This is a genomic window from Nocardia sp. NPDC004123 (assembly GCF_053603795.1).
In genome coordinates this window covers 1-57091 of record NZ_JBSGGG010000010.1, presented here as the reverse complement: position 1 = coordinate 57091, position 57091 = coordinate 1, and the positions used below count along the sequence as shown (strand labels likewise).

Sequence of the window (57091 nt, the reverse complement as noted above, 5' to 3'; positions counted from 1 at the left end):
GGCCCGCTGGTGGAGAGCGCCGCCGCGATTCCCGCACTGCTGCAGGCGCTTCCGGACTCGGCGCTCGCCGCCGAGCGGCTGCCCGAGCTGGCCGAGGGCGCGAAGCTGGGCACCCTCGCGGTGACCGCCACGGCCGGCGCGAATGCGGGCCGGGCCGAGGGCGCGGCCACCGCGCTGGATGCCGACATCGCCGACCTGGTGCTGATCGCGGAGGGCGACCGCATCGCGCTGGCCACCGCCGGTGCGCTGGTGACGTCGGTGGACGCCGCCCGCCGCCTGTTCACGGTGACCGCCGGCGAGACCCTGGCCGAGGGCGAAGGCGTCGGTGCCGCCATCGATCTCGCCTTCGACACCGCCGCCCTGGCCGCGGCCGCGCAGCTGCTCGGCGCGGGCCGGGCGCTGCTGGACACCAGCGTCGAGTACGTCAAACAGCGGCAGCAGTTCGGCACCCCGATCGGGCGCTACCAGGCCATCAAGCACCACGTGGCCAATGCCCACATCGGGCTGGACATGGCGCAGCCGCTGCTCTACCGGGCGGCCCTGACCCTGGAGTCCGGCGCGGACGCGCAGACCCGCGGCCGCGACATCTCCGCGGCCAAGCTGGCCTGCGGCGAGGCCGCCTACCAGGCCGCCCGCATCGCACTGCAGGTGCACGGCGCCATCGGCTACACCGCCGAATGCGATCTGTCGCTGTGGCTGACCAAGGTCACCGCGCTGCGCTCGGCCTGGGGCACCCCGGCCGAACACCGCGCCCGGATCGCCGCCGCTCTCCGCGCCGGAAACGTCGCATGAGCACCCCGGCGGCCGGGGCGCCGAGCACGCCCGGCCGCCGGGCGACACACTCGAATCACTTCTACGACATGGGAGCGAAGGCATGAGCCTCACCGCCGAACAGCAGGAACTCGCGACCACCGTGCGCGCGGTGCTGGCCAAGCACGGGGACAGCGCGGCCATGCGGCGCGGGCTGGAGAGCGAGCGCGGCTACGACGAGCAGCTGTGGAAGCTGTTGTGCGAGCAGGTCGGTGTCGCCGCGCTGGCGATTCCGGAGGAGTTCGGCGGCGTCGGGGTCGGTCTGGTCGAGTCCCTGCTGGTGGTCGAGGAGCTCGGGCGCACGCTGTCCGCGCCGCCCATGCTCGGCTCGGCCGTGCTGGGTGTGCAGGCGCTGCTGCTGGCCGGGAACGCCGAGGCCAATGAGCGGCTGCTGCCGGAGGTCGCCGAGGGTGTCCGCACGCTGGCGCTGTGCTGGGCCGGGCCGCGCGGCTGGGACTCGTTCGGGGTCACCGCCGAGGGCGAAAAGCTCTCGGGCTCGGCGCATTACGTGCTGGACGGCGTGCACGCCGACACCCTGCTGGTACTGACCGCCGCGGGCCTGTTCGAGGTGGACGGCACGGCCGCGGGCGTCACCCGCACCGCGGTCGTCACCCAGGATCCGACCCGCAAGCTGGCGCGCATCGACTTCGACTCGGTCGCGGCCCGTCCGCTGGGCGCGCCGAATGTCGCCCGTCTGCGTGAAATCGCCTGGGCGGCAGTGGTTGCCGAGCAGCTCGGCGCGGCCGAGCAGTGCCTCGACATGACCGTCGAGTACTCCAAGTCCCGTGTGCAGTTCGGTCGCCCGATCGGCAGCTTCCAGGCGCTCAAGCACCGCATGGCCGACATGTACGTGCTGGTCGAGTCGACCCGCTCCATCGCGTACCTGGCCATCGCGGGCCTGGCCGAGGGCGCGGTCGAGGCGGTCGACGTCCAGTCCGCCCGCCTGCATGCCATCGACACCTTCAACTCGGTGGTGTCCGAGACCGTCCAGATGCACGGCGGCATCGCCATCACCTGGGAGCACGACGCGCACCTGTTCTTCAAGCGCGCCCACGCCGACGCCCAGCTCTTCGGCACTCCCGCCCGACCGCTCGCCCGTCCGGCCTAGCGGCGAATCCTTTCCGGAAACGGCCCGTGCGCAGTTCGCTGCGCACGGGCCGTTTGCGTTGTGCGGTATCTCACGCGACAAAATATCGTTAGCCTATGTAACTACATAGTTAGCTTATGCAACAATCAACGGGTGCAGCTGAGACAGGCAACCGAGCTCACCCCGGAGGACACCGGGCAGCGGCTGGTCGACATCGTCGTCGCCACCTCACGGCTCAACCGCCTGGCCGGAGTACTCGGCGGCATCGATCTTCCACACGCCGTCATGCGGGCCCTCGGGACCCTCGACGAGTACGGCCCCCTGCGGATCAGCGAGTTCGCTCGCGTCGACCGATGCTCGCAACCGGCAGCAACGGCGCTGATCGGACGGCTGACCGACGCCGGTCTCGCCACGCGGACCAAGGATCCCGACGACTCCAGAGCCGTGGTCGTCGAACTCACGCCCGCGGGACGAGACCGGCTGGCCGCCACCCGGAACCACCTCGGAAACGCACTCGCCGCGCGCCTTCCCGACCTCGATCCGGCCCTGCTCACCCGCCTGAGCCGGGACCTGAACGACCTCGCCGAGGCCTTCAAGGCCGCCGGAGCCTGAATCCAGCCCCTCGCAACTCGACCGAAAGCAGCTGCGACTCACCATCATTCGTAGATGAGGACTCTCCCGTGACCACCAGCCCGAGCACCCGGCCCGCCTTCCCCGCGGCTGTCGGCCCCGACAACGCCACCCTGTCGAAAACCAGCGCCGCCACCTCGAAACCCAAGCAGCCCAAATCGGTGTGGGCCGTCGCCTTCGCCTCGGTCATCGCCTTCATGGGCATCGGGCTGGTGGATCCGATCCTGAAACCGATCGGCGAGCAGCTGCACGCCTCACCGTCCCAGGTGACACTGCTGTTCACCAGCTACATGCTGGTCACGGGCGTGGCCATGCTCATCACCGGTGTCATCTCCAGCCGCTTCGGGGCCAAGCGGACCCTGCTGGCCGGCCTGGCCGTCATCGTCGTGTTCGCCGCTCTCGCAGGCAGTTCCAGCACGGTCGGGCAGATCGTGGGCTTCCGCGCCGGCTGGGGTCTGGGCAATGCACTGTTCATCGCCACTGCGCTGGCCACCATCGTGGGCGCGGCCACCGGCGGCGTCGCCCGCGCCATCATCCTCTACGAGGCGGCGCTGGGCATCGGCATCGCGTCGGGTCCGCTGGTGGGCGGGTTCCTCGGCCACTTCACCTGGCGCGCACCGTTCTTCGGCGTCTCGGTCCTGATGGGGGTCGCGTTCATCGCCCTGGTGGTGCTGCTGCCGGAGTCGCCGAAGCCCGCGAAGCCGACCTCGATCGTCGCGCCGTTCAAGGCCCTCACCTACCCGGGCCTGCTGCTGGTGAGCGTGACCGCGCTGCTCTACAACTACGGATTCTTCACCCTGCTCGCGTACACCCCGTTCCCGCTGAACATGGGCACCTATTCGATCGGATTCATCTTCTTCGGCTGGGGTCTGCTGCTCGCCCTGTCCTCGGTGGTCTTCGCCCCGAAACTGCAGCGCGCCTTCGGAACCGTGCCCATGATGGCGCTCGCGCTCGCCCTGTTCGCCGCGGATCTCGCGGTCATGGCCGTGTTCACCGACCACAAGCCGGTCCTCATCGTCGGCACCGTCCTGGCGGGCCTGTTCCTCGGCGCCAACAACACCCTGATCACCGAGGCCGTCATGGAGGCCGCCCCCGTCGAACGCTCCACCGCCTCGGCCGCCTACAGCTTCGTCCGCTTCGCCGGCGGTGCCGCCGCGCCCTACCTGGCAGGCAAACTCGGCGAACACCAGGCGTCCCTCCCCTTCTGGGTCGGCGCCGCCTGCACCGCCGCCGCGGTCGCCGTCCTGTGCTCCGGCCGAAAGCTCCTGTCCCACATGGACGATCACGCCCCCGCCGCGCACACCCCGGCGGAGGCCCAGGCCATCACCTTCGGCGAAGACTGATCCGTCCATGCCGCGGACCGCATCCCAAGGGGTGCGGTCCGTTCACATATCCGCACGTCGCCACCCCTGGCGATTACTTTCGACTGTCCGGGTCGTCTGAATATCGACATCGCTACGTCCCGGGGAGCTGCCATGCCGTCGACCGTGTCCGGTGATCTCGATCGCGAGGAATTCCTCCGCGCCGCCGAGTCGTATCGCGGCGAGCTGATCGCGCACTGCTATCGGATGGTCGGCTCGGTGCACGAGGCCGAGGACCTGGTACAGGAAACATATCTGCGAGCCTGGCGGGGTTGGGAGGCGTTCGAGGGGCGGGCGTCGACGCGGAACTGGCTGTATCGGATCGCCACCAACCTGTGCCTGACCGCGGTCACGAACAAGCAGCGCCGGGTACTGCCATCCGGATTGGGGCCCGCCGCGGCGGGATCCGGGGCCAAACTGGAACAGCTGTGGCTGGAACCGTTCCCCGAGCGCTGGCCGGATACGGACCCGGCCGAGATCGTCGCCGGTCGGTCGAGTCTGCGGCTGGCGCTCGTGGCAAGCCTGCAGCATCTGCCGCCACGGCAGCGGGCCGTGTTCATCCTGCGGGAGGTGCTGGCCTACCCGGCCGCGGAGGTCGCCGACCTGCTCGGCATGAGTCTCGCGGCGACCAAGAGCGCACTACAGCGGGCCCGCGCCAAACTCGACGAGGTATCCCCGCGAGCGGACGCAGTGATCGAACCGGATTCCCCGCACGCGCGGGCCCTGCTGGAGCGCTATATCACCGCGTTCGAGAACGCGGACGTGGCCGGGCTCACCGAGCTGCTGCGCGACGACGCCATTCTCGAATCCACCGCTACGGGCCGCTGGCTGGCGGGCAGGACACACTGCATCGAGCGGCTGCTGATCTGGGCGCGATCCGGGGAGTACCGGCTGTATCCGGTGATCGCGAACGGGCAGCCCGCCATGGTCGCCTACCGGGGCGAGCACGCGGACCCGGCGCTCACCGCATTCGGCGTGGTGGTGCTGGCCGTCGACGACCGGCACGTCACCCACGTGACCGCCTTCATCGACCCGGGCATAGTGCGCCACTTCGGGTTTCCCGAGGTCGACCCGGGGCACTGAGGGCGGCGATTCCTTTCGCGGGCCGACGTGGTCTCTATCCCGACCACCGCACGAAAGGAATCCTCGTCATGAAACTCAGCCTGTATCTACCGACCGGCACCACCCAGGAATTCGCCGGTTACAGCGACCCGACCGCCGCCTTCGAAGCCATGCGTGAACTCGCGGTCGCCGCCGACGACTGCGGGTTCCACACCCTGTGGGCCCCGGACCACTTCATACCCTTCGGACCACCCGGGGCCTATGTCTTCGAGGTCTGGACGACACTGTCCGCGCTGGCCCGTGAGACCCGGACCATCCGGCTCGGGCAAATGGTGACCGGCAACGGCTACCGCAATCCGGCGCTGCTCGCGAAAATGGCCTCGACCCTGGACGTCATCTCCGGCGGCCGCTCCACCTTCGGCATCGGCGCGGGCTGGTACGAGCAGGAGTATCAGGCCTTCGGCTACGACTACCCGGCCGCGCCCGAACGATTGCGGCGGTTGGAGGAGGCGCTGCGGATCATCGCCTCGATGTGGACCGAACCCTCCACCACCTTCGACGGCGACTATTACCGCGCCGACGGTGTCGTGAATCAGCCTGCGGGAGTACAACATCCGCACATTCCGCTGATGGTCGCGGGCGGCGGTGAGAAGGTGACCCTGCGGCTGGTCGCCCGTTATGCCGACCTGTGCAACGTACAGGAGCCGCCGGATGTGGTGGCCCGCAAATTCGAGATCCTGGCCCGGCACTGCGCCGATGTCGGACGCGAATTCTCTTCCATCACAAAGACTTCGACGTCCTACTGCATCATCGCCGACACCGACGAGCAGGCGCGAGCGGCCGTGCCGCCGTGGGCGCCGCTGGTGTTTCCCGGCAACCTCGCCGACTACGGCCTGATCGGCACCCTCGACACCATCGCCGAACGGCTCACCGCCTACGAGAAGGCCGGAGTGGACGAACTCGTCGTCGGCTTCGGCAATGCCCTCGACCCGAACACCCTGCGCACCTTCGCATCCGCGTTCATACAGAAGTGAGGTAGACCCATGTTCCTGCTCACCGGAGTCACCGGCGCGGCCGGTTCCATCGTCCTGCGCGAGTTCGTGAAACAGCAGGTCCCGGTTCGCGTGCTGGTGCGCGACCCCGCCAAGGCCGTGCGGCTCGCCGCGGCGGAACCGACCATAGAGGTCGTGGTCGGCGACATGCTGCACGCCGATACGCTCGAACCCGCCATGGAGGGCGTCGACCGGGCGCTGATGATCTCCTCCCCGCGCGACCGCATGCTGGAAACCCAGTGCCGATTCATCGACGCCGCCAAACAATTCGGGGTGCGGCACATCGTGAAATTCGGCGGCAAGGAATCCGGAACCACCTTCGATCTCACGGCTTTTCGCGGCACCCGCTGGCATTTGGAGATCGAGGCCTATCTGGAGGCTTCCGGCCTCGCATGGACGCATTTGCGTCCCAGCCAGTTCATGCAGATGTACCTGCCGAACGCGCTGACCGGAGTCGACAGCGCCCGCCGCGCGCTGGTCATGCCGATCGGCGCGAGCAGACTGGCCCCGGTCGACATCCAGGACATCGCCGAAGTCTGCGTCGCCATGATGCGGGCCCAGGGCATCGAAGGCCAGGCGTTCGACATGACCGGCCCGGAGGCCCTCACCTCCACCGAGATCGTCGAACAGCTTTCCGCCGCAACGGGAACCACGTTCACCTACGAGCTCGTGACCCGCCGGCGCAAACGCGAGCTGCACGCCGAGCAGGGCCTACCCGGCCCGGTCATCGACCTGCTCGACGAGCTCTACGCCGGCCGCGCCGGATCCCCCGAAGCCCACATCGACGTGTCCACCCACGAACGCTTCGGCGTCACCCCAACCACCTTCGCCGAATTCGCCCGCCGCAACGCCCCGGCATTCACCGCCTGACCTCGGGCCAACCCGATGCGGGCCGTGCCATTCCGGTTCGGTCCGCGTTGGGTTCGACCCCGTACGATCCCGCTCATGAACCAGCCGATGCCGCCGCAACAGCCATACCAGCAGCAGTACCCGCAGCAAGGCCAACAGCCGTATCCCCCGCAGGGCCAGGCCCCCTACCCGCAGCAGGGCCAGCCGCAGCCGCAGCAGCAGCCTGGCCCGCAGTTCCCGATCCTGGTCTCCACCATGAACGATGTCCCGGGCCAGGAAATCGTCAAGGTGATCGGCGAGGTCGCAGGCCTGACCGTCCGCAGCCGCGGCCTGGGCGCCAACTTCGCAGCCGGCTTCCGCGCCCTCGGCGGCGGCGAAATCCACGAATACACCCAGCTGCTCTATCAGTCCCGCCATGAGGCGATCATGCGCATGTGCCAACACGCTATCGCCTTCGGCGCCAACGCGGTGATCGCAATGCGGTTCGACTGCAATGAGATTGCCAATACCATGAGCGAAGTTGCGGCCTACGGCACTGCGGTCGTCATCAAGCCCAACCAATAGCCATGGCGTGCCGGCAGTTCACTCAGCCAACCGAGCTGCGCAGCGCCCGCCTTCAGCTTGCGGACCTGGATGTACTGCACATCACCAACCCTCGCTGCCACCAGAGCAGCATCGCCGCCACGGCATCGATCTTCCGTTGATTCGCCGCGGTCGGAAGGTGATACGCAGGCATCATGCTGTCGAAGACAGGTTGCTTGATCGAATGTCAGTTCGAAATCTATTGACATCTGTCGGGAATCGCCCGATTCGTTGCGAATTTCGGTGCGTCGCAACCTGTTTGCGTCAGTGGTGGAGGACCTCTACGTCGCGGACCGGCTGCTTGCGGCCGAATTTGGCGCGCAGGGGGTAGATCGCCATGACTGCCAGGAGGCTGATGGTGGAGGCGATGAGCTGGTTGCGCTGGTCGGGGTTGCGAGCCATGGCTACGAAGACGGCGAAGAGGGCGATGACGACGGCCCAGCTGATGTAGGGATAGCCCCACATGCGGTAGGTGAGGGCGGAGGGGTCCTCGCGGCGGAGGCGGGCGCGAAGTCGCAACTGGGAGAACATGATCGCCACGTAGACGAAGGCCAGGACGACACCGATGGAGTTCACCAGGAAGGTGAAGACCTGGTCGGGTGAGACGTAGGAGGCGATGACCGCACCCCAGGCGGCGACGGTGCCGAGCAGGACGGCCCGGGCGGGGACGCCGCGCTTGTTCAGCTTCACCAGGGCGGCGGGGGCGTCGCCGTCGCGGGTGAGGACGTAGAGCATGCGGGAGGAGACGTAGATGGCCGAGTTCAGCACCGACAGCACCGCGGTCAGGATGACGACCTGCATGATGGTGCCGGCGGCCGGAATCCCGATGTGCTCGAGCGCGCTCACGAACGGGCTCGTCAGCACCTTGGCGTCGTTCCACGGCAGGATGGTCACCACCAGGAAGATCGAGGCCACGTAGAACAGGCCGACCCGCCACAGCACATTGTTGGTGGCGCGGGCCACCGCCGGGCCCGGCTCCTTGGATTCCGCGGCCGCCACCGTCACGATCTCGGTGCCGCCGAACGCGAACATCACCACCACGATGGCGGAGAAGACGCCGCCGATCCCGTTGGGCGCGAAGCCGCCGTGCCGGGTCAGGTTGCCGAAGCCCGCGTCCGAGCCCGGCCACAGCCCGAACACCCAGGCCAGTCCGATGGCCAGGAAGGCCACGATCGCCACCACCTTGATGGAGGCGAACCAGAACTCGAACTCGCCGAACGACTTCACCGACACCAGGTTGACCACGGTCATGACGATCAGCAGTCCAGCGGACAGGACCCACTGGTCGAGGTCGATCCAGTTGCCGAGAATGGCCGCGCCGGCCACCGCCTCGGCCCCGACCAGGATCACGTAGAGGTACCAGTACAGCCAGCCGACGGTGAATCCGGCGAACGGTCCCATCGCCATCCGCGCGTACTCGCCCATGGACCCGGCGACCGGGCGGGCCACCACCATTTCGCCGAGCGCCCGCAGGACGCACAGCACGACGAGTCCGGCGCCCGCGTAGGACAGGATGGCGGCGGGCCCGGCGGTCTGGATGACCGAGCCGCTGCCCACGAACAGGCCCGCGCCGATCGCGCCGCCGATGGCGATCATCGTCATGTGCCGGCGCCGGAGTCCGGTACGCAGTCCCTGCTGCTCGCCGCCCGGTTCCGTCAGCTGGGTACTGCCGGGCTCCGGCTTCCCGGCACTACCGGTTTCCGGCTCGGGGGGACTGCCGGGCTCCAGCTTCTGGACACTGCCGGTTTCCGACATCTGACCGCCACCTTCTTGTGTTGCTCGAGTGTTGCCCGAACACCATATCGACCCTGGTCAGGCAGGAAAAATCGCCGGTCGGGCCACGGTTTCCCGGGCTGCCGCCGGTACGCGAATCCTGCTCCCCGACAGCGGTTTACCCACGGGCGTACCGTCAGGAGGTATGACCGAGACACAGCGTGGCCGGGTACGCGTCGAACCGAGCGCCAAGCGGGTACGCGCCTACCTGGGCGGTCACCTGGCCGCCGATACCGTCAATCCGACGCTGGTATGGGAAGGACCCCACTACCCCACCTACTATCTGCCGGCCGCCGACCTGCGGGTGAAGCTGGAGCCCAACGGCAAGACCCGCCACTCCCCCAGCCGCGGGGACGGCACCGAATTCGATGTGGTCGCCGACGGCGTCACCGCGGCGGGCGCGGCCGTCCGGCACCTGGACTCCCCGATTCCGGAACTGCGCGACCTGGTGAAACTGGACTTCCAGGCCATGGACGAGTGGTTCGAGGAGGACGAGCCCATCTACGTCCACCCCCGCGACCCGTACACCCGGGTGGACATCCTCGCCAGCTCCCGCCACATCCGGGTCGAACTGGACGGCGAGACGCTGGCCGATTCGCACTCCCCGCGCATCCTGTTCGAGACCGGGCTGCCCGCCCGCTACTACCTGCCGCTCACCGATATCCGCATGGACCTGCTGCGGCCGTCGGCGACCAGGACGTCGTGCCCGTACAAGGGCCACGCCGAGTACTGGAACATCCAGCTGGGCGAGACCAGCCACCCGGACCTGGTGTGGATCTACCGCACCCCGCTGCCGGAGAGCCAGAAGATCGCCGGGCTGGCCTCGTTCTACAACGAGAAGGTCGACATCTGGGTGGACGGCGAGATGATGCCGCGCCCCAAGACGCCGTTCAGCTGAAACCCTCAGTCCCCCAGGATCTCCGACACCAGCCGGGGCAGCGCCGCCCCGATCGGGTCGCGCACGATCTCGGCGGCGTAGTCGTCGTAGGGGGTCGGCTCGTCGTTCACGATGACCAGGTCGGCCCCCGCGTCCACGGCCACCGCGCACATGGACGCGGCGGGCTCGACCTGGAGTGAACTGCCCACGGCCAGAAAGATTTCGGCGTTCTCGGCGATCTGCACCGCCGCGCGAATGGCGGCGGTGTCGAGCTGCTGGCCGAACATGACGGTGGCCGCCTTCAGGATGCCGCCGCAGTCCGGGCACGCTGGATCCGGCTCGCCCGCGGCCACCCGTTCCAGGGTGGCGGCCATGGAATCGGTGAAATCGCAGTCGATGCAGACGACTTCGAACATATTGCCGTGGATCTCCACCACGCTGTCCGACCCGGCCCGCTGGTGCAGCCGGTCGATGTTCTGGGTGATGATGCCGACCTCCCGCCCCGAGGCAGCCAGCCGCACCAGGGCCCGATGTGCCGCATTGGGTGTCGCCCGCCAGGCCGGATTGTCCCGCCGCGCCAGCCACGCCCGGGTGCGCAGCTCCGGATCCGCCACATAGTTCTGATACGTCGACAGCAGCTCCGCGATCGGATCCTCGGTCCAAACCCCGCGCGGCCCACGGAAATCCGGTATTCCGGAGTCGGTCGAAATCCCCGCGCCGGTCAAGACGCCGATCGGTCCCCTGCGTGCACGCCAGTCCGTCACACTGCTCAGCCTATGCCGACCCCACCCAGCCCGCCGCCTGTCCGCCGGCTGCCGCGCGACGAGCCGGGTCCGCGTTCAGACCGCCAGAACGGCATGTTCATCGTCGATGCGGCGGTACTGGCCGGGGGCCGAGCCGTACTGGCGTTTGAAGGCCTTGGCGAAGGCGAATTCGCTCTGGTAGCCGACCTTCCTCGCCACGCCGGCCAGCGGGGTGTCGGTCTCGCGCAGCAGCCGCGCGGCGGTGAGCATGCGCCAGCGGGTCAGATAGGACAGCGGCGGCTCGCCGACCGTGGCCAGGAAGCGGCGAGCGAGGGTGGCGCGACTGACCCCGGCGACGGCGCTCAGCTCCGGGACCGTCCAACTCCGTTCCGGCGCAGCGTGAATCGCGCGCAGCGCATCGGATACGGCCGGGTCGCCGAAGGCGCCGGCCCAGCCGGTCGGCGCTGTGGACTGTTCGTCGAACCAGGCGCGCAGCATGAACAGCAACAGGGTGTCGAGCAACGCGGGGATGGCGGCGTCGGTGCCGGGTCGCGGTTCGGCGATCTCGGCGGCGAGCAGATCGACGGCGGACCGCAGGGCCGGGTGGCGGCCGGGGCGGGCCGGAAGGTGGATGAATTCCGGCAGGTCGTCGAGCAGCGGGTGGCTGCGGTGCCGCCCGAGCTCGTACGCACCGCACACCAGCGCCGTCCGCGCGCCCGGACCCGCGATCTCGCGCGGCTCGCCCGGCGCGGCGACCTCGGTGATCGGCGTCCCCAGCGCGTCGGCCAGATCATGGTGCTCGCCGCGCGGCATGAACAGCACATCGCCGGCTCCCAGCGCGACCGGCTCCCGGCCGGGCGGCAGCACCCAGCACGAACCCTGAAGCACCACATGGAATCCCGCGCCGGGCACCGTCGGATAGCGACGGCCCCACGGCGCGTGCCGGATGAAGAGTCCCGAGGCCGGGTTGCCGGTCCGGATGGCGGCGACGGTCTCGCTGAGGATGTCCACCTCGACACCATACTGCTCACGTGGTGAGCGTTTCGAGCATTGGACTGAGTAATTCAGCCATTCATATGCTCACCGCACGCGAATAGCTTCATTCACATGACGACACACGAAACCTCGCAGACCCCCACCATCGCCGTGTACGGCGCGAATGGCCACACAGGCGGCTACATCCTGTCCGAGCTGGATCGCCGCGGCCTGGCCCCGATCCTGGTGGGCCGCAATGCGGATCGGCTGCGCGCCGCTGCCGACGCGGCCGGGCTGCCGCAGGCCGAGATCCGGATCGCGGCGGTGGACGATCACGCCGCCCTGGTCGCGGCGTTCACCGGTGCGGATGTGGTGATCAGCAGCCTGCCCGCCTACGTGGACCTCGGCGAGCCCATCCTGGCCGCCGCCGTCGACGCGGGCACGCACTATGTCGACATCTCGGGCGAGCAGCTGTTTCTCCGCCGGGTCCTCGACGAGTACGGCCCGCGCGCCGAGCGTGCCGGGGTGACGGTCCTCTCCTCGGTGACCGACAGCAATCTCCCCGCCGATCTGCTCGCGGAGCTGCTCGCCGCGCGTGTCGCCGGACCGGTCGGATTCGTGATCAGCCACCACAGCCGCAGCGGCGGGGACGGCTCCCGCGGCAGCGCGAAAACCCTACTGGCCGGCCTGGATTGGTTCCGCGCGGGCGGCTGGCACTATGCCGACGGCGAGTTCCGCACCGGCCCGGCGGATCCGGCGCCCATGCTGTACCCCGGCGACACCGAGCCGACCGCGGTGGCCAAGTTCGCCTTCCCCGCGGTGCTCACCATCCCGCGTCACACCGATGCCGCGTCGGTCACCGGCGCCGTCGACAGCGTGTTCCGGGCCAACATCACCGGCCTGACCGCCGAGCTGGTGGCCGGTCTGCCGGAAAAGCCCAGTGCCGCTTCGGATCTGCGCTACGACATGATCGTGGACGCCACCGCCGCGGACGGCCGGGCGTGGCGCGGCGTGGTCAGCGGGGTCGATTCCTACCGGGATTCGGGTCTGATGGCGGTCGAAGCGGCCGTGCGGCTCGCCGGCGGCGCCGTGCAGCCGGGTGTGCTCACGCCCTCGGAGGCCTTCGACGCCGCGGACTTCCTGGATTCGCTCGCGCCCCGCGGCATCACCTGGACGATCACCGGGGCATGAGACGGCCGTCGATGACGCCCGGCCGAACGCGCTCGCAGTACCGGGAATTCGGTCGAGCCCCGCAATACAGTGGGGACCATGAGCGACGACCGTCCGAAGCTGGCCGCTGAACTGGATATGGTGCCGCATCCCGAGGGCGGCTGGTATCGGGAAACCTGGCGCAGCGGAGTGGAATTCGAGCCGGCAGGCTACCCGGGTCCGCGCGCGACCGGCACGGCCATCTATTTCCTGCTGCTGCCCGGTGAGAAGTCCGCGCCGCACACGGTGACGTCGGACGAGATCTGGTGCTGGCATCGGGGTGGTCCGCTGCTGCTGAACATCGGGGGTGAGGAGATCGTCCTCGGACCCGATGTCGAGCAGGGGCAACGCCCCCAGGCGGTGGTTCCCGGCGGAATCAGCCAGGCCGCCCGTCCGGCAGGTGACGACTACGTGCTGGTGAGTTGTGTCGTCTCCCCCGGATTCGATTTCGCCGACTTCCGGCTCGACTGAGCCGCGAACCCACTCTTCGGTTCTCGTGCCCGCCGCGCGGTGCGCGGCGGGCACGAAGCAAGGAAATCGGTGGTCCGACGACTCAGTCGTCGATCCCGAGCAGACCCTCCGCGACCGCGTGATCGATGGTCTTCTCCAGGTTCGGGCAGGAGTCCGGTTTACCGGTGGTCGGCCCGGACTCGGCCAGCTTGCGGAAGACCGGGCAGTGTGCGGCCGGATCGACCGTCCACTGCACCGTCTTCTGATTGTGGCTGTGCTTGCGCACGAGCACCTCGGTGCCGCAGGTCTGACACGCGATCGGTGTCAGCCCCGACTCCATGTAGTGCTCTTTGTCGAGGACCGTCTGGGCGCGCACCTGTGCTCGCTGTTCCGGCCGGTCCGCGAAATCGGGTGCCTTCGCCCAGCTGGTCATCAGACGTTCGCCTCCTGCGCGGCGGCCTCGTCGGCCTCTCGCTTCTTCCGCAGGTTCTCCTCGACCTCGAGACCCCAGGCCTCGTTGGCCTTGGAGGTGTCGATCTCGAATTCGAAGCGCTGCACCGACTTCGGGTCGATGTCGGCGACATCGACGTAGAACTGGTCGTACCAGCGGCGCAGCTGGTAGACCGGCCCGTCCTCCTCGGTCAGCAGCGGGTTGTCGATCTTGGACTTGTGCTTCCAGATCTCGACGTCCTGCAGGAAGCCCTCGCTGACGCCCTCGGTCATCTTGGCCGCGAACATCTGCGCCTGCTCCTCGGGCAGCCCCTTCGGCTTCTCCAGCGAGACGCCCCACTGCAGCATGAAGGAGTTCTGTGTGACCGGGTAGTGGCAGTTGATGAGGACCGTCTTGACCTCGAAGCCGCTGTAGATATTGAGCAGCGGGTTGATCATGTACGACGGCCCGAAGTACGACGCCTCGGACTTGAGTAGCACGTCGATGCCGGCCTTGGCCGCGTTGCCGATGTCCGGCCGGGCCTTGGTCTCCAGGTACTGGGTGGCGACGTGACCCTCGAGCACGTTCTTGAAGAACGTGGGGAAGGCGTAGTGGATATAGAAGAAGTGCGCCATATCCACGATGTTGTCGATGATCTCGCGGCAGTTGGAGCCCTCGATCAGCAGCGAGTGCCAGGTCCAGTCGGTCCAGCCCTCGTCGAGTGTCTCCGACGCGCTGCCGTCGGCATTGGTGTAGGGACCCTCGATGTACGGGATGGTCACCTCGTCCGGCGGCGGGTTGCCCTCGTGGTCGTGCCAGACGAACAGCTGGCCGTTGCGCTCGAGCGTGATCCACGCGCGGGTGCGGGCCAGCGGGGGCACGCGCCGCGCGTAGGGGATGCCGGTGCACTTGCCGTCGCCGCCCCAGCGCCAGTCGTGGAACGGGCACGCGATGGAGTCGCCCTTGACCTCACCCATGGAGAGGTCGCCGCCCAGGTGACGACAGTAGGAGTCCAGTACCTTCAGTTCGTTCTGGCTGTTCATGAAAACGACCAGCTTGGTACCGAATACGTTGACCGCATGCGGCTTGCCGTCACGGAAGTCCTTGGCAAGGCCGAGGCAGTGCCAACCCCGGGCGTAGCGGGTGGGCATCGAGCCCACGTCGATCTCGCGGACCTTCCCGCGGGGCCCTTGGGCGCTTGTCGCCATCGTTGATCCTCCTATGGATGTACTAGAACACGTTACAAAATCGGCTGGCGGTTGGCCAGCGATAGGTCCCACTACCTGGATAGGGGCACTCTGAGCTGCGCTTGTACTGCGTTCTCGACAGGAATAGGAACGTGTTCTACTCTCAGGGGCAAACGAAGACCGCTTCCCGTAACACCAGGCAGGAGCAACTGGCGAGATGACGCAAGAAGTAGTTGAGCGGGTCGAGGCGCTGCTGCCGACCCTGCGTGAGCGCGCCCAGGAGACCGAGGATCTGCGCCGCCTTCCCGACCAGACCGTCAAGGATCTGCAGGCGACCGGCTTCTTCAAGCTCGTGCAGCCCAAGCAGTGGGGCGGCTACGCCTGCGACCCGGTGATCTTCTACGACACCGTCCGCAAGATCGCCAGCGCGTGCGGCTCCACCGGCTGGTGCGCCGGCATCCTCGGCATCCACAACTGGCACCTGGCGCTGTTCGACCAGCGCGCGCAGGAAGAGGTGTGGGGCAACGACACCGAGGTCCGGATCTCCTCCTCCTACGCCCCGATGGGCGCGGGCGTGGTGACCGAGGACGGCGAGGGCTACATCGTCAACGGTTCGTGGGCCTGGTCCTCCGGCTCCGACCACGCCGACTGGGTGTTCGTCGGCGGACCGGTCATCAAGAACGGCAAGCCGGTCGACTTCGGCTCGTTCCTGATCCCGCGGAGCGAGTACAAGATCAACGACGTGTGGCACGTGGTCGGCCTGCGCGGCACCGGTTCCAACACCGTCGTGGTCGAGAACGTGTACGTACCCCGGCACCGCTTCCTCAGCATGCGAACCATGGGCGAACTGAAATCGCCTGGCCTGGAGCAGAATACCGACCCGCTGTACAAGATGCCGTGGGGCAGCATCCACCCGGCGACCATCACCGCGCCGATCATCGGCATGGGCTACGGCGCCTACGAGGCCCACGTGGAGCACCAGGGCAAGCGCGTCCGGGCCGCCTTCGCGGGCGAGAACACCAAGGACGACCCGTTCGCAAAGGTCCGGATCGCCGAGGCCGCCAGTGACATCGACGCCGCCTGGCGTCAACTGTCGGGCAATATCGCCGACGAGTACGCGTGCATCGTGGCGGGCAAGGACGTTCCGTTCGAGATGCGCGCCGCCGCCCGCCGTGACCAGGTGCGTGCCACCGGCCGCGTGATCGCCTCCGTCGACCGCCTGTTCGAGGCCGCCGGCGCCACCGCGCTCGTGGAAGGCACTCCGCTGCAGCGCTTCTGGCGCGACGCCCACGCCGGCCGCGTGCACGCCTCGCAGGACCCGGAGCGCGCCTACGTCATGTACGGCACCCACGCCTTCGGTCTCCCGGTCACCGACGGAATGGTGTAATCCCCATGACCGCAGTGGGAGAAATCACCTACGAGTCCACCTCGCGCTTCGCGCAGGTGCGGCCGGACCTGAAGCTGCACTACCACGAGGCCGGGGTCGGCAACGGCCCCACCATCGTGCTGCTGCACGGCGGCGGTCCGGGCGCGTCCTCGTGGTCCAACTTCGCCAAGAACATTCCGGTGCTGGCCGAGGACTTTCACGTCCTCGCGGTCGACCAGCCGGGCTTCGGACGATCCGACAAGCCGACCGAGCACCCGCAGTACTTCGTGCACTCGGCCTCGGCGCTGAAGGACCTGCTCGACACCCTCGGCATCACCGAACGCGTACACCTGCTGGGCAATTCGCTCGGCGGCGGCGCGGCCACCCGCTTCGCGCTGGACTACCCGGACCGCGCCGGCAAGCTGGTGCTGATGGGCCCGGGCGGCCTGTCCACCAACCTGTTCGCGCCGGACCCCACCGAGGGCGTGAAGCTGCTGTCCAAGTTCAACTTCGAACCCACGAAGGAGAACCTGGAGGCGTTCCTGCGGATCATGGTCTTCGACCAGAAGCTGATCACGCCGGAACTCGTCGAGGAGCGCTTCGTTTCGGCCTCGCAGCCGGAGTCGCTGGCCGCCACCCGCGCCATGGGCAAGTCCTTCGCCGGACCCGATTTCGCCAAGGGCATGATCTGGCGCGACGCGTTCAAGCTGCGGCAGCCGGTGCTCATGATCTGGGGCCGCGAGGATCGGGTCAACCCGATCGACGGCGCCCTGGTCGCCTTGAAGATGGTGCCGCGCGTGCAGTTGCATGTCTTCGGCGGTTGTGGACACTGGGCACAGCTGGAGAAGTTCGACGAATTCAACCGCCTGGCAACCGACTTCCTGCTCGGCGTCAAGGAGAAGTGAGCATGAGTATCAAGGCGCTCGGCTACATGCGCATCGAGGCCACCGATATGGCGGCCTGGCGCGAGTACGGCCTCAAGGTGCTCGGCATGATGGAAGGCGACGGGCTCAACCCCGACGCGCTCTACCTGCGCATGGACGATTTCGCCGCCCGGCTGGTGATCGTCCCCGGTGAGCAGGACCGGCTGCTGGTCTCGGGCTGGGAGGTCACCGACGCCCGCGGGCTGCAGCAGCTGCGCGAGACCCTGTCCAAGGCCGGGGTCGCCTTCACCGAGGGCACCAAGGAGGAGCTCGGCGAGCGCCGGGTCGAGGGCATGATCCGGTTCCAGGACCCGGCCGGCAACACCCTCGAGGCGTTCTACGGCGCGCAGTACCTGGGCCGCCGCTTCGTGAGCCCCTACGGCCACAAGTTCGTCACCGCCGAGCAGGGCCTGGGCCACGTGGTCCTCACCTGCACGGACGACGCTGCGGCGCAGGCGTTCTACCAGGACGTGCTGGGCTTCCGGCTGCGCGACTCCATGCGGCTGCCTCCGCAGCTGGTGGGCCGTCCCGCCGACGGCGACCCGGCCTGGCTGCGCTTCTACGGCTGCAACCCGCGCCACCACGCGCTGGCGTTCCTGCCGCTGCCGAACCCGACGGGCATCGTGCACCTCATGGTCGAGGTGGAGAACTCCGACGACGTCGGCCTCTGCCTGGACCGCGCCAACCGCAAGAAGGTGAAGATGTCGGCCACCCTCGGGCGGCACATCAACGACAAGATGCTCTCGTTCTACATGAAGACGCCGGGCGGGTTCGACATCGAATTCGGCTGTGAGGGACTGGAAGTCGACGACCACTCGTGGATCGCGCGGGAATCCACCGCGGTCAGCCTGTGGGGCCACGACTTCAGCGTCGGATTCAAGTAGCGAGACGAACAGGGGCGGCCAATGACCACCGACGCGAATCCCGTCATCGACGGGCGTCAGTTCCGGAACGTGCTGGGGCAGTTCTGTACCGGCATCACCGTCATCACCACCTTCGACGGCGTCGACGGCGCGCGGGCCCCGATCGGCTTCGCGTGCCAGTCGTTCGCCGCCCTGTCCCTCGATCCGCCGCTGGTGCTCTTCTGCCCCACCAAGGAGTCCCGCTCCTGGGCGGCGATCGAACGCAACGGCAGCTTCGCCGTGAACATGCTCGCCGAGGAGCAACAGCCGGTGTGCGCCCGCTTCGGCTCCCGCGAACCCGACAAGTTCGCCGGAATCGACTGGCACACCTCGGAACTGGACCTCCCGGTGCTGGACGGCGCGTTGGCCACGATCCAGTGCACTGTGGACAACGTGCTCGACGGCGGCGATCACTACATCGTGATCGGCCGGGTCCAGGCCCTGTCGGAGTCCACCGACTCCGGCAGGCCGCTGCTCTTCTACCGGGGCCAGTACACGGCCATCGAACCGGAGAAGACGACGCCCGCGCCCTGGCGCGCGGACCTCGAACACTTCCTCACGACCACCACCTTGGACACCTGGTTGTGAGTCGGGTTCCTCCAGAACCCTGGCGATAGAAAAGTGCCCCTGTGGAATTCATCCACAGGGGCACTTTGCATCTGTGAGTGTTGTGGATGGATCAGGCAGCGGCGCGGGCCTGCCGCCGGTATTGGCCGGGGGCCAGGCCATATTCACGCTTGAACGCCTTCCCGAACGCGAACTCCGAGCTGTATCCCGCGCGGGCCGCGACCTTTTCGATGGCCAGCTCGTCCTCGCGCAGCAGGCGGGCCGCCGTGGTGAGCCGCCAGCGGGTCAGGTACGCCAGCGGCGGTTCGCCGACCATGGCATTGAACTTGCGGGCGAACGCGGCGCGGGACAGGCCCGCGTGGTCGGCGAGGGACTGCACCGTCCAGGGCGCGGCCGGATCGCCGTGCATGGCTTCGAGCGCCGGGGCGACGGCCGGATCACGCAGCGCCGCAGCCCATCCCACCGCCTCGGATCGCGGCTGCTCCTCGATCCAGGCGCGCAGGATGTACAGCAGCAGCGAGTCGATCAGCGCCGGCACGATGCCGTGCGATCCGATGCGCGGATTGTCGAGCTCCGCGCCGAGCAGCTGGATCGCGGCATTCAACTCCGGGTGCCGGCCGTGGCGGGCGGGCAGATGGATCACCTCCGGGAGCTGCCGCAGCAACGGATGCGGCCGCTGCCCGTCGAGGTGATAGTTGCCGCAGAGCAGGCTGGTGGCCGGGCCGTCCCCGCCGATCTGCAATGCGCCCACGGGCGGACGCTGGGTGTACTGCTCTGGCCGGGGAACCTCCGGAGGGGTGTCCGGGTGGTCGGCGAGAATATGCCCCGCCCCGTCCCGGACGAAGACCACATCACCGGGCCCGAGCGCGATCGGCCGGGCACTGCTGTCCGAGGGATAGAACCAGCAGGTCCCGTGCAGCACCACATGGAATCCCGCACCCGCCGTCGGCGGCAGCTGCAGCGCCCACGGCACCCGCCCATCCGTCCGCACCGAGTTCGGCGCACCGGTCCGCATCGAAGCCAGGGCCTCACTCAGCACATCCACGACCGGTCTCCTTCACCTCGAACCCGTGCCCTGCAACCCGGATCCCGCCCCGATTATTCGCCCCACCCCTCACTCGACGGTCAGCACCACTTTGCCGACCGTCTGGCCCGACGCGACGATCTCGTGCGCCTTCCCCGCCTCGTCCAGCGGCAGCGTCTCGGCGATGGTCGGCCGCAGCTTCCCCGCGTCGACCAGCTCCGCGATCTGCTCCAGCGCCCAGTAATCGGGTTCCACCGAAACACCCGCGAACCGGCGCCCGGCTTCCTTCACAGCCCGCTCCAGCTCCGGATTCACATGCTCGAGAATCGTCACCAGCACCCCACCCGGTTTCAACACCTGAAGCGACCGCGCCCCATCGGCGACAGAGTCGAAGACAATATCGACATCCTTCATGACCGCGGTGAAATCGGTTGTCCGGTAATCGATCACCTCATCGGCCCCGAGGCTCTTCACATAGTCGTGCTTCCCGGCGCTGGCCAGCGCGATCACATACGCACCCCGCGCCTTCGCAATCTGCACCGCCAGATGCCCGACCCCACCGGCCGCCCGGTGAATCAGCACCCGATCCCCCTCCTCGACACCTGCCTTGTCCACCAGCCCCTGCCACGCGGTCAGCGCCGCCAGCGGCAGCGCCGCAGCCTCAACATGACTCAGCGACTTCGGCTTCCGAGCCACCTGCCGCGAGGGCGTAGCCACATACTCCGCGTAACCCGTTGCGGCCCTGGGGAAGAACGGCATCCCATAAACCTCTTCCCCGATCTCATACCGCGCCCCCGGCCCAGCCGCCTCCACCACCCCGGAAATATCCCACCCAACCCCGAACGGCGGCTCCCCCAACAACGGGAACGCCCCCGACCGCACCGCCACATCAACAGGATTGACCGCACTGGCCTTCACCCGAACCAGCACCTCCCCCGACAGCAGCTCCGGCTTCTCGACCTCCACAACCTCCAGCACCTCAGGCCCACCAAAGCTCTTCTGGATCACCGCACGCATCGCCTTCATCTCCCTGAAGCTGTCCCTCGGCCCACCTTTCGAACCGAACAACGGCAACATTAGGCAGGGGATTGGAGACTATGAATGCCCTGAAGTCTCTTGTTTTTATCCCTACATCTCAATATGGAGACTTGACCGATAGGCCACGCCTCATCGACGGTAGTTCCGCTCGTCTTCCACCAGGTTGATCAGCCATCGGTGCCACCCGGACGTTCGACATCGACGGCGTCGGTTGTGTCGAACGGCCCGAGTAGGCGGCGTGTCAGTTCAGGGTCGGAGTACACCTCGGCAGTCGACTGCCATTCGCGAAGTGCACGCGAAAAGGGAAGCTCAGGCGGGCACTGGCCATCCCCGCCAGACGGATCGACGCCGTCATTGAACGACACTGGGCCGCAACCGGAGTCGGTTGCGGCCCAGTGAATGGGTGGGGTCAGGCGTTGGCGGCCGACTTTTCCTTTTCGCGCTGGAGTTCCAGGGCGATGTCGATGAGCTGGTCTTCCTGGCCGCCGACGAGCTTGCGCCGGCCGGCGCGGACGAGCATTTCGGCGGCGGAGACGCCGTAGCGTTCGGCCTGGCGCTCGGCGTGGCGCAGGAACGACGAGTAGACGCCCGCGTAGCCCATCATGAGTGCCTGGCGGTCGAGGAGGCATTCGCTCGGCATGGCCGGGCGGACGACATCTTCCGCGGCATCGGTGACGGCGAAGAAGTCGACGCCGGTCTTGATGCCGAGCTTGTCGCAGACGCCGATGAAGGCCTCGACGGGGAGGTTGCCCGCGCCCGCGCCGAAACGGCGTGCGCTGCCGTCGATCTGGGTGGCGCCGGCGCGCACGGCGTAGACCGAGTTGGCGACGGCCAGGCCCAGGTTCTCGTGGCCGTGGAAGCCGACCTGCGCGTCATTGCCGAGCTCGGCGACCAGGGCGGAGACGCGGTCGGTGACCTGCTCCAGCACCAGCGCACCGGCGGAGTCGACGACGTACACGCACTGGCAGCCCGCGTCGGCCATGATGCGGGCCTGCTTGGCGAGGTTCTCCGGGGTGGTGGAGTGCGCCATCATCAGGAAGCCGACGGTCTCGAGGCCGAGGTCGCGGGCCATGTTGAAGTGCTGGATCGAGACGTCGGCCTCGGTGCAGTGGGTGGCGATGCGGCAGATGCTCGCGCCATTGTCCTGCGAGATCTTGATGTCTTCCTTGACGCCGACGCCCGGCAGCATGAGGAAGGCGATCTTGGCCTGCTTGGCGGTCTCCGCCGCAGCCTTGATCAGTTCCTGCTCAGGGGTTTTCGAGAAACCGTAGTTGAACGAGGAACCGCCGAGGCCGTCACCGTGGGTGACCTCGAGGACCGGCACGCCGGCGGCGTCGAGCGCACCGACGATGTCCCGCACTTCCTGCACGGTGAACTGGTGCCGCTTGTGGTGCGAGCCGTCACGCAGGCTGGTGTCGGTGACCCGGATGTCCAGATCCGCCGAGAACGGCTTCGCCACCGCGAGCGGTGAATTGGATTCAGCGTTCGAATTGCTCACTGTCGGAACTCCTTACACCCGAGCCGAGATGATCTGGTCGGCCAGCACGTTGCCCACCTGGGTGGCGGCGGCCGTCATGATGTCGAGGTTGCCCGAGTACGGCGGCAGGAAGTCGCCCGCGCCCTCGACCTCGACGAAGATCGAAACCTTCGCCATGCCACCGGAAACCAGCGACGGCTCGTCGAACTGCGGCTCGTTGAGCAGCCGGTAGCCGGGCACGTACTCCTGGATGGACTTCTCCATCCGGTGCACCGACTCGGTGATGGCGTCGCGGTCGGCGTCCTCGGGGATGGCGCAGAAGATGGTGTCGCGCATGATCATCGGCGGCTCGGCCGGGTTCAGGATGATGATCGCCTTGCCGCGCTTCGCCCCGCCGATGGTCTCGACACCGGCGGAGGTGGTCTTGGTGAACTCGTCGATGTTCGCGCGAGTGCCGGGACCGGCGGACACGGAGGACACCGACGCCACGATCTCGGCGTACTCGACGGGGACGACGCGGGACACCGCGTGCACCATCGGAATCGTCGCCTGCCCACCGCAGGTGATCATGTTGACGTTCATCTCGTCGCGCAGCGAGTCGAGGTTGACAGGCGGAATCACGGCCGGACCGACAGCGGCGGGGGTGAGGTCGATGGCGCGGATGCCGGCCTCGGCGTACTTCGGCGCGTAGGCCCGGTGCACGTACGCGGAGGTGGCCTCGAACAGCAGGTCCGGCTTCTCCGGCAGCGCCAGCAGCCAGTCCGCGCCCTCGGCGGAGGTCTCCAGGCCCAGGCCCCGGGCGCGCTTGAGGCCCTCGGACTCCGGGTCGATGCCGATCATCCAGCGCGGCTCGATCTTCTCCGAACGCAACAGCTTGTACAGCAGATCGGTGCTGATATTGCCGGACCCGACGATCGCGGCGGTGACTTTGCTTGCAGTCACGGCTTTCTCCTACTCGGTGAGGTCAGTGTCTGTGCGACGCGGCCTGATCGGCTCAGGTCTACGCGAAACCCAGATGGACGGAACCGAGTCCGGCGAACTCGGCGATGAACTCGTCGCCCGGGCGGGCGTCGATGGCGCGGGTGCAGGAGCCGGGCAGCACGATGTCGCCGGCCTTGAGGCGCACCCCGAAGGAGGCGACCTTGCGCGCCAGCCACGCCACCGCGATGGTCGGGTCGCCCAGCACGGCGTCCGAGCGGCCCTCGGCGATGACCTCGCCATTGCGGGTCAGCACGGCGTCGATGTTCTTGATATCCAGCTGGTCCGGCGAGACCCGCTGCTTGCCCAGCACGTATCCGGCGGAGGACGCATTGTCGGCGATGGTGTCGCAGAGCGCGATCTTCCAGTCCTTGATGCGGGTGTCGATCAGCTCGATGGAGGGCGCGTAGGCGACGGTGGCCTTGCGCACGTCCTCCTCGGTGCAGTCCTCGCCGGGCAGGTCGGCGCCCAGGATGAAGCCGACCTCGACCTCGACGCGGGGGTACAGGTACTTGGAGGTGTCGACCGGAACGTCTTCGAAGACTTCCATCTCCGCGAGCAGGTGCCCGTAGTCGGGTTCGTCCACGCCCATCATCTGCTGCATGGCCTTGGAGGACAGGCCCACCTTGTGGCCCACGACCTTGGCGCCGCCGTCGAAGCGCTGCCGCATATTGATGAGCTGGATCTCGTAGGCATCGACCACGTCGATCTCGGGATGCCGCACGGCCAGCGGATCGATCGGAACCCGGGTCCGCTCGGCCGCCGCCAGCTCATCGGCCAGTTCCTTACGTAGCGCGTCGGTCAGCACGCTGTGTTCCTTCCATCGGGGGTACCGGCCGGTGGCCATCCAGTAACGAGACTAGAAACTGAAACGAGTTTTTGTGAATAACGTCGCTTCAGCAGTCCCATCTGCCAGACCAACATAGACCAAACCAGGATCGATTCTATAACGTGTTCTACATGACTGATCGGGATTACGACGTGGTGGTGGTCGGCAGCGGTGCCGCCGGTATGTCCGCCGCCCTCACCGCTGCGCACCACGGTCTGCGCACGGTGCTCATCGAAAAGGCCGCTCATTACGGCGGTTCTACCGCGCGATCGGGCGGTGGCGTCTGGATTCCCGGAAACAAGGTGCTGAAGGCCGCGGGCCGTGGGAACGACCTCGACGAGGCGCGCACCTACCTGTACAGCATCATCGGCGACGTGGTGCCCAAGGAGAAGATCGACACCTACATCGATCGCGGCGCCGAAGCCTTCGACTACGTGCTCGACCACTCCGCCCTGAAGATGACCTGGGTGCCCGGCTACTCCGACTACTACCCGGAGGCACCGGGCGGCAAGGCGGACGGCCGCAGCTGCGAGCCCAAACCGTTCAACCTCAAAGTCCTGGGCGAGGAGCGCTTCAAGCTGGAGCCGGCCTACAGCAAGGCGCCGCTGAACGTCGTCGTCATGCAGGCGGACTACAAGAAGCTCAACCTGATTCGCCGCCACCCGGTCGGCATCGCGCGCGTGCTGCGCGTCGGCACCCGCTGGGCGTGGGGCAAGGTCACCGGCAAGGCGCTGGTCGGCATGGGCCAGGCCATCATCGCCGGCCTGCGCAAGGGCCTGCTGGACGCGAATGTGCCGGTGCTGCTGAACACCCCGCTCACCGGACTGGTCATCGACAACGGCGTGGTCACCGGCGTCGACGCCGAGGAGAACGGGCAGGCCGTCCGGTTCAACGCCAAGTACGGCGTCATCCTGGCCAGCGGCGGTTTCGAGCACAACGCCGACATGCGGCACAAGTACCAGCGCGAACCCATCACCACCGAGTGGACCACGGGCGCGGCCGCCAATACCGGCGACGGCATCCGGGCGGGCATCGCGGCGGGCGCGGACATCGACTTCATGGACGACGCCTGGTGGGGTCCGACCACCTTCCGCGGTGAAGGAAAGCCCTGGTTCTGCCTCGCGGAGCGAAATCTGCCCGGCAGCATCATGATCAATACGCAAGGTCAGCGATTCGGTAATGAGTCAGCTCCTTACGTCGAGGCTGTGCACACCATGTACGGCGGCGAATATGGGCAGGGTGAGGGTCCGGGCGAGAACGTGCCGTGCTGGCTGGTGTTCGATCAGCGCTACCGGTCCCGGTACATCTTCGCCGGATTGCAGCCTGGCCAGCGGATTCCGTCCCGGTGGATGGAAAACGACCTGATCGTCGTCGCGCCCACGGTGGCCGAGCTGGCCGAGAAGATCGGCGTCCCCGCCGACGAGCTGGCCGCCACCATCGAGCGCTTCAACGGCTTCGCCGCGACCGGAAAGGACCTCGACTACAACCGCGGCGACAGCGCCTACGACCGGTACTACGGCGACCAGACCATCAAGCCGAACCCGTGCCTGAACAAGCTCGAGGTCGGCCCGTTCTACGCGGTGAAGATGGTCCCCGGCGACCTCGGCACCAAGGGCGGCTTGGTCACCGACAACGATGCCCGCGTGCTGCGCGAGGACGGGACCGTCATCGAGGGCCTGTACGCCGCCGGCAACACCTCGTCCCCGGTCATGGGCCACACCTACGCCGGTCCCGGCGCGACCATCGGCCCCGCCATCACCTTCGGCTACCTGGCCGCCCTCGATATCGCCGCCAAGGCGAAGAACGGCGCGCCGGTGGCCGAGACGGTGTCGTCCCAAGAAGCGTCCTGAACCGTCCCAACCCGGTTCAGGATCGGGTTGGGCGCGAGTCGGGTCACGTCGAGTCCGCGCCCAACCCACCCCGCATGCCCCGCCGTACCGCTCTATCCCGGCGGGGCGCGGACAACTGAACAGCCCGCGCCCGCCGCCGCGAACGCTCTTTCCCGCGGCGGGCCGGGAACCAGACTTTCGAGCGCGACCCGGTCAGCGGGGCGGCGGCTTGCGGGGAGGCGAGCCGCGCCGGACCATCGGACGCGAGTGACGAGGAGAACCTTTCATGCCCATCGATTTGAGTGTCGCGCTCGGCGCGCAGATTCCCGCGCGCGAATTCAGCTGGTCCGCCAGTGATGTGCAGACCTACAACCTGGCGCTCGGCGCGGGCAACCGCTGGACCGACGCCGCCGAGCTGCGCTACGTCGACGATCGCGAGCCGCAGGTGCTGCCGTCCTTCGCGACCGTCGCGCCGTCCTTCCACGAGACCGAGCCGCCGAAGGTGAAGTTCGACGGCATCGACATCGATCTGGCGAAGGTCGTGCACGGCAGCCAGGAGATCATCGCGCACCGCCCGATCCCGGCCTCCGGCAAGGGCAGCATCTCCGGCCGCATCAGCGAGATCTGGGACAAGGGCTCCAATGCCGTCATCTGGCGTGAGGACACCGCCGTCGGCTCCGACGGCGAACCCCTCTGGACGTCGCGCTCCTCCATCTTCGCCAAGGGCGAGGGCGGCTTCGGCGGCGACCGCGGCCCCAGCGCGAAGACCGAACTTCCGGACCGGGCACCGGATTTCGAGGTGCTGACCCCCACTCTGCCGCAGCAGGCGCTGCTCTACCGCATGTGCGGCGACCGCAACCCGCTGCACTCGGACCCCGAATTCGCCCGCAACGCCGGCTTCCCCAACCCGATCCTGCACGGCCTGTGCACCTACGGCCTGGTCCTGAAGACCGCGACCGACACCGTCCTGGCCTCGGATGTGTCCCGCGTCAAGGGTTTCCGCGCCCGCTTCGCCGGCGTCATGTACCCCGGTGAGACCCTGCGCTCCCGAATCTGGCAGCAGGACGGGGAACTCGTCATCGCGGTCACCGTCGTCGAGCGCGACGACGCCCCCGTCCTCGCGGACGTGGTCCTCACCCACTCGTAACCCGAACAGAGCTTCGAGACCAGGGAGCTCTCACTGCGGGAAATCGGACAGATTTCCGCGGTGGGAGCTCCCTGATCTTGTTGGGCAGCCAGTGCGGAGACCGAGACCCGGTGGGTGACATGACAATCCGGCCATACGCCGCATATCGGATATCGAGATGGCTGCAAATCTTCAGCGCGACACCGGGATCGGCGACGGCGGAGTTGCTCAAAGCGGCCGAAATTCGATTGAACCTGACCCAAGACGCGCTGGAGGCGTAACGTCTTCAGGCATACGGTGAATATCTAGCTAACCAACTGAATATCTAGCTGACTACTACCGAAAGACATGGAGAAGGTGAACAAATGGCCGCCTGGCAAGTGTTCACGGCCACTCTCGCAACGCTCGTGATCATGGCTGTCACCATCATGAGCCTGCACCACCCCCATCACGATCCGGACCGACTCTCCGTAGAACGCATCCGCGATCGAATCAACAAGGAACGCAGCGTATTAGCGCTGGCAACTCCCGACACCTCCGCCTGGTCGCACCTCGCTCCGGATCACCCGCTGGGCGTCCAGGAAGCCCATCGCACCATGCAGCAGCACCGCCGCTGCCCGGTTGCGGAGTGCGCGCGCAAGGCCGCGGCATTCCGGGCGCTCATCGACGCCGGCCGCATCAAGCCGACCCGTATGCCCCCCGCCCTCCAGTAGTCGCCGCGGCGGCCGCCCCGCTCAGAGTCCGGACAAGTATCCGGGCGGGACGGCGGCCACCAGCCAGACCCCATTGGTGCTGACCCGGAATTCGTGCCCGTCGCGGTGCATCGCACCGGCAGCCACGGTCAGTACCACGGGTCTGCCACGTCGTGCCCCGACCTTGACGGCGGTCTCGGTATCCGCCGACAGGTGAACGTCGTGGCGGCGCATGGGCTTCAACCCCTCGGCGCGAATTCCGGGCAGGGCCGCGGCAACGGTGCCGTGGTAGAGAACCGCGGGCGGTACGGTCGCCCGATACTCCAGGTCAACGTCGACACTGTGCCCCTGACTCGCGCGGATCCGGGTCCCCGTCGCATCGAATTCGAAGCGGCGCTTGTTGTTCCGCGCCACCACCTCGTCCAGTTCGGGACGCGAGAGCGCCCGCCCGTGCCGGCCCAGCGCCGCCAGCAGCGTGGCGACGTCCACCCACCCGGCCGGGTCCAGCTCGATGCCGATGGCCTCGGGGGCGTGCCGTAGGTGCCTCGACAACCGTTTCGAGGTCTTGATCATCTGTTGTTCGTTCATGGCGCGAGTGAACCAGTCCCACAGCCGGATTCGAAGCGATTTCCGGCTCAGCCGCCGGGCGTGTTCTCGGCTCGGCCGACGGTCCGGTCGTCCGTCAGTCCGCGAACCAGCAAGGCGTACAACGCGATCACGGTGAACGGCGCCAGGATCGGCACCCAGGTGAGTCCGGTGGGCAGCACGGTCGCGGCCCCCGCAGCGACCGTGAACACCAGTGCGCCCGCCACCGACGGAACCGTCGTCGGCACCACGCCCACCGGAGCCGACACGGTCGCCGTGTTCAGCAGGTAGGTGGTCGCGACCAGCCCGATGCCGCCCGCCACCAGCGCCCCGGTCCCGACCCAGGCCAGCGCGACCATGGCCGCGAGCACGGCCAGCACCGCGCACAGCCGCCAGCGCCAGCCGGCCACCGCCAGGATGATCACCGGTATCGCGGCCCACGGCAGCACGATGGCCACCGCGCCCGCCAGCAGCAGCCCGGACAGCACGGCGAGGAACTTGGTCATCGGCGAACCCTCACGGTGCGGCGGTGTTCGGGCAGCAGGCGCATGACCTGATCGAGGCGGGTGTCCTCGGGCCAGGGCACGATGTCGACGCCGACGGTACCCATATCGCGGTACATGGAGGTGCGTTCCAGCTGCCACATGCGCGCGAGGGTGGAGTCCAGGCCGTCGCCGAACGGCGTTCCGCGCAGCACGTCGACCACCACCACGACATGGCCGCGCTTGCGCAGATCGATGAGGGCCAGGGCGAATTGGGTGTCGAGCAGCGTGGAGAAGGCGACGATGACCGCCCCGATGGGCACCGCGGCGTGCGGCGCCAGCGTGCCCTCGGTGAGGATGTGCTCGTCGCCGACATCCAGCACGGCGTCCACGATGCGATAGAACTGGCGGCGGCCGATATCCGGTCGCAGCCAGCGCGGGGTGCGGCCCAGGCACACGACCGCCGTACGGTCGCCCGCCTGCAGCGCGGACTGGGCCACCTGGGCGGCGCCGCGCACCGACAGCTCCAGTGAGTCCGACGCGGGCCCGGGCGCCTGCATCGACGTGTCCACCAGCACAACCACATCCGCGGCCCGGTTGGTGAAGCGCTCGGTCACGAACAGCTGCCCGCGCCGCGCACTCACCGGCCAGTTCACGGTGCGCAGCTGATCCCCCGGCGTGTACGCGCGGATATCCGCGTACTCCACGCCCGGCCCGGCCCGCCGGGTGAGATGGGTGCCCATCCGTTCGGGAAGTTCGGTGCGCGGCAGGCGCATCCGCTGCGGATCGGTGATCGGATAGACGTACACCTCGCCCGCACGCAAGCGCACCGAGGCCACCGCCAGCCCGGCCGGGCTCAGCGCGGTCACCCGCATCGGCACCGGATATCGGCCCCAGCGCGGGGCCGACAGCGCCAGCCGCAGCCCGGCGGGCGCGGCGCCGGAGTCCACCGTCTCCTCGACGTGGATCTCCATGCTCTGCAAGGGTTCCGGATGCAGCCGCAGCAGCGCGTGCCCGCGTTCCACGAACGCCGCGGCGGTCAGCACCACCTCTTCGGTCTCGAAGCAGCGCAGCACCCCCGCCCCGTCCACCTGGATGCGGGTGCGGGATTGCTGCAGCGGCGCGGTGGCCAGCACCCCGAGCATGGGCGCGGCGAACACCACCAGCTGCCACTTGCCCAGTACCAGCGCCAGCACCAGGGCGGGCACGGACACCGCGGCGAGCATGAACACCAACGGTGCGGGCCGCCAGCGCAATTCGGCCTCGACCGCCGTACTCGTGTCGCGATGCTTCATACGCGCCTCAGGCCTGGGTGGCGCGTGGGACCGGCAGCCGGCGCAGCAGTTCGGAGATCACGTCCTCGCCGCGGATGCGGCGGACCCACATCTCGGGGCGCAGCGTGATGCGATGGGCCATGGCCGGCACGGCGAGCGCCTTCACGTCCTCGGGGACCACGTAGTCGCGGCCGTGCAGCAGGGCCCGGGCGCGGGCCATCTGCACCAGGTCGAGTTCGGCGCGGGGGCTCGCGCCGACCTCCACCTGCGGATGCCCGCGGGTGGCCGAGGCGAGGGAGACGACGTAGCCCACCACATCCGGGTGCACCGTCACGAATTCCACCGACTGCCGCATCTCCAGCAGGCCGTCGGCATCCACCACCTGCCCGATCTGGGCGGGTTGCGAGCCGCGTTCCAGACGGCGGCGGATCATGTTCATCTCGTCGGTCTCCGACAGGTAGCCCAGCCGCAGCTGCATGGCGAAGCGGTCGAGCTGGGCCTCGGGCAGCGGGTAGGTGCCCTCGTACTCGATCGGGTTGTCGGTGGCGAAGACGACGAAAGGCTGTGGCAGCGGGAAGGTTTCGCCGTCGATGGAGACCTGACCCTCGGCCATGGCCTCCAGCAGGGCGGCCTGGGTCTTGGGCGGGGTGCGGTTGACCTCGTCGGCCAGCAGCATATTGGTGAAGACCGGGCCGCGCCGGAAACTGAAACGGCCCGAATGCATGTCGTAGATCGTCGACCCGATGAGGTCGGCGGGCAGCAGATCCGGGGTGAACTGCACGCGGGTGAAGTTCAGCCCGAGCGCGGTCGCGAAGGAGCGCGCGATGAGGGTCTTACCCAGTCCGGGCAGGTCCTCGATCAGGATGTGGCCCCCGGACAGCACCGCGACCATGATCAGCTGCAGTTCGTCCCGTTTGCCGACCACGACCCGGGATACTTCACGCAGCACCGCGTCGGTGCGCTTGATGGTCACGTCCATCGGTGATGTCATCGCATGTCTCGCATCTCATCTCACATGTTCTGCAGTCGGCGCAGGATTTCGTCCAGGGCCTCCCGGCCGGGAGCCTGATTGACCTGATCGCGCAGTGCCGAGTTCGCCGGGTCCACCCAGCGCCACAGCTCGGGCCCGAACTGCAGCTGTCCCGCCACTTCCAGCGCACGCCGGTTCTTGGCCATCCGGTGCCCGCTGGTCAGTTCGAATTCCTTGGCCAGCAGCGGCCGCAGGTGCCGATCCCAGTCGGCGCGCGAGCCCTCGGAGCGGTCCGCCAGCATCTGGGCACGGGCCTGCCAGCGGCGCAGCATCTCGACGGGGCCGTTGTCGATGTCGTTGTCTTCCGGTTCGGGCGGGGCGAGCCGGCGCGACCGCTCCACCAGCGACCACATCAGCAGTCCCAGCGCCGCGGCCACCGGAACGGCGGTGAGGGCGACCAGATGCTCGCGCTGATCGCCGAGGGCGAGTAGCTCGAACAGCAGGGCCAGCGCCACCGCGCCCACCACGATCGCGCTCCGGTTCATCGCCGGACCCCCCTTCGGCCACTCGGGATCCGCACTGCCACACCGTCTTTCATGCCGCCTGCCCCTGTAGATCGGCCAGCACGATGCGCAGCAGCTGCTCGGCGCGCATCCGCTGCCACTCCAGCATGGAGTGCGGGCTGAACCGCGCCTCCTCGAACAGGGCCACCAGTTCCCGCGCCGACGCGTCGTGCAGGAAGCCGCGATCGAAGGCTCGCGCCAGCACCTCGGACGGGGTGTCGGAGGCCAGCGGGGCGACCTCCCGCGCCGTCGCCAGACCGCGTTCCATGGCGACGTAGCATGCGATGATGGCGGTGCGCGGGTCCTGGCCCGGCGCGATCATGGCCGCCAGGCCCATCTCGGCGACCTTGGCCAGTGAAACCGCCTCGGTGGCCGTGGGCGGTGGCAGGGGCGTGCGCTCCAGCGAGGGCCGGCGGTTCGAGCCCACCGCCACCACGACCAGGCCGGTCATGGCGATCAGCACCAGCACGCCGGCGGTGATGCCGACCAGCAGCAGCGCGGTGCCGGTGAGGGTGGGCTCGGGGACCGCCTCCTCCGGCGGTGTCACGGTCTCCTGCGGCTGCGGGGCGGTCCCGGTGGCGGACACGCTCGGCGGCGTCCCCACCTGGGTCTGCCGCGCCGGTGTCACCAGGTACACCGACAGCACCGCGGTCACGATCAGCGCGATGGCCGCGATCCCGACCAGCAGCAGGAGCCCGAGCCGCCGCAAGCCCTGCACGCGCACCGCGGACTCGCGGTCGGGTTCGGGCATGGCGAGCGGGAGGCGATGCTGGCTGTTGATCACACCCGCCACCAGAATCACCATCGAGACCAGCAGCAGCACCGGCATCAAGGCCAGTGACACCGCCGACGACGGATGTGGCGCGGCGGGTCCTCCGGTTCCCGGAATGTACCCGCGCAGTGCGACGACAGCCAGCATCACGAGCCCGATCAATGCGATCGCGCGTGCTGCCACCGTCCCCACCCCAGTCACGAATACTCCTAACCAGAGTCCAGCGGAATCAGGCACATAGTTACATGCCGAGCGGTCCGTCAGGACCAAAATCGTGAAGCTGGAATCACATACCCGCCGCGCATAAATCCCCCACCTGCGCGGCATCCCGTGCCAGACCCGAAAACCCAGCTCATCCCGGTCGAGGCCGAGCCTGCCGCCGCAACCCCACTTATCACCATCCGTGCACGATCCGGGCAACCCGGCGCGCGGATCAAGATCGCGCGGCCATGCCAGAGGCCGGCCGGTCCCGCGAGGCAGGCGGGCCGCTCGGCCCTTCGGCACCTTCGAGGCCGCGAGGACACCAGGCCGCCCGCGGCGGCGCAGCAGCCCGGCGATGCGAGGAGGCCGCGTGCCGGGCGCGGCGGTCGACGGTCTGGGACCCTAACGATCAGGCGGTGCGGCGGACGCGGGCGCGCAGGCGGGTCAGTGGCGAGGGCTGAGCCAGAGCGCTGGCCGGTTCGGCGACCGGCTCCCGGACAGCCGGCGCCGGATAGGCGGTACCGGCGGGCGCGCCGACGCGGCCGGCCACGGTGCGCGGCTCGACCAGGCGGCCGAGGGCGCGGAAGTCCCAGCCCGCCGCCAGCCAGGGCTCGGGGTCGAGGGCATTGCGGGCGTCGATGATGACCCGGCCGCGGGCGACCGTGCGCAGGAAACCCGGATCCAGTTCCCGGAATTCGCGCCACTCGGTCAGGTGCAGGACCACATCCGCCTCGTGCAGGGCGGCCGCCGGGGTGGCGGCGAACACCAGCTGCGGGGCGACGGCGCGCGCCGGACTCGTTGCGGCGGGGTCGAATACGGTCACCTCGACCCCGGCCGCGTGCAGCTGCTGCGCGACATCGAGGGCGGGTGAATCGCGGACGTCGTCGGAGAGCGGCTTGAACGCCGCACCCAGCACCCCGACCCGGCCACGCGGCCGGTGGCCGCCCAGCAGCTCCAGGGTCTCCCGCACCACGCGCTCGCGGCGGCGCAGGTTGACCGCGTCGATGTCGCGCAGGAAGTCGACCGACTCCCCCGCACCGAGCTCGGTGGCGCGGGCGATCAGGGCGCGCACGTCCTTCGGCAGGCAGCCGCCGCCGTAGCCGAGGCCCGCGCCCAGGAACTTGCGGCCGATCCGGTCGTCATGGCCCAGCGCATCGGCCAGCAGGGTCACGTCCGCGCCGGTGAGGTCGCACAGCTCGGCCATGGCATTGATGAACGAGATCTTGGTCGCCAGAAAGGCATTCGCGGAGACCTTGATCAGCTCGGCGGTCGGCAGGTTGGTGATCACCACCGGCGAGCACGCGGCGATGGGCGTGGCGTACACCTGCCGCAGCGCCCATTCCGCGTCCGGCGTGGTGACACCGAAGACCAGCCGGTTCGGATGCAGCGTGTCGTAGACCGCGTGCCCCTCGCGCAGGAACTCCGGATTCCAGGCCAGATCGACCGAAATCCCTTCCGGCGCAAGCTCGGCGATGCGCGCGGTGAGCGCCTCGGCGGTGCCCACCGGCACCGTGGACTTGCCGACGATCAGGCAGTTGCGGGTCAGGTGCGGCACCAGCCCGTCCAGCGCGGCGTAGAGCTGCGACAGGTCGGCGGCCCCGTTCACCCCGGGCGGCGTTCCGACACAGAGGAAGTGGACGTCGGCGAACTCGGCGGCCTCGACCAGCGAGGTGCCGAAACGCAGCCGCCCGCCCGCCACGTGCCCGGCCAGTAGTTCCGGCAGCCCGGGTTCGTGGAAGGGCACCCGCCCGGCGGACAGCGCGGCGGCCTTGGCCGGGTTGTTGTCCACCCCGAGCACGTCGAAGCCGAGTTCGGCCATGCCCGCGGCATGGGTGGCGCCCAGGTATCCGGTGCCGATGACGGAGATGCGGAGCATCAGGATGCCTCCTTGGTGGCCGGGAACTCGCCCCGCGTCGAATCGGACTGCAGAGTCGAATCCGCCTGCAGGCGTTCCGCGATCACCTCGCGGTAGTGACGAATGAGCAGATCGTTGACGGCCGTCCAGGACCGGTCGCGCACACTGCGCACCGCGTTCTGCGCGGTCTGCTCACGCAGTCGCGGGTCCTCGACCAGGCGGCGCACCAGTTCGGTCATCGCCTCGGCGTCGCCGGGTGGATAGAGGAAACCCGCGCCGGGCGTGACCACGTCGATCGGGCCGCCCGACTTGGGCGCGACCACCGGCACACCGGAGGCCAGCGCCTCCTGCGCTGCCTGGCAATAGGTTTCGTGACGGCCGGTGTGCACGAACACATCCAGCGACGCGTAGGCCGCCGCGAGTTCCTCACCGTGCAGCACGCCGAGGAACTCCGCGTCCGGCAACAGCTTCCGCAGCCGCTTCTCCTCGGGGCCGCCGCCCACCACGACCAGCCGGACGCCCGGCAGCGGCCGCAGTGCGGCGAGCAGCTCGAGCTCCTTCTCCGGCGCCAGGCGCCCGATATAGCCGACCAGCGCTTCGCCATTGGGGGCCAGTCGCTTTCGCAGTTCCGCCGACCGCCGGAACGGGCCGAACTGCTGCAGGTCGACCCCGCGCGGCCAGCGGCCCAGTCCCGGAATGCCCATCAGCTCCAGCTGGCGCAGGCTGGCGGTGGAGGGCGCGAGGGTGCGGTTCACCCGCAGGTGGATGCGCCGGGTCAGCGCGGTCATGGCGCGGACGCCGCCGGGCAGGTCGTAGCGCAGCGCGAAACCCACCAGATCGGTCTGATAGATGGCGACGGTCGGAATCCCGAGCTCGTTCGCGACCTTGGCCGCCTGATAGCCGAGCGTCGCCGGCGAGGCGATATGCACGACATCGGGCCGGAATTCGCGCATGATCTTGCGCAGCCGGCGGCGGGTCTCCAGCCCGATCCGGAAATCCCGGTAGAAGGGCAGCCGGGCCCCGCGCACCACGTGCACGCGGAACCCGGCGTACTTGCCGGGGCCGGTCGGGGCCACCAGCGTGGCCTCGTGACCCTTGGCGGCCAGGTGATCCAGCACCCGGCGCACGGAGTTGGTGACGCCGTTGACCTGGGGAAGAAAGGACTCGGCGACGACCAGCACCCGCAGGCGGGCGCTTTTCCGGATATGGGGACTACTCGGTATGCTCGGGTTCCGCGGCGCGGAATCCCTTGCCTGCTCGCGGATTCGCATCGTTCCCCTCCGGTTCGGTGCTGCTCCTGACGCCACGGTAGGAAGCGGCCCGCAACGCCAGACCCCCTCCGCGTTGACGGCACGTGAACCGTGCACGTCGATCAAGTCGGCCAGTTCACCGGGGCTTCGCCGAACGGCTATCGAGACTCGAGGTTTGCCAATTCGCGCAGCTCCGCGAGCCGGCTCAGGGTGCGGTAGAGATCGGGGACGCGCTCGATCGCCACCCTCGCGCCGGTGCCGGCACCGCCCAGCTCCGCCAGCGGTACGTCGGCGAAGATCGACAGTTCCAGGTCGGCGTCGTAGAGCACGTCGACCAGATTCACGAAGCGCATCACCCAGTCCGGCGGGACCGTCCCCATCGGCGGCACCGCGCACACCACCCAGCGGTGGACCTCACGGGTGAGCTCCAGGAAATCGGCCGCCGACACCGGGATACCGCACAGCTCCGCGAAATCGACGGTGAGCTCCCCGTTTTCCATCGCGCGGGCGTGCAACCGCCGATGCGCGACGGGCAGATCGACCGCGCCGATCACCGGGCAGGCCCCGACCACGTAGTGCCCGGCGGCGAAGCCGGTGCGCCGGCCCCCGAGCATGCGGTAGTCCTGCGGACCGTCCACCGCCACCACGTCCAGGTGCTCGAGGATCCGCTCGATGGTCGGCACGAACATGGCGTGCATGAGGGGGTTGGGCAGCAGGTCCTGCGGCGGATAGTTCGAAGTCACCACGAGGGTGATGCGCCGGGCGAACAGCGTGTCCAGCAGTCGTGTCACGAGCCGGGCATCGCCCGAGTCGTGCACATGGAATTCGTCGAAGCAGATCAGATCCGCGTCGCCGAGCAGCGCGTCCACCGAGGCGTCGATATTCCCGTACTCGTGGATTCCGGCATTCAACCGCGCGAAGAAGGCGTGAAAGTGGTAGCGCCGCTTGCGATTCGAGGGCACCGATGCGAAGAAGCGGTTCATGAGCATGGTCTTGCCGCGCCCCGGGCCGCCGTACAGGTACAGCCCGCGCGGCCGCCGCCATCTCCGGCCCACCCGCGCGGCAATGGCGGCCAGCTGCTCGGCGGCGTGACGCTGATCGGCATCGAGCACGATCTCCGGCGTTTCCATGGCACCTCCCTGTATCCTCTACTTCTGTAGAGCTTCCTCTATAGTTGTAGAGGATCACGGAGCCGCAGAGGAGCAAAGGTGACCACCTCCACACCCGACCGGCGCACCCTCATCGTGGACAGCGCCATCGATCTCATTGCCACCCAAGGACTCCGGGCGCTCACGCACCGCGCCCTGGACACCGCGCTGGAACTCCCCGCAGGATCGACGTCCTACTACTTCCGCACCAAACGAGCCCTCCTGGAGGGCATCGTGGACCGCATCACCCTCCGCTCCCGCACCGAGTTCGCGGCCGGGCAAGCGGACCTGGCGGCGCCGACGGGAGCACCTGGAACCCGCACGGACAGCGCCCTGGACCGGCTGGCGGCAGGCATCGCGGGCTGGCTGGATCGCCTACTCGCGCAACGCCGCAACCATCTGATCGCCCGGCACGCCCTCATCATCGAACTGCTCGGCGATGCCGACATGCACGACAAACTCGCGAGCTCGCTCTTCTCGCACCGGCACGCCACCACCCTGTTCGAAACTCTCGGCGCATCCGACCCGGCCACTGCCGCAGCCGATTTCATCGCGGTCCTGGAGGGCCTGGTCTTCGACCGCTTCGCCGGCGCCCGCACCGGTCTCGCGCCGGGCACCGCGAAAAGCGTGAATCAGCTGGCGGCCGTACTGGCCGCCCAATTCCGGGCCATCAGCTAGCGCGGTAGCGGATGTCCCAGATGCGCATGTTCGGCCACGGCGGCTGCTTGACCAGGGCCAAGGTGGCGAGGGTCGCGGCGATCAAGCCGGTGAGGACGCCGAGGGTCGCGATCCGGGAGCCGTCCACAGCCGGCTCCCACTTGACCTCACCGTCGCGGACGACGAATATGCCGAGCGGCCGCGACCCGCGCCAGCCGCTCACGGCTGCGACCGTAATGATCGTGGTCCCATCGGAGGTCTCGTGCGGTTCCCCGTACACCTGCGCGCTCCCCATCACCGGCAGCTCGTTCAGCCGTTCTCGTAAGGTCATCGCGATCCCTTTCCCCACAGATGAATTGCGCCCCAATCTACGCCGCGGCCGGTAACCGCCACTGAACCTTGCGCGGGCGCGAATACGATCGGCCTGTGGCTGTTTCCGCCGACCGGCTCTCGGATCAGCCGCACCGTTTGGCCTCGGAGGTGCTCTCGTCCAGCAACGAGTCCAGTGCCCGCGCGGTATCGGTGCCCGGCGCCGGGGTGTAGGCGATGAGGGCCCGTACCCCGGGATCGGCCGGAATATCCAGCAGTTCGTAATCCAGGTGCAGGTCGCCGACGAGCGGGTGGTGCACGACGTAGCGTCCGTATTGAAAGTCGCTGACCTCGTGCGTCTCCCAGTACTCCCGGAACTCGGGACTGCGTTCGTTCATGTCGCGCAACATGGCCCGCAGTTCCGGGTCGTCGGGCCGATGGCCGGCCTGCAGCCGCATATCCGCCGCGATGTGGCCCGCGACCAGCGCCACATCGGCCGTGATCGCCCGGATGTGCGGGTCGAAGAAGATCAGATGCATCCACGTGCGTTCGGATTCGGGCAGTTCCGCGAAATCGATGCCGAATACCGCCACCGCGGCGGCGTTCCACCCCAGGATGTCGGTGCGATGCCCGACGATATACGCGGGCGCGCGGGTCATGGAATCGAGCAATTGCTGCAGCCCGGGGCGCAGCGGTTCGCCCGCCCGGGAGAGCGAACGCGGTGGGCGCGCCAGATTGCGCAGGTGCCGCCGCTCGTCCTCGCTCAGCAGCAGCGCGGTGGCGATGGCATCGACGATCCCCTCCGAAACCGCCTCGGCCCGCCCCTGTTCCAGCCGCACGTAGTATTCGACACTCACCCCGGCCAGATGCGCGACCTCCTCGCGCCGCAACCCGGGCACCCGCCGCCGCCCCCACACCGGCAAGCCGATGTCCTCGGGCCGCAATCGCGACCGGCGCGACCGAAGAAACTCGCCCATTTCAGACTTGTCGGACACCAGGCCGATTCTATGGATACCAAGCGGTTCCATGTGAAAGGCCCGGACGATCTCGGCGATCATCCGGGCCTTCGCGACTCGCTCAGTTGGCGGTGAGCACCAGACCCGAGGTCGGTACGCCGGTGCCGGCGGTGACCACGATGTTCTCCAGGCCCTGGACCTGATTCACGGAGGTCCCGCGGATCTGGCGGACGCCCTCGGCGATGCCGTTCATGCCGTGGATGTAGGCCTCGCCGAGCTGGCCGCCGTGGGTGTTCAGCGGCAGGCGGCCGCCGATCTCGATGGCACCGTCGGCGATGAAGTCCCTGGCCTCGCCGCGGCCGCAGAAGCCGAGCTCCTCCAGCTGCATGAGAACGAAGGGGGTGAAGTGGTCGTAGAGGATGCCGGCCTGCATGTCCTCCGGCCGCAGCCCGCTCTGCGCCCACAGCTGGTCGCCGACCAGGCCCATTTCCGGCAGCCCGGTCATGGCGTCGCGGTAGTAGCTGGTCATGACGTACTGGTCGGCCCCGGAACCCTGTGCGGCGCCGGCGATCAGCGCGGGCTTGTTGGGCAGATCCTTGGCCCGCTCGGCACTGGTGACCACGATGGCCACACCGCCGTCGGTCTCCTGACAGCAGTCCAGCAGGTGCAGCGGCTCCGCGATCCAGCGCGAGGCCTGGTGCTCCTCCAGGGTGATGGGCTTGCCGTAGAAGTGCGCCGCCGGGTTCACGGCCGCGTGCTTGCGATCGGCGACGGCCACCCGGCCGAAATCCTCACTGCGCGCGCCATATACGTGCATGTAGCGGCGCGCCACCATGGCCACCTGCGCGGCCGGGGTGCCCAGGCCGTGGGTGTAGGAGAAGGCGTTGTCCACGCCGGAGGAACTCGGGTTGCCGGTCGCGAGGTGAGTCGCGAACTGCCCGAAGCGGTTTCCGGAGCGCTCGTTGAACGCCCGGTAGGCCACCACGACATCCGCGACACCGGTCGCGACCGCCATGGCCGCCTGCTGCACGGTCGCGGCGGCCGCGCCACCGCCGAAGGGGATGTTGCTGAAGAACTTCAGGGACGGGATACCGGCGGCGCGCGCCACGGCGGCCTGGGTATTGGTGTCCATGGTGAAGGTCGTCAGGCCGTCCACATCGGCGGGCGTGAGTCCCGCGTCGGCCAGGGCGGCGGTGACGGCCTCTGCGGCCAGACGCAGTTCGCTGCGGCCGGAGTCCTTGGAGAAGTCGGTCGCGCCGATGCCGACGATGGCGGCGCTACGGCTCAGCCCACTCACTGTGCCTCCTGCAGGGAGATGACGGCTTTCGCCGTGATGTGGTCGCCGAGCGAGTCCTTGCCGACCACGTCGATGGTGATGTCCGCGCCGTCCACGGCCGCCACGGTGCCGCTCAGGGTGAGGGTGTCACCCGCGTACAGCGGCACACCCAGCCGCAGCGCGATCGACTTGACGATGGCCCGCGGCCCCGCCCAGTCCGTCACGAACCGCTGCACCAGACCGGTGTCGGTGAGGATGTTGACGAAGATGTCCTTGGACCCGCGCTCGACCGCCTTGTCGCGGTCGTGGTGCACGTCCTGGAAGTCCCGGGTGGCCAGCGCCGTCGAGACGATGAACGTGGTGTCGGCGTGAATCACCAACTCCGGCAGCACGGTTCCGACCTGCACGGCCGAGAGCTCGACTGTGGTCATTTCACGGCCTCCCAGTAGGGCACGGTGTTGTCGTCGTCGAGCTTCAGGAAGCCCACCTCGACCGGCAGGCCGACCTCGACCTCGCCCGGCTCGATGCCGCGCAGCTCGCCGAGCATGCGCACGCCCTCCTCCAGCTCGACCAGGGCGATCACGTACGGCAGCTGCCGTCCCGGCACCTTGGGCGCGTGGTGCACCACGAAGCTGAAGACGGTGCCGCGCCCCGAGGCGACCACATAGTCGGTCTGCTCCGAGTGGTCCTTCCACAGCGCCGGAACCGGCGGGTGCTGCAGCGAGCCGTCGGGCCGCTGCTGGATCCGCAGCTCACCGAGTTTGATTCCGTCCCAGAAGAACTCGGTGTCCTTGGACACGGTCGGCCGCACGCGCTTGGCCAGATCTTCCGCGGACACCTCGCCGGATTCCTTGGGAGCGGCCGTCTTTCCGGTGCCGGGCGCGAACTTCAGCATGCGGAACTTCATCTCGGTGACCAGCTCGTCACCCACGTACCAGTTGGTGAGGTAGGTGGTGAACCAGCCCTCGCCGAGCCCGGTCCGCTTGGGGCCCACGATGTCGCCGATGCTGGACCGCACCGTCACCTGCTCGCCGAGCTGCAGGTAGCGGTGGTAGACCTGCTCGCAGTTGGTGGCGACCACCGAGGTGAAACCGGCCGCGTCGAACAGGTCGTTGGTGCGGGTCATCGGGTCGTCGTCGGCGCGGACGCCGCCCAGGCCCAGCATGGTCCACACCTGCGCCATGGCGGGCGGGGCCACGATGCCGGGGTGCCCGGCCGCCTTGGCGGCGGCCTCGTCCACGTAGATCGGGTTGGCGTCGCCGAGGGCCTCGACCCAGTTGTTGATCATGGGCTGGTTGATCGGATCGCGCCCCGCGCGCGCCGCGGACTCACCGTCCGCCTTGATCTTCTCCAGGCCCTCGCGGATCTCGTCGGCCGTGAAACTCTTCGTCACGCTCTCTCCTCTGCGATCTAGCGCGGAACCCGCGGCAGGCGCAGGCCCGTCTGGGCCATCGGGCACAGTGCGCGTGATCTCGTCCGCCTGGGGTACGTCTTCTCCACGGTTCGGTGGCTCCTATCTGGGGACCCTGGGCAGGCGCAGGCCCATCTGGGCGATCAGCTCGCGCATGATCTCGTTGACGCCGCCGCCGAAGGTCACCACCAGGTTCTGCTTGGTCCGCTTGTCCAGCCAGACCAGCAGTTCCGCGGTGGCCGGGTCGGCGGGATCGCCGAAGCGGCCCACGATCTCCTCGGCCAGGCGGCCCGCCTGCTGCAGCGCCTCGGTGGAGAACACCTTGGTCGCCGAGGCGTCGGCGATGACATCGCGCTGGTCGGCGTCGGGGCGTTCCATATTGGAGGCCACCTGCCAGTTCAGCAGCTCGTTCAGCCGTGTCATGGCGTGCAGGCGGCCCAGCGAGCGCCGCACGTCGGCCTCGCCGAGCACGCCCTGGGCCTGCGCCCAGTCGTGCACGCGGTGGTAGAGCTGCTCGATCTTGCCGGACGGGCCCAGGCTCACCCGCTCGTGATTGAGCTGGGTGGTGATCAGCTTCCAGCCGCCGTTCTCCTCGCCGACCATCATGTTCGCGGGGACGCGGACATTGTCGAAGTAGGTGGCGTTGGTGTGGTGCGCGCCGTCGGCGGTGATGATCGGCGTCCACGAGTAGCCCGGATCCCTGGTGTCCACGATCAGGATCGTGATGCCCTTGTGCCGAGACTCCGCGGAACCGGTACGGCAGGCCAGCCAGACGTAGTCGGCCTCGTGCGCACCGGTGGTGAAGATCTTCTGCCCGTTGACGATCCAGTCGCCGTTGGCGTCGCGCACCGCGGAGGTGCGCAGCGCGGCCAGGTCGGTGCCGGCGTCCGGCTCGGAGTAGCCGATGGCGAAATGCACGTCGCCGGTGAGGATTCCGGGCAGGAACTTCTGCTTCTGCTCCTCGGTGCCGAACGACTGCAGCGCCGGGCCGACGGTCAGCAGCGTGACCAGCGGCACCGGCACGTCGGCGCGGACCGCCTCGTTGTAGAAGATCTGCTGTTCCAGCGGCCCGAAGCCCTGGCCGCCGTACTCCTTGGGCCAGCCGACGCCGAGCTTGCCGTCGCGGCCCATGCGCTTGACCACCGCGCGGTAGGCGTCACCGTGCCGGTTCACCAGCATCTCGGCCTCCTCTTCGGGAGTCACGAGACCGGTGAAGTACGTGCGCAGTTCGTCGCGCAGCTTGCGCTGCTCCGCGGTCAGTTCGATGAACATCTGGCTCCCAAACGGTCCAGCCGGAACGATTCGCCGCCGAGCCAGCGGGCGATGTCCTTGGCCTGTGAGTAGTAGCGGTGCAGCGGATGGGTGATATCCACCCCGAGACCACCGTGCAGGTGGTGGCACTTCTGCATGGCCGCGGGCAGTTCCGCCGCCACCGTGTACGCCAGCACGTCGAGATCGTCGTCGATGCGCTCCAGGTGCTCGGCGCCCTGTTCGTCCTGAGCCAGCGCCCAGGTCGCCGAGCAGGCGGCCGCGTGCAGCGTCCGCGAGGCCACGTAGACATCCGCGATCTGCTGTGCGACAGCCTGGAATTCGGCCAGCGGGCGGCCGAACTGCTGACGGGTGCGCACGTGCTCGGCGGTCAATGAGACCACGCCGGCGAGCAGGCCGTCGGCCACCGCGCCGAGGCTCGCCAGCGCGAACCGGTGCAGTTCGGTCAGCCCGCCGGGCAGCAGCTGTTCGGCCGGGATCACGACCTGGTCGAACTGGAGCGAAAACTCGGGCACGCCATCGGAAGTGGGGCTCGCGGTGCGGGTGATGCCCGCGGCGTCACCGTCCACCACGGCGATGCCGCTGTCGGTGGGCACCAGGATCCAGCGCGCGGTGTCGGCGTAGGGCACCGCCACCTTGCGGCCGGTGACGCGCACGGTGGCGCCGTCGGTCACCGCGGTGGTCTCCGGCTTCACCGTGAACGGCGAGCCGGGCTCGTGCAGGGCGGCGGTCAGCACCGCGCCCTCGGCCACGGCCGGAAACACCTTGTCCGCCAGCGCATCCGGCAGGCCGATCGCCTTCAGCGGCAGCACGCCGAAGCCGAGGGTGACCAGTGCGGGCGCCTGCGCGGCGGCGCGGGCCAGCTCGGTGAGCATGGCCCCGACCTCGAGCAGGCCCATATCGTCGCCGCCGAAGCGTTCGGGCAGCGGCACGGCCAGCAGGCCGCTGTCCGCGATGATCGGCCACAGCGCGGCATCACGCGCGCTGTCGCGTTCCAGCAAACTTACGACAACCTCGGCGACAGCGTCCTGGCTCTCGTCCCTGGTGAAGTCCAATGCAATGCTCCCGGTTCAGGTGTGGACTAGCCGTGCGACTCGCGGGGCAACCCGAGGATCCGTTCACCGGCGACGGTCAACAGGATCTGCTCGGTACCGCCGGCAATCGACAAACAGCGTGTGAGCAGGAATTCTTTCACCGCGTCGGTTTCCAGAGCGCCTGCCGTACCAGACAGTTCGACGGCGAATTCCGCTACCGCCTGCCGGTGTCTCACACCGACCAGTTTGCGCACGCTGCTCTGCGCGGCAGGGTCCCCGCCGGACAGCAGCTTCTGCGCCGCACGAGCTTCCAACAAGGTTCCGGCAACCGATTCGGCGACGAGCCCGCCGAGCCGGTCCGCGACCAGCTCCGCGCCCGGGCCCGAGGCCGGCGCGGCGGCGATCAGCGCCTCCAGCTCGTCCCCGATTCCCTTGCCGCCCATGGCGACCCGCTCGGCCGACAGGGTGGAGCGGGCGATCTTCCAGCCATTGCCGAGTTCGCCGACCAGGCAGTCGTCCGGCACGAAGACGTCGTCGAGGAACACCTCGTTGAAGCGCGCCTCACCGGTGATCTCCACCAGCGGCCGGATGTCCAGCCCCGCGCTCTTCATATCGACCAGGAAGTAGCTGATGCCCTTGTGCTTCGGCGCGGAGGCGTCGGTGCGCGCCAGGCAGATGCCCCAGGTGGCGCGATCGGCCAGCGAGGTCCACACCTTCTGGCCACGCAGCTTCCAGCCGCCCTCGACCCGCTCGGCCACCGTGCGCAGCGCCGCCAGATCCGACCCGGCGCCGGGCTCGGAGAACAGCTGGCACCAGATGACCTCACCGGTCAGCGTCGGCATGGCGTAGCGCTCGATCTGCTCGGGGGTGCCCCACTGCAGCAGCGTCGGGATCGCCCAGTTGGCGATCGCGATGTCCGGCAGCGCGATACCCGCCTGGCGGATCTGGTCGTCGAGGCGCGTGCGCAGCAGGGGTCCGGCGCCGCGGCCGTAGGGCGCGGGCCAGTGCGAGGCCAGCAGTCCGGCTTCGGCCAGCGCCACCCGCTGCTCCGGCTCCGGCAGCGCCGCGATCTTGGCCAGGTCCGCCGCCAGCACGGCCGCTTCGGCGGCGTCCAGACCGGCTGTCTCCCAGTCGGATCCGGGCTCGCCGTCGGCACCCAGGTCGACGCCGACCGTGCGGCGCATGCCGGCCAGGGTCAGCTCGGCGACCCGGGCCCGCCAGCGCGCGGTGCCGCCCAGCAGCTGCCGCAGCGCGGTGGCCCGGCGCAGATACAGGTGCGCGTCGTGTTCCCAGGTGAAACCGATTCCGCCCAGAACCTGAATGCAATCCTTGGCATTCTCCACCGCGGCATCCAGCGACATGGACAGGGCGACGGCGGCGGCCAGCTGCAGTTCCGCACTGCCACTGTCCGCCGCGGCGGCCGCATCGGCGGCGACGGCGCGAATCTGTTCGGCCCGGCACAGCATCCACGCGCAAATGTGTTTGACCGCTTGGAATTCGCCGATCTTGCGCCCGAATTGTTCGCGCACCTTCGCATATTCGGTGGCGGTCTCCAGGCACCAGCCCGCGATGCCCGCGGCCTCGGCGGCGACCAGCGTCGCGGCCAGGTCCAGCACGGAGAAGCCGGGCTCGAACAGGCGATCCGCGGCCACCGCGACGTCCGCGCACACCACGCGCGCCAGCGGCACGGTCTTGTCGATGCCGGCCAGCGGCTCCACGGTCAGCCCGGCGGCGTCCGCGTCGATCAGCGCCCACAGGTGACGGTCACCGTCACGCACCGGGACCAGCACCGCCGTACCCGGTGCGGCGCCTGGAACCGAGTCCCACTCACCGGACACCGAGGCGCCCGATTCGCCCACGGATATTGCGATTTCGCCCGCGAGCGCGACGCCGCATGGCGTAATCTCGTCGAGCGCCTCGCCGGCGACGAGTCCCGCCAACGCCGTCGAGAGCACCGGTCCGCCGACCAGGTCATGTGCCGCCTGCTCCACCAGCACGGCCAGATCCCCGACGGTCCCACCCGCGCCCCCGGCCTCCTCCGGCACCGCGACCCGGAAAATTCCGAGATCGGACAGGCGTAGCCAGTATTCGCGCCAGAAATCGGGCGCGCCGGAACGCAGTTCCGCCTGCGCTCTGGAACGCATTGTTGCAATCGGGCGCACGGCGGTTGCCCATCCGCGCATCGACTCCTGGACGGCTTTATGCTCGTCAGTGGTGGCTATGGTCACACTCCATACCGCCTTTCCGGCGTGACTTCAGCTCCTAGAACATGTTCTAATGTTCGAGCCGGGCCGAAGTCAAGCGCCGTCCCGGTCGCGGTACGAACTCGTGCCCAGTCGACGCTGGGTGAGATGAACCGAACGATTCGTGCAGGAAAGGACTCTCAACCGATGGCCAGTCCCTCCCGATCGCAGGCCGCCGACGGGGTGCCCGGTGGACGCACCGCGCCCGTCACCACCCTCAGCGAGGAGGATCTGAGCTCGGCGGCGCAGCGCGACCGACGCAAGCGCATCCTCGACGCCACGCTCGCGCTGGCGTCCAAGGGTGGCTACGACGCGGTCCAGATGCGAGCGGTCGCCGAACGCGCGGATGTCGCCGTCGGCACGCTCTACCGGTACTTCCCGTCCAAGGTGCACCTGCTGGTATCCGCCCTGGCCCGGGAGTTCGAGCAGTTCGAGGGCCGGCGCAAGCCGCTCGCCGGCGCCACCCCGCAGGAGCGCATGCACCTGCTGCTCACCCAGGTCACCCGGGCCATGCAGCGCGACCCGCTGCTCACCGAGGCCATGACCCGCGCCTTCATGTTCGCCGACGCCTCCGCGGCCGCCGAGGTCGATCGGGTCGGCAAGGTGATGGACCGGTTCTTCGCGCGTGCCCTCTCCGACGAGGTTCCCAGCGACCGCCAGCTCGCCATCGCCCGCGTCATCTCCGACGTGTGGCTGTCGAATCTGGTTGCGTGGCTGACCCGCCGCGCCTCGGCCACCGATGTGACCGAGCGCCTGGAGCTCACCGTCGATCTGCTGATCGGCAGCGGCAACGAATAGCGAGTAGCACGAACGCACACTTGCGTTCGCTCGATGCGCAACGGGCTGCCCGGTCCGGAGAACCGGGCAGCCCGATGCGCGTTTGCTGGAACCCCGCTGGTCAGCCGGGGTGAACGCAGAGCAACCCGCGCGTGTCTCACAAAAAGCGTGAACGACCCGGAAGTGTCTCGTAAACGCTATGTATCACCGCACACACGAGTGAGCAATCAAGACCCAGTAGCATCACTCGCGCCCTGAAAAATCTCCTCCGATCACTAGGTTGGATGCGTGAGCGCACAGGATTTGTCACTGGAACTTCGCCGTGCCCTGTCGGCCATCGCCCGCGTGCCACGGTTGCTGGTCGCTTCGGACTACGACGGGACGATCGCGCCCATCGTCTCCGACCCGACCAAGGCCTATCCCCATCGGGAGTCGGTGAGCGCCTTACGCGCTCTCGCCGGACTCACCGGAACCACCGCCGCCGTGATCTCCGGTCGCGCCCTGCGCGATCTCGCGGCCCTGTCCCGGCTGCCCGTCGAGGTGCAGCTGATCGGTAGTCACGGTTCGGAATTCGATGTCGGCTTCGTGCACGCCATCGACAATGACGCGAAACAGCTGCTGCAGGAGGTCACCACGACCCTGACGCAGATCGCTCAGGACAATCCGGGCGCTTCCGTCGAGATCAAACCGGCCAGCGTGGCCCTGCACGTCCGCAATGCCAGCCCCGAAATCGGCCGTCGCGCAGTCTTTGCGGTGCGCCAGGGCCCGGCCAGCTGGGTCGGCGTGCAGACCACCGAGGGCAAGGAGGTCATCGAACTCGCGGTGGTCGAGACCGACAAGGGCGCGGCACTCGATATCGTCCGGCATCAGCAGGGCGCCTCGGCGGCACTGTTCATCGGCGACGACGTCACCGACGAGAAGGCCTTCAAACGCCTCTCCGGACCGGACGTCGGCATCAAGGTCGGCGACGGCGAATCGCTGGCCGAATACCGGGTCGCCAGCACCGAGGAGGTGTCGAAGGCGCTGGCGTTCCTCCTCGAGGAACGCCGCACGTGGTTGGCAGGTGCCTCCGCCCCTCGAATCGAGCGGCTGACCATGCTGGCCAGCCCGCGCTCCAAAGCCCTTGTCACACCGGACGGCACCGTCACCTGGCTGTGCCACCCCGAACCCGATTCCGCCGCCGTCTTCGCCCATCTGCTGGGCGGACCCGGCGCGGGCCACTTCACCATTCAGCCCGAGCGCGCGAGCCTGCCGCTGTCGCAGCGCTATGTCGACGGCACCATGACCGTCGAAACCCGTTGGTCCAGTTTGCAGGTCGTCGACTACCTGCCGCACGACGTGGTACCCGAGCGCACCGACCTGACCCGCGTCATCACCGGTGACGCCAAAGCGGTCATCACCTTCGCGCCGCGCCCCGAATTCGGGCAGGTGCCGGTGCGGCTGCTGCCCGCCACCGGCGGGCTCAAGGTGGAGGGCCCCAACGATCCGATCGTGCTGCGCTCCCCCGGCGTGGAATGGGAGATCATCGACGACGGCAACCACCACACCGCCCGCGCCGTGGTCGATCCGCGACAGGGCCCGATCGTGCTCGAAATGCGCTGCGGCACCTCCGATCTCGCGCCCGCCATGCGGGCCGAGTCGGACCGCCGCCGGGAGGCCGAGCGGTACTGGGCCGAATGGGTGGGCACGCTCGAACTGCCGCCGCTCAAGCCGGATCTGATGAAGCGCTCGGCGCTCACCCTGCGCGGGCTGGTGCACTCGCCCTCCGGATCCATCCTGGCCGCGGCCACCACCTCGCTGCCCGAGGACATCGGCGGCGTGCGCAACTGGGATTACCGCTACTGCTGGTTGCGCGACGCCTCGCTCACCGCGTCCGCGCTGGTCTCGCTGGGCTCGCTCGGCGAGGCCGAGGATCTGCTGGCCTGGGTGCACCGGGTGCTCGAGACCCTGCCCGGACCCGAGCGACTGCACCCGCTGTACACGCTCTACGGCGAGACGCTGCCCCCCGAGGCCGTCATCGACCAGCTGCCCGGCTACGCCGGTTCGCGGCCGGTGCGCGTCGGCAACGCGGCGAACATGCAGGTGCAGCTGGACGTGTTCGGGCCCATCGTGGATCTCATCTCCCAGCTCGCGCACGCGCGGGAACGCAAGGGCATCAACGATCCCGCGAAGGCGCTGCCGGATGCGGACTGGGAACTGGTGCACGCCATGGTCTCCGCGGTGCAGCGCCGCTGGCGCGAGGCCGACCACGGCATCTGGGAGATCCGCGGCAATCCGCGCCACCACGTCTACTCCAAGGTCATGGGCTGGCTCACCGTGGACCGGGCGCTCACCCTGTCCCGGCAGTTCGGGCGGCCGGCGGATCCCGAGTGGGAGCCGCTGCGCGACACCATTGCCGACGAGGTCCGCACCGAGGGCTGGAACGACGAAGTCCAGTCCTACACAGCGGCTTACGACGGCACCGACCTCGACGCGGCCACGCTGCACATCGGGCTCAGCGGGCTGATCGATCCCTCGGATCCGCGGTTCGCGGCCACCGTGGTGGCCACCGAGGCCGAGCTGCGCAGCGGATCGACGGTGTACCGGTACCACCACGACGACGGGCTGCCCGGCGGTGAGGGCGGGTTCCACCTGTGCGCCGCCTGGCTGGTGGAGGCGTATCTGCTCATCGGCAAGCGGGAGGACGCCGAGGCGTTGTTCGCTCAGCTGGTGGATGTGGCGGGACCGACCGGTCTGCTCTCCGAGGAGTACGACCCGGTCGCCGAACGCTCGCTCGGCAACCACCCGCAGGCGTACTCGCACCTCGGCCTGCTCCGCTGCGCGCAGCTGCTGAGCCTGCCGGTCGCGGCGATGACCTAGGCCGGACCGCACCCGCACGACCGAAGCGGCCCCCGCGAACAGCTGTTCGCGGGGGCCGTCTTCTGCGCTGGGCCGAGGTAGGCCGCAGGTGTCGCAGGCCACATCTCCCAACCTGGGGCTAGGGACCCAACGGTCGTTTGCGCTACATTCAAATGGCAATCGTTTTCGTTACTAGTAAGCCGCAGTGCCAGGAGTGCCCCGCGTGACCACCAGCTTCGCCCGAGGATTCGCCGTGTTCGCCGCCGGACTTGCGACGGTCGCCACCGTGACCGCCTGCGGCAGTGCCAAGAGCTCCGATCAGCCGACCGTCGTCGCCTCCACCAATGTCTGGGGCGATATCACCCGGGTCGTCGCCGGGCCGGACGTGACCGTCGAATCGATCATCGACGACCCCGCGGTGGACCCGCACTCGTTCGAGGTCTCCCCCGCCGACGCCGCCAAGATCACCGACGCCAAGCTGGTCGTCTACAACGGCGGCCACTACGACGAGTTCATCGACAAGGCCATCGCGGGCCGGAACACGAAGACCGTCAACGCCTTCGACATCGCCACCGAGGGCGATCACACGCACGAGAGCGGTTCGGCCGCACCGACTTCCGCGCGGACCGAGGCCGCCGGTCACGACCACGAGGCCAATGAGCACGTCTGGTACGACCTGCACCAGGTCGGCCACATCGCCCAGCACATCGCCGACGCCCTCGGCGAGATCGATCCCGGCCACAAGCAGGCCTTCGCCGACCGCGCCGCCGCCTTCGCCGCGCAGCTGGCCCCCATCGAGGCCGTGACCGCCAAGATCGCCGCCGAGCACCCGAACCAGCCGGTCCTGCAGACCGAGCCGCTGGCCGCCTACCTGCTCACCGCCGCCAAGGCCGACGACAGGACCCCGCACGCCTTCCAGGAGGCCGTCGAACAGGGCACCGACCCCGCGCCCCAGGACGTGGCCACCGTACGAGACCTGTTGAGCGCCAAGCAGGTCCGCGCTCTGGTCTACAACATCCAGACCGAGGACAAACTCACCAAGGACCTGCGCGCCACCGCCGACAAGTCCGGCGTCACCGTCGTCGAGGTCACCGAAACCCTCCCCAAGGGCCTGGACTACGTCACCTGGATGACGAACAACGCCAAGGCCCTCGCCAAGGCCCTGTCCTGACCGACCGCCGCATCCGGAGTACCACCATGACCGCGAACCCCGCGCAGGCCGCGCAGGCACCCGACGCCGGCGTGACGACGCCCAAAGCCGGTTGCGCCCTCACCGGAGCGCGCCCCCGCACCCCCTCCGGCCGTTCGGGCTGCGCCGAGACTCCTGCTCCGTCGACCGACTCGACCCCCACCGCCGATACGAACACCATTGCGGCGCAGGTCGAAACGACGGCGAACGCTGCCGCCGGCGCACCGGCCACGGGCGCAGGCAACGCACACGGCGACCGGGGCACCCCGGCCGTGCGGCTGTCGAATGCGCGGCTGTCGTTCGGGGAGCGAACGTTGTGGCAGGGGCTGGATCTCGAGGTGGCGCCGGGGGAATTCATTGCGGTGCTGGGGCCCAACGGGTCCGGGAAGACGTCATTGATGCGGATGCTGCTGGGACAGCTGGGGCTGACCGCGGGAACCGCGGAGGTCGCGGGATCGCCGGTGCGGGTGGGGAATCCGGATATCGGGTATGTGCCGCAGCAGAAGACCATCGAGGGCGGGGCGCAGCTGCGCGGAGTCGATCTCGTCGGGCTCGGGGTGGACGGGCATCGGTGGGGGCTCGGGCTGCGCGGGCGCCGGGAACGCAAACACAAAGTGGCGGAGGCGATCTCGGCCGTGGGCGCGGAGCGGTTCGCCTACGCGCCGCTGGACGCGCTCTCGGGCGGCGAGCAGCAGCGGCTGCGGGTGGCGCAGGCGCTGGCCGGTGATCCCCGGGTGCTGCTGTGCGACGAACCGCTGCTGTCGCTGGATCTGGCGAATCAGCGGCTGGTCTCCGAGCTCATCGACCGGCGGCGGCGCACCCACGACACCGCGGTGCTGTTCGTGACGCACGAGATCAATCCCATTCTGCCGCTGGTGGATCGGGTGCTGTACCTGGTCGACGGGCAGTTCCGGATCGGCACGCCCGACGAGGTCATGACCTCCGAGACCCTCTCCGAGCTCTACGGCACCGAGGTGGACGTGCTGCGCGTGCGGGGCCGCCTGGTGGTCGTCGGCACCGGCGACGCCATGGACGCCCTCGGTGAATCCGGTGCGGCCCACTGCCATGGCGAAAACAGGAACGGCCACAGCGAGCCGGCACCGGAGGCGCGGGCATGATCGACAAGCTGTCCAAGCTGTTCTCGCAGATGTTCGACGTCTCCACCACCGCGCACCTGCTGTCCTACGACTTCGTGCAGCAGGCGGTGCTCGCCGCCGCCCTGCTCGGCCTGCTGGCCGGGGCCATCGGCCCGCTCATCATCAGCCGCCAGATGTCCTTCGCCGTGCACGGCACCAGCGAGCTCTCGCTGACCGGCGCGGCGGCCGCGCTGCTGGCCGGCATCGGCGTCGGCCTGGGCGCCATCATCGGTTCGGTGGTGGCGGCCGTGCTGTTCGGCGTGCTGGGTTCCCGTGCCCGCGAACGTGATTCGGTGATCGCCGTGGTGCTGTCCTTCGGCCTCGGCCTGTCGGTGCTGTTCCTGTGGCTCGGCCCGGAACGAGCGGGCTCCAAGTTCTCGCTGCTGACCGGTCAGGTGGTCAGCGTCGGGAATTCCGGGCTGGGCCTGCTGGCCACCTGCACCGCCGCCGTGCTGGTGGTGCTGGCCGCCGTCTACCGCCCGCTGCTGTTCGCCAGCGCGGATCCGGAAATGGCGGTGGCGCGCGGTGTTCCGGTGCGGGCGCTGTCCATCGTGTTCGCCGTGCTGCTCGGCGTGACGGCGGCCTTCGGCGTCCAGATCGTCGGCGCGCTGCTGGTGCTCTCGCTGCTGATCACTCCCGCCGCCGCGGCCGCCCAGCTCACCGCCAGCCCGGCCCGGGTGGCGATCCTGTCGATCGTGTTCGCCGAGATCGCCGCCGTCGGGGGCATTCTGCTGTCGCTGGCCCCCGGCGTCCCGATCTCGACCTTCGTCACCACCATCTCGTTCACGATCTACCTGATCTGCCGGGTGGTGGGCAGCCGCACCCGCAATCGCCGCCGGGTCCTCGTCGCCGCCTGAGTTTCGGGCCGGATCCCGCGAAACCGGCTGCGATCAGCTGCCCTCGCCCGCCAGCGCGAACAGGCCGTCGGGGGTCTGCTCGATGAGACCGTCGACCAGCAGCGAATCCAGGGCGCGATCCCGCTGGCCCGGATCGCGAGTCCAGGCCAGGTCCAGGCGAACCCGCTCCACCGGACCCGACGCCCCACGCAGGACGTCGAGCAGGCGGCCCCGCGCCTGCCGGTCGGTGCCCTCGTACTTCTGCACGCGCCGCACCACCTCGGAGGCCGGGCGGCCCGCGGTGACCCAGGCGCACACGGGAAGTGGGCAGCGCTCGCAATCCGGGGTCCGCGCGGTGCAGATCAGCGCGCCCAGTTCCATCAGGGCCGCCGACATGACGGCGGCCCGGTCGACCCGCGCGGGCAGCAGGGCCTCGGTTTCCGCGAGATCGCGGTTCGCCGGATTGCCCGCCTCGGCGCGGCCGTGCACGGCGCGGGCCACCACGCGGCGAACATTGGTGTCCACCACCGGAACTCGCTGGCCGTATGCGAAACAGGCCACGGCACGGGCGGTGTACGCCCCGATCCCGGGCAGGCTCAGCAGCACGTCCACGTCGGCCGGCACCTCGTCGCCGTGCTCCTCGGCCAGCACCCGGGCGCACTCGTGCAGCCGCAGCGCGCGCCGCGGATAGCCGAGTTTGCCCCAGGCGCGCAGGACGTCACCCTGCGGTGCGGCCGCCATGGCGGAGGGCACCGGCCAGCGGGCCACCCACTCCCGCCAGATGGGTTCGACCCGCACCACCGGCGTCTGCTGCAGCATGATCTCGCTCATGAGGATCTGCCACGCCGTGACGCCGGGCCGTCGCCACGGCAGGTCCCGCGCGGTCTCGCGATACCAGTCGATGAGCGCGTCGCTGTCCACCTTCGCCTCCTCCCGGCCGTTTCGGAGCCGGGAAATCCCGCACGCCGCCACGCGCGATGGTATCCATTTCGGCGAGGCCGGTTTCCGCCCACCCGGCGGCTCACCGGGCGCGCGGCGATCCGGTCGGCGCGTCTTTGCCCGACCGTAACGCTGAGGACTCGCCGGTAACCAGAGGGCTATGGAAAATGGGACACATGCCGCACAACAACCCGATCAGTGCCTGGAAAGCCTTGCGCGAAGGCAACGAGCGCTTCGTCAACGGCACGTTGCAGCACCCTAGCCAGGGCGCGGCCGACCGGGCCAAGCTCGTCGCCGGGCAGCAGCCCTCGGCAGTTCTGTTCGGCTGCGGCGACTCTCGCGTCGCCGCCGAGATCATCTTCGATCAGGGTCTCGGCGACATGTTCGTGGTCCGCACCGCCGGCCACGTCATCGACGCCTCGGTGCTGGGCTCCATCGAATACGGCGTCCAGGTGCTGTCGGTGCCGCTGATCGTCGTGCTCGGCCACGACAGCTGCGGCGCGGTCCGCGCCACCATCGACGCCCTCGACCACGGCAACGTCCCCGGCGGGTTCATCCGCTCGGTCGTCGAGCGTGTCACCCCGTCCATCCTCATCGGCCGGCGCGAGGGCCTGCAATCGGTCGACGAGCTCGAGGCCCGCCACGTCGAGGAGACCGCCCGCCTGCTCATGCAGCGGTCGATGATCATCTCCCAGCGGGTGGCCACCGGCGAGTGCGCCATCGCCTGTGTCACCTACAACCTCGGCGACGGCGAGATCAAGCTGCACCGCGTCATCGGCAACATCGGCGAGGTGGTCTAGCCCGCTCCGCCGGGGTGGAGCCGGTTCTGCCGGAGATGCGCGTTTCGCTCCTGCGGGCGGCGGAATTTACCGCCCCCGTGGGCGCTTTCACGTCCGACACGCCGACACCCTGCTCGGGATGACCCGGACGGTGCGCTTACCGTTGACACCGTGCTGGAACCGAACGGACCACTGCCGCCCGAAATCTACTGGCGCCGTCGCGCGGTCGCGATCGGCGCGATGGTGCTCGGCCTCGCGCTGGTGATCTGGGTGGCCTTCGCACTGTTGAAGGGCGGTGGCGACCACAAGACGGACGCCAAGGCCACCACCTCGAGCGCCGCGGCCACCACCAAACCCGCGAGCAGTTCCCCGGGCGCCCCGGAACCGAGCGCGGCCAAGCCCTCCGGCATCACCCCGAGCGCCGTCGCCCCGGCCGCGCTGGGTATGTGCCCCGACCAGTCGCTCGCCGTCAAGGTGACCGTCGGGCAGCCCACCTACAAGGTCGGCGAGCCACCGCAGTTCGGCATCGTCATCACCAATATCTCCAGCGTCGCCTGCGCCCGCGACATGGGGTCGGGCCTGCAGCTGGTCCAGGTCCAGTCCCTGGACGGCCAGCGCAGGCTGTGGTCCAGCACCGACTGCTACCCGGACGGCACCCCCGACGTGCACACCCTGGCCCCCGGCCAGCAGGCCGCCTTCACCGTCGCCTGGTCCGGCGCCACCTCCCAGCCCAACTGCGCGGGCGACCGCGTTCCCGTCCCGGCGGGCCCCTACACCGTTGTGGCGCAACTCGGTTCGGTCCGCAGCGCCCCCGAGCCCTTCAATCTCGTCTGAATTCAGCACACCGCGGCGGAGGCCGGGATCCGATCGATCGGATCCCGGCCTCCGCCGTCTTTCGAGAATTCCGGTAATTGCGAACCGAATTCCGGTCCGGATCGAATTCGATTCCGCGACCTCATTCGATTTCGGCTGTCATTCCGCCATTTCCGCCGGGGCCTGCGCACCGCGCCGCCGGCGCAACCCGGTAACGGCAAGGGCGGCACGGATATCGGCGACCTCGCGCACGGTCATGCTGCGGCCGGTGCGATCCGCGCCCGGCGGCACCAGGGCCTCGGTGAAGCCCAGCCGCTCCGCCTCCGCCAGCCGGCGGGTCAGCCCGGTCACCTGGCGCACCTCGCCCGCCAGCCCCACCTCGCCCAGCACCACCAGGCCGCTGGGCAGCGCCAGATCCTGGCTGGCGCTCGCAATGGCAAGCGCGACAGCCAGATCCGCGGCGGGCTCGGTGAGCCGCATACCGCCCACGGTGGCCGCGTAGACGTCCTGCTTGCCCACGAAGACGCCCCCGCGGCTCTGCAGGACAGCCAGGACCATGGAAACGCGGTTGTAGTCCAGCCCGCTCACCGCGCGCCGGGGCGCGGGCGCCTGGGTGTCCACCGTCAGCCCCTGCACCTCACCCAGCATGGGCCGCTTGCCGTCCATGGCGACCGTCACCGCGGTCCCGGGCACCGCGTCGCCCCGATGGTGCAGGAACAGCCCCGAAGGGTCGTCCACGCAATGGATTCCGGCCTCCCGCATCTCGAAGCAGCCGACCTCGTCGGTGCTGCCGAAGCGGTTCTTGATGCCGCGCACCATGCGCAACGCGGAGTGCTTGTCGCCCTCGAACTGCAGCACGACGTCGACCAGGTGCTCGAGCGTGCGCGGACCGGCCACCGCGCCGTCCTTGGTGACGTGCCCGACCAGCAGCACCGCGATCCCGCTCGCCTTGGCCAGCGAGGTGAGCGCCGCCGTCACCGACCGCACCTGGGTGACACCGCCGATCACGCCGTCCGCGTCGGCGGCCAGCATGGTCTGCACCGAGTCCACCACCAGCAGTGAGGGTTTCACCTGCTCCACGTGCCCGAGAATGGTCGCCAGATCCGATTCCGCGGCCAGGTACACCTTGTCGTGCACCGCACCCGTGCGGTCCGCCCGCAGCCGCACCTGCCCCGCCGACTCCTCCGCGGTCACGTACAGCGCGATCTCGTCGCGCGCCCGCGCCCACCGGTGCGCCACCTCGAGCAACAGCGTCGACTTGCCCACCCCGGGCTCCCCCGACAGCAGCACCACCGACCCGGGAATGATCCCGCCGCCCAGCACCCGATCCAGCTCGGACACCCCCGTCGACCGGGCCTGGGTCTTGTTCGAGTCGATGCTCGAGATCGGCGCGGCCGCCGTGCTGGGCAGCATCGCCCGCCGCCCCACCGCGACCGCCGACGCGGACGCCGCCATCTCCTCGATGGTCCCCCACGCGTTGCAATCCGGGCAGCGCCCAACCCATTTGGCGACCTCGTGCGAGCAGTCCGCGCACCGGTACAGCGATTTCACCTTGGCCACGCCGGGCAGCCTAGCCAGCGCCCCCGACACTGTGTCTTATTTGCCCCTCCGCTTCGCTCCGGGGCGGGGTTCGCGGCCCCGAGGTCTCGATTCTTCCCTCCTCCGCTCCTCCGCTTCGCTCCCCCGCTCCAAGGCGGAGGT

The 57091-nt window shown here is 68.9% G+C and carries 55 protein-coding genes (1 of these 55 cut by a window edge); 26 read left to right on the top strand and 29 right to left on the bottom strand.

Annotation, left to right across the window (positions count from 1 at the left end; genetic code table 11):
• The 8 genes from ACWEQQ_RS16005 to ACWEQQ_RS15970 form a co-directional block, all read left to right on the top strand.
• Positions 1-792: the 3' portion of an acyl-CoA dehydrogenase family protein gene (locus ACWEQQ_RS16005; RefSeq protein ID WP_452348735.1), read on the top strand. The gene continues 252 nt to the left of window position 1, outside the view; only the last 792 of its 1044 coding nucleotides appear in the window; the start codon falls outside the window, past its left edge; its stop codon occupies positions 790-792.
• 82 nt (positions 793-874) lie between these two features.
• Positions 875-1918, top strand: coding sequence for an acyl-CoA dehydrogenase family protein (locus ACWEQQ_RS16000; RefSeq protein WP_452338275.1), 1044 nt, complete (start codon positions 875-877; stop codon positions 1916-1918).
• A 132-nt stretch (positions 1919-2050) separates the two neighbouring features.
• Positions 2051-2509: a MarR family winged helix-turn-helix transcriptional regulator gene (locus tag ACWEQQ_RS15995; RefSeq protein WP_452338276.1), complete on the top strand. Its 459-nt coding sequence runs from the start codon at positions 2051-2053 to the stop codon at positions 2507-2509.
• A gap of 131 nt (positions 2510-2640) precedes the next feature.
• Entirely contained in the window at positions 2641-3870 is a 1230-nt protein-coding gene (locus ACWEQQ_RS15990) for an MFS transporter (protein ID WP_452348841.1), read from the top strand.
• 132 nt (positions 3871-4002) lie between these two features.
• Complete coding sequence (locus ACWEQQ_RS15985; protein ID WP_452348734.1) at positions 4003-4971, top strand: RNA polymerase subunit sigma-70; 969 nt, start codon at positions 4003-4005, stop codon at positions 4969-4971.
• Positions 4972-5039: 68 nt separating this feature from the next.
• Positions 5040-5984, top strand: coding sequence for an LLM class F420-dependent oxidoreductase (locus tag ACWEQQ_RS15980; protein ID WP_452348733.1), 945 nt, complete (start codon positions 5040-5042; stop codon positions 5982-5984).
• Between the two features lie 9 nt (positions 5985-5993).
• Positions 5994-6872, top strand: a complete 879-nt coding sequence (locus ACWEQQ_RS15975; protein WP_452348732.1) for an NmrA family NAD(P)-binding protein — start codon at positions 5994-5996, stop codon at positions 6870-6872.
• Between the two features lie 75 nt (positions 6873-6947).
• Positions 6948-7415: a YbjQ family protein gene (locus tag ACWEQQ_RS15970; protein WP_452338280.1), complete on the top strand. Its 468-nt coding sequence runs from the start codon at positions 6948-6950 to the stop codon at positions 7413-7415.
• Between the two features lie 282 nt (positions 7416-7697).
• Here ACWEQQ_RS15970 and ACWEQQ_RS15965 read toward each other — a convergent pair whose 3' ends face one another.
• Complete coding sequence (locus ACWEQQ_RS15965; protein WP_452348731.1) at positions 7698-9188, bottom strand: amino acid permease; 1491 nt, start codon at positions 9186-9188, stop codon at positions 7698-7700.
• Between the two features lie 163 nt (positions 9189-9351).
• On the opposite strand from ACWEQQ_RS15965, the gene ACWEQQ_RS15960 reads away from it, so the two are divergent.
• Positions 9352-10104, top strand: coding sequence for a DUF427 domain-containing protein (locus ACWEQQ_RS15960; RefSeq protein ID WP_452348730.1), 753 nt, complete (start codon positions 9352-9354; stop codon positions 10102-10104).
• Between the two features lie 5 nt (positions 10105-10109).
• On the opposite strand, the gene ACWEQQ_RS15955 is transcribed toward ACWEQQ_RS15960, so the two are convergent.
• On the bottom strand, positions 10110-10847 hold the full coding sequence (locus ACWEQQ_RS15955) for an SIR2 family NAD-dependent protein deacylase (protein WP_452338283.1): 738 nt from the start codon (positions 10845-10847) through the stop codon (positions 10110-10112).
• 75 nt (positions 10848-10922) lie between these two features.
• Positions 10923-11837: an AraC family transcriptional regulator gene (locus tag ACWEQQ_RS15950; RefSeq protein WP_452348729.1), complete on the bottom strand. Its 915-nt coding sequence runs from the start codon at positions 11835-11837 to the stop codon at positions 10923-10925.
• 96 nt (positions 11838-11933) lie between these two features.
• Between ACWEQQ_RS15950 and ACWEQQ_RS15945 the strand changes: the two genes are divergently transcribed.
• Positions 11934-12992 (top strand): saccharopine dehydrogenase NADP-binding domain-containing protein, encoded by a 1059-nt coding sequence (locus ACWEQQ_RS15945; RefSeq protein WP_452348728.1) that lies wholly within the window; start codon positions 11934-11936, stop codon positions 12990-12992.
• 78 nt (positions 12993-13070) lie between these two features.
• Positions 13071-13481, top strand: coding sequence for a cupin domain-containing protein (locus tag ACWEQQ_RS15940; RefSeq protein WP_452338286.1), 411 nt, complete (start codon positions 13071-13073; stop codon positions 13479-13481).
• Positions 13482-13563: 82 nt separating this feature from the next.
• Here ACWEQQ_RS15940 and ACWEQQ_RS15935 read toward each other — a convergent pair whose 3' ends face one another.
• Positions 13564-13893 carry a hypothetical protein gene (locus ACWEQQ_RS15935; protein ID WP_040854414.1) on the bottom strand — a complete coding sequence of 110 codons (330 nt, stop codon included), beginning with the start codon at positions 13891-13893 and terminating at the stop codon, positions 13564-13566.
• Positions 13893-15098, bottom strand: a complete 1206-nt coding sequence (locus tag ACWEQQ_RS15930; RefSeq protein WP_452348727.1) for a Rieske 2Fe-2S domain-containing protein — start codon at positions 15096-15098, stop codon at positions 13893-13895. The genes ACWEQQ_RS15935 and ACWEQQ_RS15930 overlap by 1 nt, the downstream gene beginning before the upstream one ends.
• A gap of 196 nt (positions 15099-15294) precedes the next feature.
• On the opposite strand from ACWEQQ_RS15930, the gene hsaA reads away from it, so the two are divergent.
• From hsaA to hsaB, 4 genes are read left to right on the top strand one after another with little or no spacing between them, the layout of a single operon-like run.
• Positions 15295-16464: a 3-hydroxy-9,10-secoandrosta-1,3,5(10)-triene-9,17-dione monooxygenase oxygenase subunit gene (gene hsaA, locus ACWEQQ_RS15925; protein WP_354831271.1), complete on the top strand. Its 1170-nt coding sequence runs from the start codon at positions 15295-15297 to the stop codon at positions 16462-16464.
• A gap of 5 nt (positions 16465-16469) precedes the next feature.
• Positions 16470-17348 (top strand): 4,5:9,10-diseco-3-hydroxy-5,9,17-trioxoandrosta-1(10),2-diene-4-oate hydrolase, encoded by an 879-nt coding sequence (gene hsaD / locus ACWEQQ_RS15920; protein WP_452338287.1) that lies wholly within the window; start codon positions 16470-16472, stop codon positions 17346-17348.
• A 2-nt stretch (positions 17349-17350) separates the two neighbouring features.
• The gene (gene hsaC / locus ACWEQQ_RS15915) at positions 17351-18250 is read left to right on the top strand and encodes an iron-dependent extradiol dioxygenase HsaC (RefSeq protein WP_354831276.1); all 900 of its coding nucleotides are present in this window, start codon (positions 17351-17353) and stop codon (positions 18248-18250) included.
• 21 nt (positions 18251-18271) lie between these two features.
• Complete coding sequence (hsaB, locus tag ACWEQQ_RS15910) at positions 18272-18856, top strand: 3-hydroxy-9,10-secoandrosta-1,3,5(10)-triene-9,17-dione monooxygenase reductase subunit (protein WP_354831279.1); 585 nt, start codon at positions 18272-18274, stop codon at positions 18854-18856.
• Between the two features lie 91 nt (positions 18857-18947).
• On the opposite strand, the gene ACWEQQ_RS15905 is transcribed toward hsaB, so the two are convergent.
• The 5 genes from ACWEQQ_RS15905 to ACWEQQ_RS15885 all read right to left on the bottom strand — a co-directional run bounded on the left by ACWEQQ_RS15905 (position 18948) and on the right by ACWEQQ_RS15885 (position 24160).
• A complete protein-coding gene (locus ACWEQQ_RS15905; protein WP_452348726.1) occupies positions 18948-19880 on the bottom strand; it encodes an AraC family transcriptional regulator in 933 nt (310 codons plus the stop codon).
• 69 nt (positions 19881-19949) lie between these two features.
• Complete coding sequence (locus tag ACWEQQ_RS15900) at positions 19950-20885, bottom strand: NADP-dependent oxidoreductase (protein WP_452348725.1); 936 nt, start codon at positions 20883-20885, stop codon at positions 19950-19952.
• Between the two features lie 421 nt (positions 20886-21306).
• Entirely contained in the window at positions 21307-22395 is a 1089-nt protein-coding gene (gene dmpG / locus ACWEQQ_RS15895; protein ID WP_452338291.1) for a 4-hydroxy-2-oxovalerate aldolase, read from the bottom strand.
• Positions 22396-22407: 12 nt separating this feature from the next.
• On the bottom strand, positions 22408-23316 hold the full coding sequence (locus ACWEQQ_RS15890; RefSeq protein ID WP_354831289.1) for an acetaldehyde dehydrogenase (acetylating): 909 nt from the start codon (positions 23314-23316) through the stop codon (positions 22408-22410).
• Between the two features lie 58 nt (positions 23317-23374).
• The gene (locus tag ACWEQQ_RS15885) at positions 23375-24160 is read right to left on the bottom strand and encodes a 2-keto-4-pentenoate hydratase (RefSeq protein ID WP_354831291.1); all 786 of its coding nucleotides are present in this window, start codon (positions 24158-24160) and stop codon (positions 23375-23377) included.
• Between the two features lie 143 nt (positions 24161-24303).
• Here ACWEQQ_RS15885 and kstD point away from each other — a divergent pair, with 143 nt between their 5' ends.
• From kstD to ACWEQQ_RS15870, 3 genes are all read left to right on the top strand, one after another.
• On the top strand, positions 24304-26031 hold the full coding sequence (kstD, locus tag ACWEQQ_RS15880) for a 3-oxosteroid 1-dehydrogenase (RefSeq protein ID WP_452338292.1): 1728 nt from the start codon (positions 24304-24306) through the stop codon (positions 26029-26031).
• A 265-nt stretch (positions 26032-26296) separates the two neighbouring features.
• Positions 26297-27157, top strand: a complete 861-nt coding sequence (locus ACWEQQ_RS15875) for a MaoC/PaaZ C-terminal domain-containing protein (protein ID WP_452348724.1) — start codon at positions 26297-26299, stop codon at positions 27155-27157.
• Between the two features lie 344 nt (positions 27158-27501).
• Positions 27502-27849: a hypothetical protein gene (locus ACWEQQ_RS15870; RefSeq protein ID WP_379383201.1), complete on the top strand. Its 348-nt coding sequence runs from the start codon at positions 27502-27504 to the stop codon at positions 27847-27849.
• Positions 27850-27870: 21 nt separating this feature from the next.
• On the opposite strand, the gene ACWEQQ_RS15865 is transcribed toward ACWEQQ_RS15870, so the two are convergent.
• The 9 genes from ACWEQQ_RS15865 to zapE all read right to left on the bottom strand — a co-directional run bounded on the left by ACWEQQ_RS15865 (position 27871) and on the right by zapE (position 36910).
• Positions 27871-28416 (bottom strand): RNA 2'-phosphotransferase, encoded by a 546-nt coding sequence (locus tag ACWEQQ_RS15865; protein ID WP_452338293.1) that lies wholly within the window; start codon positions 28414-28416, stop codon positions 27871-27873.
• Between the two features lie 47 nt (positions 28417-28463).
• Positions 28464-28919 carry a hypothetical protein gene (locus tag ACWEQQ_RS15860; protein ID WP_452348723.1) on the bottom strand — a complete coding sequence of 152 codons (456 nt, stop codon included), beginning with the start codon at positions 28917-28919 and terminating at the stop codon, positions 28464-28466.
• Positions 28916-30190: a DUF58 domain-containing protein gene (locus ACWEQQ_RS15855; RefSeq protein WP_452338295.1), complete on the bottom strand. Its 1275-nt coding sequence runs from the start codon at positions 30188-30190 to the stop codon at positions 28916-28918. Before ACWEQQ_RS15855 ends, ACWEQQ_RS15860 begins: the two co-directional genes overlap by 4 nt.
• 7 nt (positions 30191-30197) lie before the next feature.
• The gene (locus ACWEQQ_RS15850; RefSeq protein WP_354831310.1) at positions 30198-31160 is read right to left on the bottom strand and encodes an AAA family ATPase; all 963 of its coding nucleotides are present in this window, start codon (positions 31158-31160) and stop codon (positions 30198-30200) included.
• 20 nt (positions 31161-31180) lie between these two features.
• Complete coding sequence (locus ACWEQQ_RS15845) at positions 31181-31684, bottom strand: hypothetical protein (RefSeq protein WP_452348722.1); 504 nt, start codon at positions 31682-31684, stop codon at positions 31181-31183.
• A gap of 49 nt (positions 31685-31733) precedes the next feature.
• Positions 31734-32675, bottom strand: a complete 942-nt coding sequence (locus tag ACWEQQ_RS15840; RefSeq protein ID WP_452348721.1) for a DUF4129 domain-containing protein — start codon at positions 32673-32675, stop codon at positions 31734-31736.
• 409 nt (positions 32676-33084) lie between these two features.
• Complete coding sequence (locus ACWEQQ_RS15835; RefSeq protein ID WP_452348720.1) at positions 33085-34551, bottom strand: UDP-glucose dehydrogenase family protein; 1467 nt, start codon at positions 34549-34551, stop codon at positions 33085-33087.
• Positions 34551-35717, bottom strand: a complete 1167-nt coding sequence (locus ACWEQQ_RS15830; protein ID WP_452338320.1) for a glycosyltransferase family 4 protein — start codon at positions 35715-35717, stop codon at positions 34551-34553. Before ACWEQQ_RS15830 ends, ACWEQQ_RS15835 begins: the two co-directional genes overlap by 1 nt.
• A 221-nt stretch (positions 35718-35938) precedes the next feature.
• Positions 35939-36910: a cell division protein ZapE gene (zapE, locus tag ACWEQQ_RS15825; RefSeq protein WP_452348719.1), complete on the bottom strand. Its 972-nt coding sequence runs from the start codon at positions 36908-36910 to the stop codon at positions 35939-35941.
• 78 nt (positions 36911-36988) lie between these two features.
• Here zapE and ACWEQQ_RS15820 point away from each other — a divergent pair, with 78 nt between their 5' ends.
• Positions 36989-37606, top strand: a complete 618-nt coding sequence (locus tag ACWEQQ_RS15820; protein ID WP_452348718.1) for a TetR/AcrR family transcriptional regulator — start codon at positions 36989-36991, stop codon at positions 37604-37606.
• Here the strand turns inward: ACWEQQ_RS15820 and ACWEQQ_RS15815 are convergent.
• From ACWEQQ_RS15815 to ACWEQQ_RS15780, 8 genes are all read right to left on the bottom strand, one after another.
• On the bottom strand, positions 37599-37916 hold the full coding sequence (locus ACWEQQ_RS15815; RefSeq protein WP_452348717.1) for a hypothetical protein: 318 nt from the start codon (positions 37914-37916) through the stop codon (positions 37599-37601). The genes ACWEQQ_RS15820 and ACWEQQ_RS15815 overlap by 8 nt on opposite strands.
• Positions 37917-38040: 124 nt before the next feature.
• Positions 38041-38889 carry a helix-turn-helix transcriptional regulator gene (locus ACWEQQ_RS15810; RefSeq protein WP_452348716.1) on the bottom strand — a complete coding sequence of 283 codons (849 nt, stop codon included), beginning with the start codon at positions 38887-38889 and terminating at the stop codon, positions 38041-38043.
• Between the two features lie 82 nt (positions 38890-38971).
• Positions 38972-40147, bottom strand: a complete 1176-nt coding sequence (locus ACWEQQ_RS15805; protein WP_364606402.1) for a lipid-transfer protein — start codon at positions 40145-40147, stop codon at positions 38972-38974.
• Positions 40144-40557 carry a MaoC family dehydratase gene (locus ACWEQQ_RS15800; protein WP_364606405.1) on the bottom strand — a complete coding sequence of 138 codons (414 nt, stop codon included), beginning with the start codon at positions 40555-40557 and terminating at the stop codon, positions 40144-40146. Before ACWEQQ_RS15800 ends, ACWEQQ_RS15805 begins: the two co-directional genes overlap by 4 nt.
• Positions 40554-41519, bottom strand: a complete 966-nt coding sequence (locus ACWEQQ_RS15795) for a bifunctional MaoC family dehydratase N-terminal/OB-fold nucleic acid binding domain-containing protein (protein ID WP_379398219.1) — start codon at positions 41517-41519, stop codon at positions 40554-40556. The genes ACWEQQ_RS15800 and ACWEQQ_RS15795 overlap by 4 nt, the downstream gene beginning before the upstream one ends.
• A gap of 120 nt (positions 41520-41639) precedes the next feature.
• The gene (locus ACWEQQ_RS15790) at positions 41640-42809 is read right to left on the bottom strand and encodes an acyl-CoA dehydrogenase family protein (RefSeq protein WP_354831337.1); all 1170 of its coding nucleotides are present in this window, start codon (positions 42807-42809) and stop codon (positions 41640-41642) included.
• The gene (locus ACWEQQ_RS15785) at positions 42794-43861 is read right to left on the bottom strand and encodes an acyl-CoA dehydrogenase family protein (protein WP_452338305.1); all 1068 of its coding nucleotides are present in this window, start codon (positions 43859-43861) and stop codon (positions 42794-42796) included. The genes ACWEQQ_RS15790 and ACWEQQ_RS15785 overlap by 16 nt, the downstream gene beginning before the upstream one ends.
• A gap of 26 nt (positions 43862-43887) precedes the next feature.
• Positions 43888-46068: an acyl-CoA dehydrogenase family protein gene (locus tag ACWEQQ_RS15780; RefSeq protein ID WP_452348715.1), complete on the bottom strand. Its 2181-nt coding sequence runs from the start codon at positions 46066-46068 to the stop codon at positions 43888-43890.
• Between the two features lie 162 nt (positions 46069-46230).
• On the opposite strand from ACWEQQ_RS15780, the gene kstR reads away from it, so the two are divergent.
• From kstR to ACWEQQ_RS15755, 5 genes are all read left to right on the top strand, one after another.
• Positions 46231-46881, top strand: a complete 651-nt coding sequence (kstR, locus tag ACWEQQ_RS15775; protein WP_040854337.1) for a cholesterol catabolism transcriptional regulator KstR — start codon at positions 46231-46233, stop codon at positions 46879-46881.
• A gap of 267 nt (positions 46882-47148) precedes the next feature.
• The gene (gene otsB / locus ACWEQQ_RS15770; RefSeq protein ID WP_452348714.1) at positions 47149-49719 is read left to right on the top strand and encodes a trehalose-phosphatase; all 2571 of its coding nucleotides are present in this window, start codon (positions 47149-47151) and stop codon (positions 49717-49719) included.
• Positions 49720-49921: 202 nt separating this feature from the next.
• Positions 49922-50869 carry a metal ABC transporter solute-binding protein, Zn/Mn family gene (locus ACWEQQ_RS15765; RefSeq protein ID WP_452348713.1) on the top strand — a complete coding sequence of 316 codons (948 nt, stop codon included), beginning with the start codon at positions 49922-49924 and terminating at the stop codon, positions 50867-50869.
• Positions 50870-51159: 290 nt separating this feature from the next.
• Positions 51160-52005, top strand: a complete 846-nt coding sequence (locus ACWEQQ_RS15760; protein ID WP_452348840.1) for a metal ABC transporter ATP-binding protein — start codon at positions 51160-51162, stop codon at positions 52003-52005.
• Positions 52002-52880, top strand: a complete 879-nt coding sequence (locus tag ACWEQQ_RS15755; protein ID WP_452338309.1) for a metal ABC transporter permease — start codon at positions 52002-52004, stop codon at positions 52878-52880. Before ACWEQQ_RS15760 ends, ACWEQQ_RS15755 begins: the two co-directional genes overlap by 4 nt.
• A 33-nt stretch (positions 52881-52913) precedes the next feature.
• Here ACWEQQ_RS15755 and ACWEQQ_RS15750 read toward each other — a convergent pair whose 3' ends face one another.
• Positions 52914-53780, bottom strand: coding sequence for an A/G-specific adenine glycosylase (locus ACWEQQ_RS15750; RefSeq protein WP_364606430.1), 867 nt, complete (start codon positions 53778-53780; stop codon positions 52914-52916).
• Between the two features lie 194 nt (positions 53781-53974).
• Between ACWEQQ_RS15750 and ACWEQQ_RS15745 the strand changes: the two genes are divergently transcribed.
• Together ACWEQQ_RS15745 and ACWEQQ_RS15740 are read left to right on the top strand one after the other, a co-directional pair.
• A complete protein-coding gene (locus tag ACWEQQ_RS15745; protein WP_452338311.1) occupies positions 53975-54598 on the top strand; it encodes a carbonic anhydrase in 624 nt (207 codons plus the stop codon).
• 150 nt (positions 54599-54748) lie between these two features.
• Positions 54749-55411 carry a hypothetical protein gene (locus ACWEQQ_RS15740; protein WP_452338312.1) on the top strand — a complete coding sequence of 221 codons (663 nt, stop codon included), beginning with the start codon at positions 54749-54751 and terminating at the stop codon, positions 55409-55411.
• A 138-nt stretch (positions 55412-55549) separates the two neighbouring features.
• On the opposite strand, the gene radA is transcribed toward ACWEQQ_RS15740, so the two are convergent.
• Positions 55550-56950, bottom strand: coding sequence for a DNA repair protein RadA (gene radA / locus ACWEQQ_RS15735; RefSeq protein WP_379383245.1), 1401 nt, complete (start codon positions 56948-56950; stop codon positions 55550-55552).
• Between the last annotated feature and the right edge of the window lie 141 nt (positions 56951-57091).

Excerpts from the sequence above, each read along its gene's own strand:
- hsaC (WP_354831276.1), top strand. The coding sequence starts at position 17,351 with ATGAGTATCAAGGCGCTCGGCTACATGCGCATCGAGGCCACCGATATG.
- ACWEQQ_RS15860 (WP_452348723.1), bottom strand. The coding sequence starts at position 28,919 with ATGACCAAGTTCCTCGCCGTGCTGTCCGGGCTGCTGCTGGCGGGCGCG.
- ACWEQQ_RS15930 (WP_452348727.1), bottom strand. The coding sequence starts at position 15,098 with ATGGCGACAAGCGCCCAAGGGCCCCGCGGGAAGGTCCGCGAGATCGAC.
- ACWEQQ_RS15980 (WP_452348733.1), top strand. The coding sequence starts at position 5,040 with ATGAAACTCAGCCTGTATCTACCGACCGGCACCACCCAGGAATTCGCC.
- kstR (WP_040854337.1), top strand. The coding sequence starts at position 46,231 with ATGGCCAGTCCCTCCCGATCGCAGGCCGCCGACGGGGTGCCCGGTGGA.
- ACWEQQ_RS15845 (WP_452348722.1), bottom strand. The coding sequence starts at position 31,684 with ATGAACCGGAGCGCGATCGTGGTGGGCGCGGTGGCGCTGGCCCTGCTG.
- zapE (WP_452348719.1), bottom strand. The coding sequence starts at position 36,910 with ATGGAAACGCCGGAGATCGTGCTCGATGCCGATCAGCGTCACGCCGCC.
- ACWEQQ_RS15865 (WP_452338293.1), bottom strand. The coding sequence starts at position 28,416 with ATGAACGAACAACAGATGATCAAGACCTCGAAACGGTTGTCGAGGCAC.
- ACWEQQ_RS15960 (WP_452348730.1), top strand. The coding sequence starts at position 9,352 with ATGACCGAGACACAGCGTGGCCGGGTACGCGTCGAACCGAGCGCCAAG.
- ACWEQQ_RS15935 (WP_040854414.1), bottom strand. The coding sequence starts at position 13,893 with ATGACCAGCTGGGCGAAGGCACCCGATTTCGCGGACCGGCCGGAACAG.
- ACWEQQ_RS15940 (WP_452338286.1), top strand. The coding sequence starts at position 13,071 with ATGAGCGACGACCGTCCGAAGCTGGCCGCTGAACTGGATATGGTGCCG.
- hsaB (WP_354831279.1), top strand. The coding sequence starts at position 18,272 with ATGACCACCGACGCGAATCCCGTCATCGACGGGCGTCAGTTCCGGAAC.
- ACWEQQ_RS15975 (WP_452348732.1), top strand. The coding sequence starts at position 5,994 with ATGTTCCTGCTCACCGGAGTCACCGGCGCGGCCGGTTCCATCGTCCTG.
- ACWEQQ_RS15965 (WP_452348731.1), bottom strand. The coding sequence starts at position 9,188 with ATGTCGGAAACCGGCAGTGTCCAGAAGCTGGAGCCCGGCAGTCCCCCC.
- ACWEQQ_RS15755 (WP_452338309.1), top strand. The coding sequence starts at position 52,002 with ATGATCGACAAGCTGTCCAAGCTGTTCTCGCAGATGTTCGACGTCTCC.
- ACWEQQ_RS15900 (WP_452348725.1), bottom strand. The coding sequence starts at position 20,885 with ATGAAGGCGATGCGTGCGGTGATCCAGAAGAGCTTTGGTGGGCCTGAG.
- ACWEQQ_RS15800 (WP_364606405.1), bottom strand. The coding sequence starts at position 40,557 with ATGACCACAGTCGAGCTCTCGGCCGTGCAGGTCGGAACCGTGCTGCCG.
- ACWEQQ_RS15985 (WP_452348734.1), top strand. The coding sequence starts at position 4,003 with ATGCCGTCGACCGTGTCCGGTGATCTCGATCGCGAGGAATTCCTCCGC.
- ACWEQQ_RS15850 (WP_354831310.1), bottom strand. The coding sequence starts at position 31,160 with ATGACATCACCGATGGACGTGACCATCAAGCGCACCGACGCGGTGCTG.
- ACWEQQ_RS15970 (WP_452338280.1), top strand. The coding sequence starts at position 6,948 with ATGAACCAGCCGATGCCGCCGCAACAGCCATACCAGCAGCAGTACCCG.
- ACWEQQ_RS15745 (WP_452338311.1), top strand. The coding sequence starts at position 53,975 with ATGCCGCACAACAACCCGATCAGTGCCTGGAAAGCCTTGCGCGAAGGC.
- ACWEQQ_RS15815 (WP_452348717.1), bottom strand. The coding sequence starts at position 37,916 with ATGACCTTACGAGAACGGCTGAACGAGCTGCCGGTGATGGGGAGCGCG.
- ACWEQQ_RS15875 (WP_452348724.1), top strand. The coding sequence starts at position 26,297 with ATGCCCATCGATTTGAGTGTCGCGCTCGGCGCGCAGATTCCCGCGCGC.
- hsaD (WP_452338287.1), top strand. The coding sequence starts at position 16,470 with ATGACCGCAGTGGGAGAAATCACCTACGAGTCCACCTCGCGCTTCGCG.
- ACWEQQ_RS16000 (WP_452338275.1), top strand. The coding sequence starts at position 875 with ATGAGCCTCACCGCCGAACAGCAGGAACTCGCGACCACCGTGCGCGCG.
- ACWEQQ_RS15945 (WP_452348728.1), top strand. The coding sequence starts at position 11,934 with ATGACGACACACGAAACCTCGCAGACCCCCACCATCGCCGTGTACGGC.
- ACWEQQ_RS15870 (WP_379383201.1), top strand. The coding sequence starts at position 27,502 with ATGGCCGCCTGGCAAGTGTTCACGGCCACTCTCGCAACGCTCGTGATC.
- ACWEQQ_RS15835 (WP_452348720.1), bottom strand. The coding sequence starts at position 34,551 with ATGCTCCGCATCTCCGTCATCGGCACCGGATACCTGGGCGCCACCCAT.
- ACWEQQ_RS15855 (WP_452338295.1), bottom strand. The coding sequence starts at position 30,190 with ATGAAGCATCGCGACACGAGTACGGCGGTCGAGGCCGAATTGCGCTGG.
- hsaA (WP_354831271.1), top strand. The coding sequence starts at position 15,295 with ATGACGCAAGAAGTAGTTGAGCGGGTCGAGGCGCTGCTGCCGACCCTG.
- ACWEQQ_RS15790 (WP_354831337.1), bottom strand. The coding sequence starts at position 42,809 with ATGTTCATCGAACTGACCGCGGAGCAGCGCAAGCTGCGCGACGAACTG.